Source organism: Paenibacillus sp. FSL W7-1279, from assembly GCF_037969845.1.
In the GTDB taxonomy this organism is placed as follows: domain Bacteria; phylum Bacillota; class Bacilli; order Paenibacillales; family Paenibacillaceae; genus Paenibacillus_AQ.
Map to the genome: position 1 here is coordinate 6,392,501 of NZ_CP150215.1, position 56,750 is coordinate 6,449,250.

The window sequence follows — 56,750 nt, forward strand, 5'->3', positions numbered from 1 at the left end:
TAAGAAGTGGGCAAATCCAATAAACAATTTTTGCTCCCGGAACGGTTCAGCAAACCTGAGGAAATCACGGCGCAGATTGGACAGGCGATCTTGGTCGTCTTTTATGATATCTCCTTCTAGGAAGCATTTGATCAATACTTTATGTGTGCCGCTCAGGAGTTCCCGATGCAAATCGTCCAGCCCGATGCTTATCACCTGGCAGCGTTCCCCGCCTACAATAGAATGCTGGATGGGAGGCTCATCAGGTGTTCCGTCATACACGACAACAATATTGACCTCAAAATCGTAAACAAGCAATCCTTGCTGCCTTTTGTCCGAATTACGGTATGCTATCGCCCCTACAGCATCCTCATCAACCGTATTTCCATAGTAAAAAGAAAAGTTGGTTAATTCCACGTTTCCCTCCATACATTCCTTGGCGAATTTCAGCCATTTCAGTTATAATGTAATTCTACATGTCCATGTAAGTTCCTTCTTTTAGGAGATAAGATCTTATGAAGGCGATAAACGAATATATAAGATTTCATTTCTCGGTCACGTTATTTCATAAACAACTATTTGAATGACAGGAGTTTTCGAGCCATGATCTTTAAGAACGCAAAAATCAACGCCTTCCGCACTTGGGGATTGCTGCTGACGATGCTGGGTATGGGCCTTATGGTGCTTGGTACAGCCGGAATCGTATTCTTCGGCCAAGCAGGCAAAATATTTGCCGGAATCGGATTGGTGTTTGGCCTGATTATGATGCTGGGGAGTCTCGGCATTTACTTTTGGGCGGGTATGCTATCCACGAGTGCGGTCCAAATTCAGTGTCCGGAATGCAATAAATTGACCAAGATGTTGGGTAAAACCGACCGCTGCATGTTCTGCCATACGATTTTGACACTGGATCCAAGTCAGGCCAACATCACAGCAGAAGAGCTTGAAGCCCAGCAGACCAGATCCTAAAGTGATTTGCAGAAACTTGCTATCTCAATAGGATTTGCAACCTGTAAGACGATTAAACATAAAGAACCCGGTTATCCTCGTGATAACCGGGTTCTTTATTATGATATGAAAATAAGTCCTACTAATCTTTATTCATGTATCGTCTTCAGAACATGCCAGGTTTCCGGAATGGCAAAACTTCGGTTCCACGAAGCAATGCCGCCAAGCTTCAGCTTTTTGGCCATATTCACTCGGGATTGCAGAGAAGTGCCGTCCTCCATCCATATTTTCTTGATGGATTCTCCCTCCGTGAATTGGACATAATTCTGTCCTGTACCGGCATCAAGCGTACCTTTCACCTTCTGTTCCTTAAGCAAGGCCTGCAGCTTCTCCATTCCAATCGCTTTGGAGGACACCTTCGTCTCTCCCGCTTCGCTTGTTTCCGTCCAGACCCGTGTATATAGCGGTACGCCCAACACCAGCTTGGATGACGGTACCGCGTCCTCTTCCATGATTCGCCTTACCGACTGCTCGGCCCATGGCAGCGAGGATACGGATCCCGCTTTCGGACTCGCGGCCCAGTGCTCGTCATAAGCCATCACCATCATGTAATCAACCGTCTCTCCGAGTCGTTTCCGATCGAGAAAGAGCGACCACATCTCGCTGTTCGATTTTGGCGTAACATCAATGGAAACGATAAGCCCTCTGGCTTTGGCCAGCGGCTTCATCTCCCTCACGAACTGAACGACATGATCCTTATCTTTGGTATGAACATTTTCAAAATCGATATTGATTCCGTCGAGTTTGTATTGTTTGGCATAAGCCAGCATCTGCTTGATAATATGCGATCTTCTATCAAAAGTAGACAGCGCCTCGGTTGTCATATCCGGATCGAAGCTGTTGTCCATCAGACCCCAAACCTCCATGTTCCTGTTATGGGCCCAGCTTACATACTGCTTAACGGCTTTAGATTTGACCGTGCCTTCACCATCCACAATGCTAAACCAGGTCGGGCTGACCACATTGACACCGGGCAGTTCGCCAATGCTATCCGTGCTTGGATTTTTGTTATAAACAGCTTCCCATGCCAGATTGACCGACTTGTTCTTCCATTCCAGCTCTGCCCGCGAAGGAGTCTGCGCAAGCATCGGAATTTCCTTTACGTCCCCAAGTTTAACCTGCTCTTTAGGAACATATCCCGTATACCCGTTATCTGCCTGAACGAATAACCGCCCCTCTTCTTCACGCCATACGCGAAGCCGCTCACCGGCCGGCATGTCCAATACAATCGGAGACTTCTTCTCCCCGCTCTCACGTAGAGCCACGGTTTCCTCAGGATTACCGGGTGCTGCTTCGGCAAGCTGAATCGAATCCCCCGCACGCATCAGAATAATGGCGCCTGTCGCCGAGTCCTCGTGAACACTCACGCCATAATGCTGTTTGAGCGGCTTAATCGGAACATAGGCAATGCCGTCAATCAGCTTAGGTGCGTAGGGAATGGTAACTGCCTTGCCATTCAGCTCGCCCTTCGTGCTCTCCATCTTCATGCGTAATACGGATTCCGAAGTCGTTACAAGGACGGATTCTGTTTCTTCCTCATAACGAATGTTGGCATCCACGCTCTCCTGAATAACCGTTATCGGCAGCAGCAGCTCTTCGCCGGAGCCCCGGGCAGGCTGTTCCTTTAGCTCTCCCTGAACAAAAATCGGCTTGTCCATTCCACGCCAATCCGGCACGGTATAGGTCTGGTTCGGAAATAATGTGGTGACAACCCACCAAGCGCCAGCCGCGACCAACAACAACCCCAGAAAGAAAGAGCCCCCTCTCGTGCGCCTCTTCTTTCCCCGATATCTTCTTCTTGCCAAACTACTCCCCCATTTCACTCTCGCTCATTACTAACTCCTTGACGCCAAATAGCGCCCTTAAAAATAAAAACGTGTGGAATGGTTCATTCCGCACGTTTATTTATAACAACCGGCGTCTATTGGCAGGACTTGCAGAGCCCATACAGCTCCATTCGTAGTCCCTTTACTTCAAACCCGGTGCTTTTCTCCGCTTGTATTCCAACATCTTCAAGGGACGGATAGCTGAAATCTTCAATTTTACCGCAACTCTGGCATATGACATGATGATGGTCCGATACGTTAGCGTCGAAACGACTCGAATTGTCCCCGTACGTCAGCTCTCGCACCATGCCGGCTTCAATAAACATTTTTAGATTGTTGTATACTGTGGCTACGCTCATACTAGGAAAATTAGGTTCCAGAGCCCGATAAATATCATCCGCTGTCGGATGGCCCATAGATTCCACCAGATACGTTAAAATTGCATGACGTTGCGGCGTGATACGGACACCGGTCGTTTTCAGTTGTTCCAGCGCATGCTGTACGGAAGTTCCCATGGTTGCCCACCGCCTTCAAGTTTTAACTGGGTGTTACAAAACTTATATCGTTCTTAGCCTTCATTGTACGGCGTTTCTTGGATTGTTGTCAATCCGGGAGAGGCGTCCACCCCCCGCTGTTCCGGCCTTCCTCCTGTTCCGGATAGCTTCGGTAGATGTTCAGATTGCTGTTTCCCTCTATATGAATGGAATGTTCGCCTGTACCGGATTCGCCGGAAATGGTTTTCTGTTCAATCAGAAGATTGGGCAGCGTCGTCAGAATGCTGCCGTAGCTAATCGTCCCTTCAAGCTTGTAATCACCCTCGAGCGGAACGTGAAGATTCATCTCTCCAACCGCACTATACACATTCCAATCGCCACCAATACGGGTTGAACGTATAGCCACTCCACCATTGAGGGATTCAGCGCTTAATTGCGACTCTACCCCGCTGATCAGAATGTTGCCGTTTCTCGTCTGAACCCGGATATGATCGGTCGTTCGCTTTACCGTCATATTCCCCACTTGCGTGGTCAAATCCGTTTCGCCCGTAATGTCGACAGCCAACATATTCCCCCGGTTAGTAGACATTTTAATATGACCGGTAACGCCGCGCGCCGTAATATCGCCATTTAAGGTCTTGCCCGTAACATTTCCATAAATCCGATCCATCGTAATCGGTCCATTACCGCTCTCCAGCAAAATATTCTCAATCGCTTCCACGCGGTTTAAGGTTATGGCTCCGTTCATCGTCCGTATCTCAAAATTGAATCGTCGATCATCCGGAACCGCGATGTTCACATTCATACGGGGCTGCCGTTTGCCCGATTCTCCATAGGCCTTCCCCTTGGACCGAATCGTAATCGTCTTGCCTTCCCCCACTTCGATCGTCGACTGCTCGGCGATCGCTTCGGCTAAACCGGGCTGCTCCTGATCGACCCATACTTCCGTCTCCACCTTGATATCGTCTACATCCTGCCTTGTGATGGAGATGTCCCCGTTTAAGTGATCGACGATGATTTTCTCGGTTTCAAGCTCAACGGGAATCTCCAATATCGGCTTCTCGAACCGGTTACCTTCAGCTTCGCTGTAATCCACTCCCGCTGCCGTCAAATTCAGGCTCACCCGATTCCAGAGATGGAGAAAATGCTCCTGCTGGGAAATGACGAATACGGAGGCCGTAACAGCCACTGCCAGCAGAATCCCCCTCAAGTCAGGCCGAAACCGAAATTCTTTGCGTCTGCCCAAGAGACGCGACAGCGTGTACCTGACTATATATTCAACGCCGAACAGGATAAACAACAGCGGCCACCAGCGCTGGAGCATAAATATATAATCCGTGCCTCTCCACTCGTCCAACAGCAATAATATGCCCGTGCATACAAGCAGCAAGGCGGCTGTATATCGTCCCACTCTAATTTTATGTTTCATCCGTCTCCTCCCCTCATCGGTTATCACCGTACCACTGTATGCGTTACAAGGATTTGCCCTTGTCTCTTCGGTGGCGGAGAGCTTCCCGGATCCCCGCCCATATCCCGATAACGATCAGCATGATAGCAGAGGCTTCCGCACCATAATCGCGGATTCCTGCCTGCAGCCAAGGCGGCTTCTGGTGAAACAAAATGAGCAGCGTCCCGGTAACAACCAACATGAGGCCAAAAGCGATTCCCCGCTCACCCCGGAACGGATGATTCCGTCCTGATCCGTCCTCGGAAGCAGCAGCCGCTGCCTCACCGCGTCTTTTTCGGGAAATAATATATTCCGCTGCCTGCAGCACGTCATACACGTTATAAAAATACCCCACCGGTATCAGAAGACCCAGAACGACAAGCAGCGGTACATTGATCTGTATTCCAATGGAAGAAAAATATAAAAGCGCCGATATGTCCAGCAGCAGCAACATTATAAATGTAATCCCCTTACGGTACATACCGAGGTACACATGACCCAGACCCGGAATGAGAGCGGCTAATAGAAGTGCATATAATTTCCGCTTTTTTCGCTGCAGCCCCGGGTGTCGCTTAACCTGGACCTGATGCCGTTTCTTCTTGCTGACTTGGGTTTGTGGTTCGGGTGTTAAATTCATAACCTTCTCGCCTCCTTCCAAACATCCTGGGACAGGCGCTGTTTTACGATGTTTTTCTTTGATAGTACCCCAACAAGGAGCTGAAGTAACTGGCAAAAAACTGGATAGACCGTCCGCAGAAAGCTGGCAAACCTACAAAAAAACGGCACCGCCTGTGGTTCAGCAGTAGCCGTTTGTTATGCTTCATTCCTATCCTATTCAGCCGTTACCATCGTTACATGGCCGATTCCCCGCAACTGCCGGGTGATCTCCATCGGTTCGAATTTGCGATCGGTCAAGACCTGCAGCGAGATTTCGAGCCCTAATACCGCAGGCTGCAGCTCCCCGTATGCCGCACCGCTTCGTTCGTTAACGATAAGCTTCTTGATCACGAATTCCTGTTCCTCCAGAACAGCGGATATGTCATCCAAAATATTCGGCGTATTTGCTGCGTGGACAGTAATCAGATGCAGTTTGCTGCCGCGGATGTAACGCTGCTCCAGCTTATTGAAGACAACCAGATTAAGAAGAATTAGCACCGTCGATACGATCGAGGCAAAATAAAAACCGGCCCCAATCGCTAACCCCACGGCCCCCACAACCCAGATGGACGCAGCAGTGGTTAGTCCGGTAATGGATTTTCCTGTAAACAGAATGGTACCGGCACCCAAGAAACCGATCCCTGTAATGACGGCCGTTGCCAAGCGCGCTGGATCAATCCGAACGTTAATCTCGTCTACAAAATCGGAGAAACCGTAAATGGATAACAGCATAATAAGCGTAGAACCCAAACATACCAATATATGCGTGCGCAGTCCTGCAGCATGGTTCGAACGTTCCCGTTCAAAACCGATCAAGCCGCCAAGCAGCATAGCCAGCAGCAATCTTAATAAAATGGATACATTATCTATCACCCAAGGATTATTCAAAAGAACGATACTCCCCTCACGTCTGCTTCAGTCGCTTATGCTTTATCATTCATTGTATATGAAGATGGAACTCGGTCAATTCCACACCCGGAGCAACCTCAAAAGCGCGATTTTTAACAAACCCGAATTTCTCATACAAGGTTACCGCAGGCGTATTGCGCGTCCCTGTTGAGACCACGAACATGGGCGCCTCCTTATAGGATTCCAACACGTGGCGAATTAATGTCCCCGCGATCCCTTTGCGAAAATGACCCGGATGGACCATCATTCGTGATATGGTGACCTGCTCCTGTTCCGGCTCGACTGCGATTGCTCCGATAAGATCTCCTTCTTCATTAATATAACCAAAAAAGGTTTCCCCGCTCGAACGGATCGTATCGAAGGTATCCTGCAGCGGAGGGATTTCCGAGAATCCGATTAATTCAGCTTCCAAAGGGTACGCCATGTGCTGCAGACTCCATATCTGCTGGACGGTATCCCTATCCTCCAAAGATAATGCTCTTATCATATATTCATCCCCTGACCAAGTTATTATAAGAAAAGCGTCTATCGACGTGCTCTCAAAAGAAGAAAGACCGCGTTTAGCGGTAGTTTTTCTTGCGATATCAGGCAGCAGACCCTCCGAAAGTTTATACTTTCCGATATCTTAAAAAGGAACTTGCCCCTGATGCGGGGCAAGCTCCCATTACCTAAAAAACAATTCGGGAACATGACGGATACACGTTGATTATCCGTTCAGCACCTCAACCAGCAGTTTGTTGGCCAGCGCAGGATTGGCTTTTCCCTTGCTCTCTTTCATCACTTGACCCACCAGGAAGCCGATCGCTTTCTGTTTACCTGCTTTGTAGTCCTCCACGGATTGCGGATTGTTTGCAACCACCTGCTCGACAATGCTCTTGATCGCACCTTCATCGCTGATTTGGACAAGGCCCTTCTCCTCAACGATTTGCGCAGGCAGCTTGCCGCTCTCCAGCATCTCTTTGAAGACGGTTTTGGCGATTTTGCTGCTGATGGTTCCCTTCTCGATCAATCCGATCATCTCGCCCAGGCCCTGGCCCGTGATCTTCACTTCAGACAGCTCCAGATTGTTCGAATTCAAATAACCCAGCAAATCTCCCATGATCCAGTTCGATACGGATTTAGCATCCTTCGTATAGTTCAAGCTGTCCTCGAAGAAGTCGGCGAGCAGCTTGGACGACGTGATGACCGCGGCATCATAATCCGGCAATCCATACTCCGATGCATAACGTGCCTTACGGGCATCCGGAAGCTCCGGAATCGTCGCACGAACGGCCTCTTTCCACTCTTCGCTAATATGCACCGATACCAGATCCGGGTCCGGGAAATAACGGTAGTCGTGCGCCTGCTCCTTCCCGCGCATGGAGAAGGTTTTTGCCTGCGCTTCGTCCCAGCGGCGGGTTTCCTGTACGATCACGCCGCCCTCATCGAGAATTTCCGTTTGCCGGTACTGCTCATATTCCAAGCCGCGCTGTACGCCGCGGAAGGAGTTCATATTCTTCAGCTCGGCCTTCGTGCCGAGTTCCTTCTGTCCCCATGGACGAAGACTGATGTTAGCGTCGCAGCGAAGCGACCCCTCTTCCATTTTCACGTCCGATACGTCGCAGTATTGCATAATCGCACGCATTTTCTCCAGATAAGCTTTCGCTTCCTCCGGCGTTGAGATCTCAGGCTCAGACACGATCTCAACCAGCGGCGTTCCTACGCGGTTAAAGTCAACCAGCGAGGCATAACCGCCATCCACGTGCGTGAGTTTACCTGCATCCTCCTCCAGATGAAGCCGGGTAATCCCGATTCGCTTCGTCTTTCCGTCCACCTCAATATCGATCCAGCCGTTCTCACCGATCGGCTGATCGTACTGGGAAATCTGGTATGCTTTCGGGGAATCCGGGTAGAAGTAATTCTTGCGGTCAAATTTGCTGACATCGCCGATGGTGCAGTTCAGCGCCATCGCAGCCTTCATGGCATATTCCACGGCCTGGCGGTTTAATACGGGCAGCACGCCGGGATGGCCAAGACAGATGGGACATGTATGTGTGTTCGGCGGGGCTCCAAACGCAGTGGAGCAGCCGCAAAATATTTTGGAATTCGTATGCAGCTCTACGTGCACTTCCAATCCGATAACCGTTTCATATTTTGATGTAGACATCGATTGTTTCCCTCCTTCTCTGCCGCCGGTTTACAGTTCAGGCCGCCGTTTGTGGTGTTCAGTATTTTGCTCATAGGCATGCGCGACGCGCAGTACGGTCGACTCATCAAAGGCTTTGCCGATAATTTGCATACCTACAGGCAGTCCGTCCGCGAATCCGCAAGGAATACTGACTGCCGGCACACCTGCCAAGCTGACAGGAATCGTCAGGATATCATTCAAATACATCGTCAGCGGATCGTCGACCTGAGCTCCGAGCTTGAAAGCCGTAGTCGGAGCCGTAGGTCCGATGATGACATCATATTGCTCGAATACTTTATCGAAGTCCTGCTTGATAAGCGTACGGGCTTTCTGTGCCTTCAAATAATAGGCGTCGTAATAACCCGAGCTAAGCGCATAGGTACCCAGCATGATGCGGCGTTTCACCTCGTCGCCGAAGCCTTGGCTGCGGGACTCATGATACAGGTCGATCAGGCTGCCTGCATTGTCGGAACGAACGCCATAGCGCACGCCGTCAAAGCGGGCCAGGTTCGACGAGGCTTCCGAAGAAGCGAGCAAATAATATGTTGCTACCGCATAGTCGGTATGCGGGAGGGAAACTTCATCCCAGGTAGCGCCCATCGCTTCGAGCACCTTCAGTGCGTTCAGGACGGTTTCCTTCACTTCAGCGTCAACGCCCTCGCCCAGGTATTCCTTAGGCACAGCAATGCGAAGACCGGTAACGTCTCCGGATAATGCGCTCAGATAGTCGGGCACGTCCACTTTGGCAGATGTCGAATCCATCGGATCGTAACCGGCAATGGCTTGCAGGACATAAGCGGAATCTTCCACATTTTTCGTCAAAGGCCCGATCTGATCCAGCGATGATGCAAAGGCAACAAGGCCGAAACGGGATACGAGGCCATAGGTTGGCTTCAGTCCCACGACACCGCAATAAGAGGCAGGCTGCCTGATGGAGCCGCCTGTATCCGACCCCAACGCAAAGTAGGCTTCACCTGCAGCTACGGCCGCAGCCGAGCCGCCGCTTGACCCGCCGGGTACCCGCTCTAAATCCCATGGGTTGCGCACGGGATAGAAGCTGGAATTCTCATTGGAGCCTCCCATTGCAAACTCGTCCATGTTCAGCTTGCCGATTGTCACCGTATCCGCTGCACGCAATTTACCGACAACCGTTGCATCATAAACCGGCGTGAAATTGGACAAAAACTGACTTGCGCATGTGGTGCGAAGTCCTTCTGTCACGATATTATCCTTGATTCCGACAGGAAGCCCGAACAACAGTCCGCGCGTCCCCTCTGAAGCCAGCCTCTCATCCAAAGCCTTGGCGGATGAACGAGCGCCTTCTTCGTCCAAAGTAATAAATGCCTTCACCCGATCCTCACGTTCGGAAATACGGGTAAAAGCTTGGTCAACCAGATCGGTTACGGAAAGCTCCTTATTCTGCAGCTTATTATGTATCTCCGTTAACTTGTAATCAAACAGACTCAAGTGTGTATCCTCCCTTCAGGCTATTCCAAAACAGCAGGTACTTTAATTTGATCGTCTTCTTCATCCGGTGCGTTAAGCAGCACCTTCTCGATAGGCAAGCTCTCGCGAACCTCGTCTTCTCTCATGACATTGCTGAGATGAAGCACGTGTGTAGTCGGCTCAACACCTTCTGTATCCAATTCATTTAACTTCTCGGCATATTGTAAAATCGCATTCAGTTGGCCGGTAAACATCTGCTCTTCTTCAGGCGTCAAATTCAAACGGGCCAACTTCGCTACATGCTGAACATCCTTATCGGTAATGCTCATGGCTTTGCATCCTCCTTCATGCCCCTATCCAGTTAAAGGGGTAAAGTCTGTCACGACAACTTTTCTCATTATATTGTAGAAGCATGCAAGATTCAATCCAAACAGCTTGAAGCTTGCTGCTCGAAGCTACTTTTCCATTCCATCAAAAAAGAGTCGGCCTCAGCCGACTCTTCTAAATCCAAGCACGAAGATTCACTTGTTTGATGAAATCCGCCTGGGATATTGCTTCCTTGGTTTCTTCTTCCTCTTCAACACTTTCCAACTCGCCGTTCATCACTTGATGGAACAGCTTCTCATTATATGTCGACAGGGCGAAATCGATGAGCGCTTCCCGCTCGACCCGCTCAGCTTCCTGCTTCAACACGATTGATTCCAGCTCGACATCATCTGCCGGAACAAAAAAATTACGGTTGAGGCTCGGAATCCGAATGACGTAATCGAACGCATTGTCCGGATTTCGGTCATAAGCGATGATATAACCGTATTGACCGATTGGAAGATTCTGCTCAAAGGCGTCCGCAACGATTGTAATCTTTTCCCCTAAACGCAGCATCGTCTACCTCCTGAGTGTCTATCCTTTTTTAAGAGATAAGAAAATATAAACTTCAGAGGTTTATCATCCTTATCTCACAAGAAAAACTTCCGCTAAATACGGTCTCTCTTCCGATAACGTACGTCGATGACGTTTTTCTTGTCTTCATAGTCTACTAAAAAAAGATAGAGATGTCCATGTGATTCAGATAAAACCTGAATCTCCCATGAAAACTAGGATTGCGGGGACAGCGGACTCCTTCTAAGCAGCCTCGCGGCAACGATAATCGACACCGCCATAATCAGCATGGCAACGAGTACCGGTGACCACGCGCTGCTCCCTGCGCCAAGAATTCGCTCAGCGGCCATGCTGCTTAAACGGCCCGGACTCCATAGAACGCGGGAGGGCAGCAAACCGGATAAGAGCGAAAGTACGCCGGCAACTGCCAAGCTGATGAAGGCCGCAGCCGGCCCGCGAAGGACGGCACCGAGGGGCAGCACAAGCGTTACGATCCAGGCCAGCCATACAGCATATAAGCCCCCGCCGCTGGTAACCGATCCCCATTCCAAAGGACCGATGAGCTGATACGTGTAATATGCAGCACCGCCAAGTCCAATCGCAAAAGAAACGACCAGCAGCGTCATCAAGGCGGCCCATTTGGCAGACATCATGGGGATCGTGGATACCGAGCGGGCGAGAACAAGCTCAGCCGTGCCGGTGGCTCGCTCCCCTGCTACCGTGTTCATTCCCGCCAGCACAAGCACCAGCAGGCCGATGGTGCTGAATTGGCTCAAGGTTGATGCCATGACATTCTCGGCGGACGGGACGGTAAATAATGCCGCCGCTTCCGGGGGCAATTCCCCGGCCATGGTCAGGATATCCGGCAAATAATAGGTGGAAACCGGCTGCATAATGCCAAGAAGCAGAAAGACTGCAGGTACCCAAATCCATTTATAGGTCCGGCTTGCCTCGAGCATTTCTTTTTGATAATAAATCCAGAACGACTTCATGAGCCCACCACCTTCATAAACATATCCTCGAGCGAAGACGTGCCTGCTTCAAAACGAAGCAGCTCGATTTCGTCATCGGCAAGCTCCTTGATTAAAGCAGCCCGCGCAAGATCCATATCCGTCACCATCAGCTTGGCGCCGCGTTTGCCGAGTTCGATCTCATGCACATAAGGACGGTTCACAAGACTGTCGAGCCAAGCAACCTCCCGCTCCCCCGGTTCAACCTCAATCGATAGGACCGGCTGGCGATATTTCGTGCGAAGTTCGCTAAGCGCACCTTTCTCCGCAATTTCCCCGTCTACCATCAGTACCATGTCATCGCAGATTTCCTCCGCATCGTGAAGCACATGGGTTGAGAACAGAACGGTGACTTCCCCGCGCAAGCGGCCCAGCAGGTCCATAACCTCACGACGCCCGATCGGATCAAGCGCCGATACCGGCTCGTCCAGCATGATCAGCTCAGGCTTATGCACCAGCGCTTGAGCAATGCCAAGCCGCTGCTTCATTCCGCCGGAGTAACCGGATATTCGGCGTTTGGCTGCCTGCTCCAGGCCAACCATTTCGATGACTTCCCGACTTCGCTTATTAGCCTCTCGTCCGGATATTCCCGACAGCTTGGCGCTGAAAGACAAGTACTCCATGCCCGACATCCAGCTGTAAAACTTCGGATACTGAGGCAAGTAACCGATCCGTTGACGCCAGCCGTTCGTTTGCGTATCGGCTGAACCATATCGGATATCACCCCGGGTTGGAGGTATTAATCCAGCCAGCATCCGCAGTGTAGTTGTTTTGCCGGCACCATTAGGACCAAGCAGGGCCGTACAGCTTCCTCGCTGCAATTCAAATGAAATGCCCTTAACCGGCGTGATGCTTCCTATGCTTTTGGTCAATTCATGAATGCTTAAAATTTTTTCCGTCAAGCTTCTCTCCTCCCCGCAACAAAATAAGCAACGCTGCCAAGAAGGTTACCCAGCAGTATAATCAACACCCATACCCATCTCGGTCCACGTATGTTTGCCGGCTCTGCCCGAAACAAAGATATCAGCCCCGTTACTGCGAGAATGGCTTGCAATGCAAGAATCGGCCAGATCAATCCCCAATTAATTTCCATAATAATCCCCCATGTTCCGTATATAATGAAGAAACTTAAGACTTGCGGTCATCTTTGTGGATGACGAATATCCAGTAAAAGAGCAGCGGCATCGGCATTGTCGTAGACCCCCATATCCCCCAGAACCAAGCCATCTTGCCAAGCCCCCGCTTCCTCGCATCCAAGAAAAGCCATGTCCCTTGAATCAGCACAAGCACAACGGCAAGGATGATCACTCCCAGCGGGCTCTCGTTAACTTCATTCATCAGATCCCCTTCTTTCCGGCAGATCTCAGACTCTTGGAAAATACAAGAACGGAAATCCCGGCAACCATGCCGAACCCGTGAATAAACAGTAGGATCTTCGGCGCCGCCAAGGCAGCCATCAATCCGCCACCAACGATAAAGAGTGAAATCAGAAGAAAGAGCAGCAATTCGTATTTCATCCGCCGCCGCTTGCGCTCCAAGGTATGAACGGCCAGCGTATGCAATCCTTCCAGGGATGGGGATGGCGCATCCTCAAACAATTGATCCACCCGCTCCATTTCTTTGGTAAATCCTTCAATCCATATTTCGTCCTCATGCTCAGGTCCTTTGACCATCGTCACCCATCTCCTTTCGCAGCTGTTTGATACCGTAGGCTGTTCGTGATTTCACCGTTCCTTCGGGAATACCGAGCATCGTTCCGATTTCATCATAGCTATAGCCGTAATAATGCTTCAGCAAGATGGCAATCCGGTGATCCTCAGATAAGCGGGATAATCCATTCAGCATATCCGTCCAATCTTCTCCCCGCCGCTCCATCTGCCAGCGCATCCGCCTTGCCGACTGAACCGCCTCCTGCTCCAGCCATTTCTTCTCCCGTTTCTTACGCCGGGTGCTATCGATGAACAACCGGGTAGCAATGGTAATCATCCAGGAGGAGAAGGACGAAGTCCCGTTATAACGGTTCATATTCTCCATGCATCGAACAATGGTATCCTGTGCAGTATCCTCTGCAACCATCGGGTCCATCGTCACTTTTAGCAAATATTTATAAAGAAAGGAATAATGCTGCTTGAACAGCAGCGCCATAGCCGCTGCATCTCCTAATTGCGCTTGTTGTATCAAGCCCTCTTCATCAGGGATCATGAAAAAATCATCACCTTCTTTCGCATTCCAACCGTAATACGATTAACAACAGCCAATCGTTCAAATGGAGTTTTATATTTATCCTGTACCGAATGATATCAATTATTAAAACCTATCATGACGGTAAGAAATTCATCGATATCTGTAAAAAACTCAAAAAAAAGCAGCCGACTAAAAATCGGCTGCCCTCTCCAATAGAAAGAATCCATTCAGTTCATGATGAGGGTGTCATGTTCGCATGTCGATCTATTGATTAAATCGTATAACCTGCAGCCGATGATGCCATGGCTGCTGCGCGATCCCTTCATCCTTCACCAGCCTGTCCCAGACAACTGAGGATATTTCCGTCTGAATCTGCCGGTGGAACTCCGGTTGTCGATCAATCGCTTCGCTTCTTGTAACACTCCCGTTCAACAGCGATAGATGATCTTTCCTCACTGGCGTTTCCCCCTAATCACGTCCATGCCAAAAAACTCCCCATAAAATAAAAGAACGCAAACCGGGATGAATTCCACAGTCTGCGTGCTTCGCATGGGTAACAATTAATTAATCGTATTGTATCAATGTTGTCCAGGTTTGTCCAGACAAAGTTTCCCGATTTATGTCGGAAGCTATCTTATCGTCTGGCAGGAACGTAAGGATTCCGCTGCTTTTCATAACCGATGGTTGTTCGAGGACCATGGCCGGAATACACAACGACCTCATCCGGGAAGGTATACAGCGTATTTTGAATGGAATCAATCAAATCACGTTCACGGCCTCCAGGAAGGTCCGTTCGCCCAACCCCGAGACGGAACAGCACATCGCCGGAAAACAGATCATTTCCACACTTAAAGCTTACACTTCCGGGGGAATGTCCCGGTGTATGAAAGACGCTGAAGGTATGTCCGATGAGCTGCAGCTCAAGTCCATCCGCCAAATCGTACTCAGCCGGCTCGGTGGACAGCGGTTCCGTTACCTGCGGCCACATCATCGAGCCGTTAAGCTTCGGATTGGACAGCCATTCACTCTCCAGGGTGTGCAGGTAAACAGGACAGCCCTTCAGCTTGCGGATCTCCTCAACGCCCCCCATGTGGTCGAAATGCGCATGGGTCAGCAGGATCGCTTCAATCTCCAAATCGGCTATTCGCTTCACAAGCGGCCCCGGGTTCATGCCAGGATCGATAATGATCGCTTTGCCTTCTACAGGCCCTGTCAGTAAATATGCATTCGTCTGAAGCGGTCCTAAATTAAAGGTCTCAATATGAAGTGTCATGATTAGAACCCTGACATCAGTTCACGCAATTCCTTAATGATGGCAGCGTGGAACTCATACCCTTCCCCGTAAGCTTGAATAATGCTTTGCCGCGTGACCGCAAGGTTGTCCTGATAGTCCGATGCTTCACGATCCGGATTGTTCTGCTTGAACTCAATCATAAACTTCTGAACATGCGCCGGACGCGGTCCCCACGTGCCGAGAACATGTCCCCCGGTATCCGAAATAATAACAACCGGAATGGAACGGGCACCCATGGTCAGGAACTGATCCATGACGTCCAGATTCTCTTCCATAATCAGCACTTCCGTCTCAATTCCCGCGGTCTCCATCGCGCGAAATACGACAGGGATATTGCGCGCAACATCGCCGCACCAATCCGCTGCCAGAATGAGGACCCGCAGATCATCCCTGAAATTGAGGCTTTCAAAAAACTCTTTATCCTCTTCATTCTCCCAGACAAACTGTTCATATCCTGCCTTGAACGTCTCCTGGTTCTTCTGCATGCCGTCCATAAATTGCTGTGGAGATATGCCTGTCCCCAAATGATTTGCCATATTCATACTCATTCGTTATTTCGACCTCGCCTTCGATGATTTTATCCATTTTATCAGAAAATAAAGAATCATGACGGCCAATGCCCCCAGCAGAATTTCCTGCACGTACGGACCTGCCTTCTCGTCAATATGCTCCCATTGATCGCCTAGAAGCAATCCGAGGTATAAGAATAATGTCGTCCATGGAATAACGGCTAGGGTGGTCAGCAGCGTAAACCTTCCCACAGGCATCTTGGATATGCCTGCCGGTATGGAAATCGCATGCCGTACCACCGGTACAAACCGTGCCGTAAATATAACGCCGGTACCGTACTTGCCGAACCATTCTTCAGCGTAATCGATATGCTTCTTCTTAATCAATATGTACTTCCCGTACTTCTCCAAAAAGGGCCTGCCTCCGTAACGGCCGATCCAATAGATAAACAACTGTGCGAGCACGCCGCCAACGGTACCAAAAATCATGGCTCCGATAAAGTTAACTTCACCTAGGGATACCAGATAACCGCCATAGGCAAGTACAATCTCGCTTGGAATGACCTCCACCATTAAACCTATCATGATTCCAAAATAGCCCAGCTGCTGGATCCATTCAAACAATCGGCCTACAGCCTCGTATAAGAATTCCACGCTTGTCCCCCGCTTTCTTCCTGCGTTGATTTCTTATACTAGCCTATTCTAACACAGCTCAGGACATGCCTTCTACTGCGCCCAATTATAGGCGGCACAGTGACTTTCGCCCGTTTCGGGACATATGGTGAAGCAAAGGAGTGAGTTACGCATGCATTCTCCCCATGCCAAACAACCGGGCAGCAAGCCCCCCTCCCCGCGCGGTATACGGCGGGCCTGCAGCAAAGAATTATACCGCACGACCAAACGTCTCAAGCTGTACCTTCCTCCGGAATCCTTGAAGCAAGGCGAAGAATTGTATTACCGGAAGGTGATAGGCAATTTGATCTGGATCCACGAAAACTACAGCAATAAGAAGCTTTTGTGCGACTGGTGGGAAAAGGAAGTCTGCGGCGAACTGGCCGAGCTATGGGAGGTTCCGGAACGTCAGTTGGCCTCGGCCTTCCGGGATGCCTTCGGCGGATAACATTGCCCTTCCTTGTACTAGCAACTATCCTGAACGGGCAGGCACGCGATAAGCCGCTATAGATTGCGACACACGATTCAAGTTAGCGGCGGGCGGGGATATCTGCCTGTTCAGGCTGCCTTGCCGCATGCTTTCGTGCTCCTCCCCCATTCAACGTTTTTTCCAATCGGGTGGTTTGCCTTACCGCAAGTATAGACAGATCGAATTCCCGGTCATTCCGATGAGAATCCATCTCACGAAGATTTGCCGCAAGGGAACGATAGCGCTTCAAGATATTTAACCCGGTCCGGGCCGCTTCAACCGATCTGACGGATTCTCCTGCCGTCCGGTGCCAATCTGCGAGGGAAGCCAGCTTCAGCACGGCTCGGGTTTGTTTGACATCATTGAACCGATCCCGATTGATGGCCGCTAGATACCAAGCTGCCGCCTCTTCCGATTGGCCTCGGAGCGAGTAAGCCTCTGCCAGCTTCCAGCTCAGCTCCGGGTGATTCGGTGCATACACCAAACTTCGCTTCAGCTGCGGGATTCGCTGGCTTGGGGGAAGCCAATCCGCCAGGCTCAATGTTGCCTCCGTGTTGGCGGGGTTCCACTTTAACGAGGATTGAAGGAGCGCTATTTGCGCTCCGGGCGGTTCCGAAGCGGCCCATCGCTCTTTGACCTCGCTGATGCCCAGCGCAGCAGCGAGAAGAACCCAGACCGCGAGCAGAATGATCGCCGTAACCCGGAGCAGTGACAGCGACTGTAACGGCGGATATTCCCGCTTCGTTTTATAAACAGCTAGCCGCTTCCTCCCTATTTTGAACCGTTTGCGTCTTTGAGTTGTATGAGGTCCGTTTTGCACTTCCCGACCAGAAGGAGTCGTAGCGAAGCCCATTACCGTAAGCCACAACAGCAGCAGCCATACCAGCCCAAAGCTCCAGTCAAAATCCACAGCCGCGTGCACGATCAGCACGAGGACAGCGGGCATGAGCCGAGAGCTCACAGCAATAAGCCTTGCCACCATAAAGCTAACCAAAACAAGGACAAGCAGCAGCCCGATCACTCCCGTATTCAGCAGGATATCCATATATCCGCTGTGCACCTCGGCACCCACGTAGGGCTGGGACTGCATGGCAAGGTAGGACTGCCGCCACGTCTCCCCTCCACGTCCCAGCCACAGCGACGACCGGGCCAGCTGCCACGCGTCGCTGTATAGGAGGCGGCGTGCGCTCAGCGTTGCCGCGCCGCCGAGGGTCCGATCCTGCACCTGATGCAGGATCACCGCTCCGGCTGCGGCAGCCAGCAGTGCCGCAGCTCCCAGGGCCCCTGGCGCGGCATACCGCCGCCGCGGGCCCCCGCTGTGCCGCCAGCGGCACAGCAGCTGGCCGGCGAGGACACCGCCGGCCCAAAGCCCGGCCAGCCACAGCAGGCCGGGCAGCACCGCCGGAGCCAGCTTGGCATCAGCCAGCTGGCGGTACAGCAGCGCCGCGCTCGCCAATGGCGCGGCGGCAGCCACCAGGAGCGGCGCGAAGGCACGCCGCTCCTTAGCGAAGCCGGCCGCGCACGCGAGTGCGGCCGCGAGCCAGGCGCCGCGCGACTCCGTCAGGAGCAGCGCGGCAGTGTAGGGCAGCAGCGGCAGCAGGGCAGCCGCTGCGCGGAGCGTGCCCGTCCGGGTCCGCAGGACGGGCGGCAGCACGAACAGCCGCTCCAGCAGGAAGGCGGCCATCACGGCCCCGAACGTGTTCGGGTACTGAAGCAGGCCGCCAAGCCTCGCGCCGGACGCGCTGATGTTCGCATCCGCCGTATGATAGATCCCATACGGCAGCTCCAAAAGCCCATATACGGCAAGCAAAGCACTCCCGCACAGCACAGCGCCCAACAGATGCCAGCCTATTTGCATCAAACGTAAGCCGTCACCTGTACGGCTTATACGCCAGGCAACAGCTGTAAAAGAGGCATAACTTCCCCACAGGATGATCTCCTTCATCGTGCCTTCCAATGAGAGCGGCCGCCCGATCCCATGAAGCACGTACATGAGAATCATTCCGCAGATGCACCCCAATACCACTCGCAACCCTTTATCTAAATTAACCAAGCCAGATATCATGCCAGTACCAGGAAATCCCCGGCCTTGGATTCCATCATGCCGTTTAGCTGCCATCATAAGCAGCAGTAGCATCCCAAACCCTGCTCCGACCCCATAGACATCCCCGTCAAAAAACATTCCGCTCCGGATACCTGCCACAAAGACAAGTGCAATCAGCATCATCCCGCAAATACGATGCAGGGTCCTCCATGCCATGAACCAGCGCCCCCGTTCCGATGCATAACCATTATCCCCGGCTGCTCCTTACAGGGCATCCGTCCTTCGTGGCCAAACCATCTATTAGCATTGTGGGCAAGGACATACGTTGTTATTCTGAAGCAGCGTCGGTGGAACTCATCGGAGTTATAAGGCCGCTTTGACCCCCGAAGTTTATACTTTCTGACTATCTAAAAAAGCGATGAAAATGCAGTCGCACTTTCATCGCTTTTTCCGGAATCCGCATGATGTGATTTTACGTATCCGGCAGCAAGTCCTTGCACGCCCGTTCAAGATATGGCGAGGCGCTTAAAAAATCGCGGAACGCGGTATATTCCTGCCACAGCTTATCCCGATCTCCCGCAGAACCGCTTACCGCCCGGATCAATATATTCTTCGGAGTATGTTCCATATCAATAAACTCCAGCAGCTGCGTCTTGTAACCCATCAGATCGAGGAGCTTGGCTCGAATGGCGTCCGTGGCAAGGGCCGAGAAGCGTTCCTTCAATATACCGTGGGACAGCAGCGGTTCCATCATGGGGCTTTGGACTTGGGAGAACAGCTCATGCTGGCAGCAAGGCACCGACAGAATGACTGAAGCGCCCCAACGAACCGCTTTTTCCAGTGCAGCGTCTGTTGCCGTATCGCATGCATGCAGCGTGACCACCATATCCACCTGCTCCAGTTCGTCATATTCCGCAATGTCCCCGACAAGAAACTGCAATTGGGTGTAGTTCAGTTTTTTCGCCAGCATACTGCAGTGTTCGATGACATCCGCCTTGAGATCCAAACCGACAATATTCAGCTTTCTGCGCGCGGTTACCGCCAAATAGTGATATAAAGCGAAGGTCAGATAGGATTTGCCGCAGCCAAAATCAACGATCGTCAGTGGACGGTCCTCCGGCAGGTGGGGAAGCACATCCTCAACCATCTCCAAAAATCGGTTGATCTGTTTGAACTTATCGTATCGGCGGGCAAATACTTTGCCCTCTTCACTCATGATGCCGAGCTCCACCAGAAACGGAACAGGCTCTCCCTCTTCAAGGATATACGTCTTTTTCCGGTTATGGGACAAATCCGTTTTTGTCTTGGAGGGGGATTTGGTCAGAATCGAAACCTTGTATTTCTTCGAGATCAGAACCTGATAGTCCGCTTCCGGCGTATACATCATCGCTTGCCGGAATACATTCTCGAACATGTCAACCAGCACGGCCTCCGCCTCATCGGCCGGCACGTTCTGATGGGTGACTTTGGTTCCGGAATAATAGGCAAACTGATAGTGCAACTTGTTCTTGAGCTCTACGGGCTTAACCGTTACTTTGCTGTAGGTCATGCCTTCCCGCTTGCGGAGCTGGCTTAGCGTAGCTGTGATCAATGATCCTTCTTCCATGATGTTGTGAATCAATTTTCTTAATGCATCCAAAAGGTACATCTCGCTTTCTTTATATGATAGACAGGTTAATCCCGCTTAGGTCAACGACTTGTCGCCTTTCACCGCTTCATGCGGAAAACGACGCTTAAGCTCATCCATTCCTTCGTGGACTTCCTCCAGCGGAAGCCCGCCCTTCGCCAAATCCTCAGGCAGCTTCAGCTGCAATCTTTGATAGAACTGCACAGCTTCGCCATATTCCATCTTGCCATTATCCAGCAGTTGGTAGAGGGTGTTCTCCGCTTCTGCGTACATCCCCTGCTGCTCCATATACGCATAGTAATCCCGCATCGCTGTTTCTGGCCATGCATACGACCTTAAACGTTCTCTCACCATACCGATCCGTTCCGTCAACCCGATCAGCTTCAAATCCGCTCCTTGCAGGGCCGACTTCAAATATAGCTGAAAGACCTTGGTATAGAGCATAACGGCTTCTTCTTCACGCTCCAGCTCAAGCAGCAGGGATGCTTCCTCTTCCATTAGCCTCGCGGCGCTTTGCAGCTTGTCCGCTTCCAGATAACCGTGACTGCGAAATAGCTGCTCAATATCGGCAGCGGACAATGAGCGAAGCAGCTCTGAATTCAACCGGAACTGTCGTTTGAAGAGCTCATCCAGCTCCCATAGCGCTTCTGTGTGCTTGCGCTCCTGCTTAAGCGAAAACACCTTGGCAATCATCTGTGTCATATCCTCAATTAGCCGCACGAGATAATCCCTGCGAAACATACGCGCACCCCCAACCTGCATCCATGTCAGATGCAGCGTATTCCTGATCTTCATCTTTACTATACTGCGTTCAACTGCCAAGAAACCAAGAAGGAATGCCGGGGCAGCCTTTAGCGAATCATCCTTTACAAGGGAGAAATTTGCCGGTTCAAACTCAAGCCGGATCACGATTAAATTGTAGGCTATCCGGGGCCAGAATTCCAGTTCCCGACCTCCCCCTCCCATTCTCGCTCTACTTCGGCCGGCCAAGCATACGAGGTATGGCGCGTCTGGGCACAAAATAAATGAACGGATATCCCGCTAGGGGGTATCCGTTCATTATAAACTATTGAAAGATTCTCATGCGTTATTCATTCGTAAGCCGTCCCATGAAAGAAGTGATGACCTCGCCGAGCTTCTCCGGCGTCTCCATCATACTCATATGTCCTGCGCCCTCGATTACATATTGAGTCACGTTGTCATGGTCTGTCGTAAAGGTACGCTCTGCCGGAATCAATCCGTCCTTCTCCCCTGCTACCAGCAGGATAGGCAGCGTGGACGCGGAGAGCACATCGCGTCGGTCCGGACGCTCACGCATCGCCTGCGCCGCTCCGATTGCTCCCTGAGGTGGCGTTAGATAGCCTATCTCCTTCGCCCGCTGAATACATTCCGGTTTGTTATCCTTCGTATCCGGAGCGAATAAGCCGGGCACCAATCCGTCAACAAAAGCCGTAATGCCCTCCCCTTGGATGGTGCTGACCGCCTGCACCCTCTTCTCCTTCGCTTCGTCCGAATCCGGGTAGCCTGTGGAATGAATCAGGCCGAAGGCGTTCAAACGAGAAGCGTAACGCTGGGCAAAGGAGAGCGTGATATATCCTCCAAGAGAATGACCGAGTAACGCTGCCTTCGGAATGTCGAGCTCATCCATCAATAGCAGTACATCGTCTGCCATCTGTTCAATGGTATACGATCCCATCGGTGCATCAGACCGCCCGTGACCACGGAGATCCGGTACAATGACTCTGAAGCCTTGAAGAAATGGCAGTACCTGTTCCCAGTAGGCGGAGCTTCCACAGAAACCGTGAAGCAGAATGATCGGCTCACCTTGTCCCTGATCAACATAACAAATCGTGCTGCCGTTGCATTGTACTTTTTCCATAGCGATACCCTTCTTTCTATTCAGCGGATGCCATGTGATAGACACCCATTATTTTATAAAGAATGATCTATTATTAAACAAAAACAACCCCGGCTGAAACGCCATGTCTTACGGCCTAAGGCCAAAGGCAATAGCGGCTTGCTTCGCTATCTGCTCCGCCATCCCCATGACTTGGTATAAGGACGTCACTTGAAGAGTCCAATACGGCTTCGGTCCATGGACGTTCACAACCGCTGCCACGCTATAATCCCCCACTGCCGGAAGCCTCCCGCCGACGGACTGGGCAGGCGTCAGTGGACCCTCGCATGTAAAGAAATATCCGACTGACGAGGATTGTCCCAAGCATGCATCAATGGCAATAATCGACTTATCCTCAGGTATGCCTTGAAGTCTTGCCTCAAGATTAAAAGCGTCACACGGTTCGGGCAGCGTCCCGATCACATGCGGGAAACCGTATTCCGAGAGCCGGCTTCCTGTTAGCGGTCCGAGTGCATCTCCTGTGGAACGGTCAGTGCCAATACATAAAAATACGATGCTATCCAGCGCATGCCGCTGCGAAATCGTCCGAAAAAAATCCGCCAGTTCATGCCCCGACATTTTAGCTTTTACAGCCTGTACGCCTGGCGTCTTGCCGGCTTGTTCGCTCATGACGGACCTCCTCCTTGATTACATCGCTTAAAACCTTGCTTTTTACAGCCTAAAAAACCTTTTTTTCCTGATTTTAACCTATCTCTGTCTCCGATGGCAAAAACATTGGTCGAGCCGCACGGTAACATGGTACAATACAGGGATGAAAATCGTAAATCCGCCTATGAGAGGATGGTGTTAATCCATGGATTTGAGTGAAAAATCACAAGCTAATGTCGAGTATATGATTGAACAGATTAAAACCAAGCTTCGGATGGCTACAGGTGCTGCCATGCAAGCCTCCGCCTTCTCGGTTAACCAATATGATGATATTTATGATTTGTACGATATGGTCATGAATAAGCAAAACCTGAGTATATCGGAAGTGGAAGCAGTTGTATCGGAGCTCGGGCAGCTGCGCGGGAACCAGTAGATCATCATTAGCCCTTTTATAGCAAAGCCCCCGGAACTTCGCTGATCCAAGCGATGTTCCGGGGGCTTTGTTGTCCTTCTCTACGGCATATCGATCATCACCACTTCCGAGATCCCCTTACTTGAGTTCCCTCGAAATGTCAGCTCATGACGCCGCTGTATCCTAGCGGCATCACCCGCAGTAATATCAAACTTGCCGTCTTCCGACGATATTTCGACTTGACCGCTAATGACGTACAGGTGCATTCTCCGATCCCCTGCCAGGCTGTACGTCAGTTCTTGTCCTGTCTCCAGTATGGTACTGTATATCACAACATCCAGCGATTGGGGCAAGCTGGATTCACCATGGCCCGACCCGATGATCGGAAGCATCTGGTTCAACCGCTCTTCCTGTGTAAAATCGCTTTGATGGTGACTGGTCTCAAGGTCCGGCTCCGCAGGTAGAAACCACATTTCCAGGTAGCGTACGTCCTCGGACGAGGCATTTTTCTCTGCATGGTACACGCCAGTGCCTGTATTCACGACATGAATCGAACCGGGAGTCAGCTCGATTTCTTTCCCTGTATCATCTTCATACGTTAACGAGCCTTCCAGCACCAAATGGACAATGATCAAATCATGATGAAACCTTCGATCAAAACCCTCCATCGGTTTAAGCATATATTCATTATGCGCCAGTAAGCTTCCAAAATGCTCGTTATGCGGATCCGTATAATCCTCGAATGAAAAGCTGAATTCACTATGAATACCGTCTTTATGGGTAGTATGTCTTTCCGCTGCCGTCATGATCTTAATCATGGCCGGTCACCTCCGCCTTTTTTACTAATCAATACCCCGGCGGTTTCCGGTCTAATCAGTCATGCTTAAGCACCGTTCAGCATAAACGCGGTTTCCACCCTGCCTACTTTCAGGCCCTCATCGTTGCATAAATCTTTGGGATACGCGGATTTCAAGCGGTCGATGGTTATTTTGTTGCTATACCCGATTTGCTCCAATATGGACTCCGCTACCCAGCCCCATTCTTCTTCTGATCCATCTGCAATTTTGAACGAAATGCCGAGCCGCTCCTTCTTCAGACCTAAGCAGTACACGCCTTTAAATCCTCCTTTGGCCACAATATTATCGTCTTCCAAGAGAAGGGTGTCCACCTTTTGATTTCCTGCCACCATATAGGGAGATGCGTGCATGGCCTCCGTGATTCGGATGACCGCCCTTTTTGTTGGCTCATCCTCGATAAGGTCCGGGGATGCAAGCTTCATATAGGCTGTAGCCAAAGCGCGAAGCGGCATGGCGAATACCGGCAGGCCGCAACCGTCCGTTCCCAATCGGATATCAGAGGGAGCCAGTCCCGACAAATAGGAGACCGTCTTAAGGATCTCCTGCTGCAGTGGATGTTCCGGCTGATCGTATCCGAGCAGCGGGTACCCTTTCATCTGACAATAGGCCAACATGCCATAATGCTTCCCGGAGCAATTATGGAACCATTTGCTCTTGTTTCTCTGGTCTCGCAGAAGAGCCTCTTTATTTTTCTCATCCAGCGGCCAGCTCGATGCGCAAACCATGTAAGCTTCACTAATATTGACCTTGCGGGCAAAGCCTTCCAATACTTCGGTATGAGCCGGCTCCGCCCGATGCGAAGCCGTCATGATCGCGATTTCCTTATCCGTCAGCCCATAATGGTCAGCAAGCCCGCCACGGATGGAGGGGATTGCCTGCATCGGCTTGGCCGAAGAACGCGTAAATGCGACATATTCCGGATCTCCCGCGTATGCCTGTATGCTTCCTTGTTCATTAACAATACATATATGTCCATTGTGGACGCACTCCAATATGTCCGCCCGGTATTCCTTCACTAATACAGTATCCATGTTAAATAACTCCTTCTATAACCGTCTGTGACCGTATTCCTGCCTTAAAAACCTGTGTATATCTGGTACCTATAATCCTCGATAATTCGGGGATTGTTGCAAATCTGTATTCAGTATAGTACAAAAATCTGCAAATAACAGCAGGCGATCATTCCGTAGGGGACGGACACTTCATTTTATCTCCCGTTTAACGTTGTCCTGTTTCACGATGTGGCCTTAGGTTTAATTACGAGATAAGCAAGCCCACTCGAAAAACATTGCTCTTTAAAAAGGAGGCGATCGTATGTGGGGAATCATCATCAGCATCGTAATGGCAATCATCATCGGGATCATCGGGGATGCGCTGGCTGGTCATGAAATGCCGGGCGGAATTATCGGGTCCATGATCGCTGGTTTCGTAGGCGCATGGCTCGGACCATGGCTCTTCGGAGCATGGGGGCCTGTCATCGGCGGATTTGCCATTGTGCCCGCTATCATCGGTACAGCTATCTTCGTATTCTTGCTCGGTCTTGCTGCCAAGCTATTTAGACGTACAGCCTGATTCTCGTGTCTATATTCTTTTTATATTAACTAAAAGGAGTGAAAGTTATGAATCACACAGAACAAGAACATCCAGTACAAAGCGGTTCCACATTTTTCAAAGGTGCTTTCATCGGTGCCCTGGTCGGAGCGGCGGCAGCTCTGTTGTTCGCTCCGAAGCCAGGCCGCGAACTGCGCGGGGATTTGTCCGAGAAACTGAGCGTGGTAACGGATAAAACGAAGGAAGTTGCTTACACCGTAGGCGATAAAGCTTCTGAGCTCGCAAAAACCGTGGGCACCAAAGCCTCCGATGTGATGGCCACCGTGAATGAAGGCCGCCAAAGCATTATGTCCAGCGTCAAGGAAGCATCGGCAGACGTGTCCAGCGAGGTTTCAAATGCTTCCAAAGACGTAAAGGATAAAGCGATGGACACCTCTTCCGATGTCAGCCGTGAAATGAAATCGACAACGAATGTTTAATTCGTGAGGTCACGAATAGCCAGCTGACACAGCTGGCTATTTTTGTGCCAGATCGTGCCAGTCAGCTTGTAAAGCATCATATGGATTGATAAGTGAAATGAAACGGCGTTTCTGCCTGGAAAGCGGGGATATCTTATGAGTAAAGCGAACCCATATCATAGCGGCTCCAGCTTCTCGAGCCGGAGCGGCGATCGTTCGAGACAACTCGATGAGCCACGAAAGGAATCCGAAATAAGCAAGGAAAGACGCTCCCGGGAAGCGGATGATATCCAGGAGCATCCCTTTGAACTGCGTCACGAAGTGAAGAAACTAAACACCCGTCTGGACAAAATTGCCACCACGCTGGAGAAATCCGAAATGAAGGACATGATCGAGAATTACATGAATCCCAAGAAACGCATCATTGCCAACCTCACAGCCGGACTATCCAGGGGACTTGGCTTAACCCTTGGCACGGCACTTGTGCTGGGTCTTCTGGGTTACATTCTCAGCTTCTTTGTCAACGTACCGATGATCGGGGATTTCATCTCGGATTTGCAAGGATATATTGATCAATCCCGATCCTAGTGTATCTTTAACGCATGCAAACGCCCGGTGCCTATAAAGGTCACCGGGCGTTGTGATCATTGTTGCCGCCATTCATGGATCACCATTATGCCTCAAAGATTTTTATTGCTGGACTTTACTTGAAGCAGGTCTCCCGTCCATCCCTTCGCACGCATCCAAAGATACATGCCTCCCGTCCACAGTAGGGTAAAACCGCTGATTACCGTAAATCCCCAGAACGTCTTAATGGCGGGCAAATTTTCAAAGTTCATCCCCCAGATGGCTCCGACCACGGTTGCGGGTGTGAGCACAACCGTAAAAATCGTCAGTGTCTTCATAATTTCATTGCCGCGGAACGCGGAGATTGCATCGTCTATCGAAACCAGCGTATCGATTTCGCGCTCATAATGATGAATCAGCTTCTCCATTCTTTCCACTCGATGTAGGAGCTGTTGAAACGAGCGACTGCTATCCAGCTCGCCATGATACCCTTCTTTTGCTGCAGCGATCAGCTCCTGAAAAGGAATAAACAAATTGCTCCACTCCAACAGCTCAAACCGGGACGTTAGAATGCTGTCCATTAAGGACTTCCGGTTGCGCGTACGCATATCACTTTCGACAAGACGCAGGTTATGCTCGAATTGATCCATTCCCGCATGGTAATAATGCAAAATGGTCCGAGCCAGCACAAACATGCCGTCGACGGGCTTTTGGCATTGATGAAGCATGGAAGCTCTTTCGGACTTAGCCATCACGCTTCGGGTATGGTCATCCAAATTGATGGTGATCAGCACTTGGTCGTCCGTATAGAAATAGAACTGTTCCGACTTGTAATGATCGGCATCATCCGTAACCTTATAAAGCATGGTTCCCATAATAACCGGCTCCACCCCATCCTTGAATCGGACGGATAAGTAGTTTCGTTCCTTTAACGTCGACGCCTGATCGAACCATTCGGCTGTATAAGGATAGCGTGTCCGAAGTTCACCGATCCAGGAGGATTGCCAGTTATCCGTTCGAACATCGTACCACTTCCATCCCCCTGCAAAAGAATAAATATCCTGACCTTCCATCCTATCCGGCCCCAGCATGTTTTACTGACACTCCCTTCTGTAAATACAAATCGCAAGGTTTCAAAAAGGCACGCTTTCCCGTAATGAGGAAGCGTGCCTTATGTTGCTATACGTCTGTTACTGTTACTACGAGGCTTGTCCATATCAGTAAGAAGAATTAGACATGATCTGCTTCAGTTTTTCCGTTGCACGCTTCTGTATACGTGAGACACTCATTTGCGACACGCCTAACCTCTGAGCGATAGCTCTCTGGGACTGTCCCTCCTGAAATGCCAGCAATAGCACCTTCTGCTCTTGCTCCTTCAACTGGCTCATCGCCTGCTGAAGATCCATGCGCTTCTCAACGGAATCAAAATCATTCACATCCGAACTGATTAGCTCTCCAAGCGTCGCTCCGGTTTCTTCCTGGGATAAAGGGGAATCCAATGATACATAATGATAGCATTCACGTCCGGCCAACACTTCGACCGTTTCCTCAACGGAAAGATCCAAGTAGGATGCGATCTCATTCACATCGGGAGATCTCTCCAGCTTCACCATTAATTCATCTATCGCCTGCTGAACCAAGGCACCCTTTTCCTTGATCCGCCTTGGTACTTGAATGTACCATGATTTATCGCGGAGAAAGTTTTTCATATGACCGATCATGCTTTTCATGGCATAGGGCTCAAACGGAATCCCCAGGCTGATGTCATATTGCTGCAGAAGACGAATTAATGCCATTTGGCCAACCTGATACAAATCCTCGTACAGGTCGGGCCGATTCCGGGCAATCTTGCCTGCCGCCATTTTGACCATCGGTTCATATTTCTTAATCAGCACCGTTGCGATATCGTTATCTTTCGTTTGCTGATATTGTTCAATTAAATGAACTGCTTCATCTCTGGACTCTTGGGGAGTCGCTTTATCACTCATACGGGCTCCTCGCTTCTTGCGAGACGCTTCGTCAGCGTGACCTCGGTTCCCTTTCCAGCCTGGTTTGTCACGCTTACCTCATCCATAAGCGCCTCCATCAGGTAGAAGCCTAGTCCTCCGATTTGGACCTCGCTGAGATCTTTATCATGAAGCGTACGGTTGCCAACCGCTCCCATACTGTCGAAACTCTCCCCTTCGTCTCGGACCGTGATGGATAGCGAATCGCTGGTCACTTGAAATAAAACCTCTACCATTCCGCCTTCCTGACTATAAGCATACAAGACCGAGTTATTACATGCCTCCGACACCGCAACCTTCATATCTTCAATCTCTTCATAGGAAAAGCCCATCTTAGAAGCTATTCCATACAGATTCAGTCTTACAATATCCACGTATTCAGCACTGGCAGGCAAATTAAGCGTTACTCTTTGAACATCTGAATTCATTCTTTTCGATCCTTTCCTATTGGGAATTCTTCTTACGACTGAAAGAACTTCGCAATACCCGTCATATCGAACAGCTTTTGAATTTGCGGCGGAACTTCCTCGACTGCAAAGCGTGCTTCCATGCCATGTCTGGCTTTCAGTATCGACAGAAGAATACCAATACCCGTACTATCAATATATGTCATGTCCTTCATGTTGACGATCAAGTCTACTTCGGAATTGCCGACAAGAGGCTCCATCACTAATCGAAAATCAGGAGCGACGGACAGATCAAGTTCACCGCTCAGAAATACCGTGCATACGCCCTCGTTCATCTGGGTCTTAGCATTGAACTTATCATTCGTTTTTGTATTCATAGACACTCTCTCCCAATCATTTGTTTTCCCTTTACATAACCCGTTATCTGGCTTGTTGAAACAGGTTAAAGAGGGTTATGGGCACGCTAATATATGGAAATCGGTTTCTGTACTAACCGTTGATGATGCGAACAGGGCTTGCGGGCATATCCCATCCTTCCGGTTCTACCGGTACATACCGGGATATCAGGTGCTTCACACAGCTGATTTTTACCGGCTTGCTGATATATTCATTCATACCCGCGTCAAAGCAGCGCTTCTGAATCCCGTCCATCACATTCGCCGTCATCGCAACCAGAACGGGAGCCTCAGCTTCCGGCTTCATCTGGCGGATCAGTCGCGCCGCCTCAAGACCATCCATTACAGGCATCTGCAAATCCATGAAGATCATGTCGTAGACTTTAGGACCTGCAACCATCTCAACTGCCTGTCTGCCGTCCTCCGCCATATCCGCTTTCATCCCCATCTTTTCCAGCATACTGTCCATCAGTTTTCGATTAATCGGATGATCGTCCACAATCAGGATGTTCGGTTGCCTCTCCCCATGCACACGATATTTTGCCGAACGCTCCTCTTCCCGGAGTCGTTGATGCTCTTCCTCATGTGTATGAACGCAGATCGTAAATACGAAAGTGGCTCCCTTGCCTTCCTTGGACTCCACCGCGATCTCTCCGCCCATCATCTGTACGAGCGATTTACAGATTGCCAGCCCCAGTCCTGTTCCACCGTACCGCCTTGTCATTGAGGAATCCAACTGAGAGAACGGCTTGAACAAGCGATCGATTTTTTCGGATGAGATACCAATTCCCGTATCCTTCACCGTGAATTCAAGGGTTAATCGGTCTTCTTCAGCTTGGGCAAGCGAGACAACCAAATACACACCACCCTCATTGGTAAACTTCACGGCATTGGATACCAGATTCACCAATACTTGACGAAGGCGACCCATATCCCCGAATACGATCGCAGGAATTTGATCCTCAATGTAATACGTGAGCTCCAGATTCTTCTTGGAGGCTTCTCCGGAGAACAAACCAAACACTTCCTGAACGCAGGACTTGAGATCAAACGGATATTCCTCCAGCTCCATTTTGCCTGATTCCATCTTGGAGAAATCCAGAATGTCATTAATGATGTTAACCAAGGCATCCGCACTGTTTCGGATAATGGCTGCATATTCCCGCTGCTCATCCTGAAGATCGCTGTCCATCAGCAAATCAATCATCCCGATGACGCCATTCATCGGCGTACGGATCTCATGACTCATCATCGCCAGAAATTCCGTTTTGGCTTTGGCGGCAATCTCCGCTTCTTCCTTGGCCAGCACAAGCTCTTGATTAATTTTTTCAAGCTCCTGGGTCTTCTGATGCAATTGCATGGATTGAATCTTCAGCCTGTTATTGGTCCGGTACATATCGACAAAACCCTCGATCTTGGATTTCAAGATTTGAGGGATAAAGGGTTTAACCATATAGTCGATTGCTCCTGCGGAATATCCTGCAAAAAGATGCTCCGCGTCCTTGCTGTTTGCAGAAATGAATATAATCGGAATATCCTTCGTCTTGTCTCTCGCCTTGATCAGCCTTGCTGTTTCGATACCGTCCATGCCGGGCATTTGTACATCAAGAACAATCACGGCAAAATCATACTTCAAGAGATATCGTAAAGCCTCTTCCCCCGAAGTAGCTTTAATTAGCGTGTATTGTTCGCTGTCCAGAACAGCTTCGAGCGCAAGTAAGTTTTCAGGGCGGTCATCTACCAACAGAATATGAATCGGTTCGTGAAACCCCATGAGATCCTCCTACAAAACTCTATTTAATCTTCCGGTATATTTTCTCCACCCGGTCCAGCGTCTCATAAGCTTCACTATAATTCGTAAAGTGTATGGACTCTTTAGAACCCAGTACGAGAATACCAAAATGGCTTAGACTCTCGTGAAATAATCCGTGTACGTGATCCCTCAGCTGATCATTAAAATAAATCATGACATTCCGGCAAAAAATCACATTAAACTCGTTAAAGGAACGGTCTGTTGCCAGATTATGCTCGGCAAATATCATGTTTTTCTTCAAAAACGGTTGGAAAATAACCGAATTGTACTTCGCTGTATAATATTCGGAGAACGAGCGGGTACCGCCCGCCTCCATATAATTCTTGGTATATTGCTTCATGCGTTTGATGTCGAATACGCCTTCCTTGGCCTGCTGGAGCGAACGCGAATTCATGTCCGTCGCATAAATCCGGGACTTCTCATACAATCCCTCTTCATGGAGCAAAATGGCCATGGAATACACTTCTTCTCCGGTCGAACAGCCTGCATGCCAAATCCGTATATAAGGATACGTACGAAGCAATGGAACTACAGACTGCCTGAATGTCAGGAATAGCTTCGGATCCCTGAACATTTCCGTAACCGGAATCGATAGATTATATATAAGCCGCTCAAAACAAGAACGGTCGTGAAGCACTTTATCCTGTAGGGCTGATATGGTGGACACGCCCTCGGCATGAACATGATGCCAGATTCTCCGCCTCAATGAGGGAATGGCGTAATTGCGAAAATCGTAACCATAGAATCGATGAATACCTTCCAAAAGAAGCTCAATCTCGATCTGTTCCAGCTCACGTTCGCTTTCCTCTGTCAACAACAGTTGTTCTGATTCCATATGGTCACTAGATGACATCACGCTTGCACCGCTTTCCCCGTGTTTATTTGCTACTTGTACTTTACCCACAAAAGCGGCTTACGAATACAACCAAACCCTCATAAGCGAAAGAAGTTGCTCCGTTTGTATCGGTTTCTTCATATAATCGGAAGCTCCCGCTTCAATACATTTTGCACGATCCTCTTTCATGGCTTTGGCTGTCAGGGCAATAATCGGCAGTTTCTCGAATTCCGGCATTTCGCGTAAACGTCGCATCGCCTCATATCCGTCCATCTCCGGCATCATCATATCCATTAACACCAGATCAAATTCCGGATGATCCTGAAGCAGCTCAATGGCTTCCTTGCCGTTTTCCGCAAAGGTGACTTCCATATTGTAGCCCTCCAGCACGCTGGAGAGAGCAAACACGTTGCGGATATCATCGTCCACCAGCAGAATCTTCTTGCCTTCAAACAGCTCTTCCTTATTGTGCAGCTTCTGCAGGATTTTGCGTTTATCTTCCGGCAAATCTGCCTCGACCCGATGGAGGAACAGCGTCGTTTCATCCAGAAGCCGCTCTGGCGATTTCACGTCTTTGATGATGATCGACTCCGCATATTTGCGAAGCTGCATCTCTTCCTTCGAATCAAGATCCTTGCCTGTATAAATAATGATCGGCAGATCCACCAGGTTCTCGTCATCGCGGATCTGATCCAGCAGCTCAAAGCCTGTCATGTCCGTTAGCATCAGATCAAGCACCATGCAATCATAGCGCTGTTTGCGAAGCTCACTGAGCGCTTCGGCGCCTGTGGATGCCGCCGTAATCGATACATCGTCATGACCAATCAATTCAATGATCGAATTCCGCTGAATGTCGTCATCCTCAACAATCAGGAGATGTTTCATCGATTTTTCCGCATAGGATTCGATATGCGTAAACGCGTCCTCCAGCGCTTCTCTCGATGACGGCTTCTTCAAGTAAGCGATCGCACCCATCATTAATCCTTGCTTCACTTCATCCACGACGGAAATGACATGCACTGGAATGTGGCGCGTAACCGCAGAGCTCTTCAGTTCGCCCATGACAGACCAGCCGTCAATAACCGGAAGCTGGATATCTAGGATAATGGCATCCGGTTTGTACGACTTGGCCATCTCCAGACCGATATCCCCCTGCAATGCAACCAAGGCCTTGAAGCCGCGGCCTCTGGCCATATCCAGAAGAATTCTGGCAAACTTCACATCATCCTCAATGATAAGCAAGACTTTATCTGTCGGTCCGAGCTGATCGCGATCGTCATCCACCTGTATGGATGGCTGAACCTCTTTTGAAATCATCTTCGCTTTCGGTACGATCAGATTACTCTCCGTTGGTGCCTCAATTGCTGCAGCTGCTTCCTGATTACTCTCTACCAAATCCGGATGGCTGGATGGCAGGAAGAGCGTAAAGCAGCTTCCCTTACCTTCTTCCGATTCAACCAGAATGCCCCCGCCCAGCAGACGGGAAAGCTCGCGGCTGATAGATAAACCAAGCCCGGTTCCCCCGTATTTACGACTGGTTGTGCCGTCTACCTGCTGGAAGGCTTCAAAGATCAGATCCGTTTTATCCGCCGGGATACCGATTCCGGTATCTCTGACAGCAAAGGCCACATAATCCGCTTCGGCATTCAGGTAAAGCGGAAGCTTCTCCTTGTCGGCCTTTTCCACATGCAGCTCGACGGAGCCGCTATTGGTAAACTTGAAGGCATTCGACAACAGATTGCGAAGAATTTGCTTCACGCGATGGCTGTCCGTGACAATGCTCTGCGGAATATCTTCACTGATATGCACACCCAGGTCAATATGCTTGCGTGATGCCACGGCGGCAAAGTTCTGCTCCACGAAGGCTTCAATATCCGGAAGCTGAACGTCCTCATAATGGATCTCCATCTTCCCGGCATCCACTTTGGACAGATCTAGAATCTCATCGATCATTTTGAGCAGATCGGAGCCCGACATGTATATGGTCTGTGCATATTCAATCTGTTTATTGCTCAGATTTCCATCCTTATTCTCCGACAACAGCTGTGATAAAATCAGCAGACTGTTAAGCGGGGTCCGCAGCTCGTGAGACATATTAGCCATGAATTCCGACTTATACTTCGTTGTAATGGAAAGCTGCTTCGCTTGCTGCTCAAGCTGCATTCTCGCCTTCTCGATCTCATCGTTCTTCTCTTCCACTTCCTGCACCTGTTCCTCAAGCGCACGCGTCTTGGCAACAAGCTCGGTATTGTAATGCTCCAACTCTTCCTGCTGGCGCTGCAGCAAGTCCTCGGAACGCTTGAGGGCATTGGTTTGCTCCTCCAGATTTTCGTTGGTGCGGCGAAGCTCTTCTTGCTGGGTCTGCAGCTCTTCCGATTGAACCTGAAGTTCTTCGGTCATGGCCTGCGATTCGCGCAGCAGCTGCTCTACCCGCAGACGGCCTGTAATATTGTTCAGAATGATGCCAAGCGATTGACTCAGCTGAGATAAAAGCTGCTCCTGCAGTGAAGTTGTTTCTTCAAAGGCTGCCAACTCAACAACACCCAACACTTCATTCTCAAACAGAATCGGATAGATCACGACGGATACCGGCTTCGATGATCCCCAAGCGGATTCCACATTCATGAAATCTTCCGGCGCGCTTTTCAGTACGATCGGTTTCTTATCGAGCGCAGCTTGACCTACAAGCCCTTCCCCGATCATGAAGGAAATCTTCGGCTCTTCGCCGCCTTCATGGGCGTAAGAACCTTTCATCTCCAACTTATTCGGATGTTTGTCTTCTTGACGAATATAGATAGCTCCATAATGAGCACCCAAAATCGGCGTAAATTCGCTGATAAACCGCTGACCGACTTCCTCCAAGGAATTGATCCCCTCCAGCAGCTCCGTGATTCTGGCCATATTCGAGTTGAGCCAGGACTGATCACGCTGGGCCTGGAGATAGGTTTCCTCGATGCGCTGCTTCTCGATAATATCTTCGGACAGGTCTTTAAATACCCGGGCCACATCGCCAAACTCATCCTTGGACGTAACTTTAATACGACGGATCGCCTTCAATCTGCCTTCTCCAAAGCTCTTCAACATCATGGAGACTACGTTGATGCCCCGGGTAATGCTTGGAAGAATCCATAGAATGACCAGCATTCCTAATAACAAACCGCCAGCCATGAGATAGATAAACATTTGGACAGAGCGGTCATATGCTGCTTTCGCTGCTGTTATATCATCATTGATCTTCTGGTTCTCGTAGCTGCTAAGCTCGTTCAAACTCATCAGCATCTCTTCCTGGACAGATTGTCCGGTCGAATTACGAAGCAGGTTAGCTTCCGTTGCGTTGCTCTTTGCCAGCAGCTCCAGTGTCTTATTTTGATAAACGATATATTGATTCACCGCACGCTCAATCCGGACTAACAATTGCTGCTCTTCCGCAGCATTTGCACTTTCTTTGATCGCTTGAAAATACGTTTGAGCTCGTGCTGTCATCGTTTCCAGTTCCTGTTCGGACACAGCAAACGTAGACTGGTCATTGCTCAAGATCATGTTCGTAAGCTCTCGTGCCATATCGTTGACTTCTCCGCGCATTGCGCTGGAGTTTCGTACCTTTTGGTAGCGATCCTGATAGATCTGGTTCAATTGGTCGTTCATATAACTGATTCGGTCATAACCAATCAAGGTCAGAACCAGCATGAGCGCCAACAAAGTCGTAAAACCAATGACTAACTTGCTCCTAAGCTTCATTGATTGGTTTCCTCTCCTTTTTTAAGAGATATCCAAACCAGGCATTTATCGTCCTCTCGCTCCTGCGATGGATCATCCACAAAATATCGCTTCTTCATCTCATCTTCTCTCCAATGATGAGGGCCTCCCAAATGCTCCTTCAGATAATCCAGCTTCTCGTCATGACCGCCCTCCACCAGTTCGAGCAGGCCGTCCGTATACATAACCAAATGTCCTTCGCCTTCATATTGAAAGCTTCTTGGCTCCATGTCTTCGATCCGGTCAAACAATCCCACCGGGCAGCAGCCTTGATCCAGGGTCATCACATCCCCGCTCTCCTGAAAGAAGAGAGCCGGCGGATGCCCTGCGTTGACGTAGTCCACCCGCTTTAAACGGGTATCCACAACAAGATAGATCGCTGTAAAATAGTACTGTATCAGCTGTTCGCCGAGGTTTAACTGATTGAACCTGCGGTTCAATTCCTGAACCACCTTCTCCGGTTCGACATAGGTCGTCACCGTGTCCTTCAGAACCGAAGCGATGAACATACAAAATAGGGACGAAGTAATCCCGTGTCCCATCATATCCAGCAGAATCACGCCATAACGGCCATCACCAAGCGGGTACCATGCGTACAAATCTCCCGCAAGCTCCGCCGAGGGCTGGTACAGCGCATGAATTTCAAGCTGATCATCTTCAATTGGTAAGCTCAATACGGCATTCTGTACCATGGCCGCAAGCTTCAATTCAGCCTGGACCCGCTGTTCTCTCTCAATATGCCAGTCTTTCTCATGCTTCAACCGGAGCGCCAGGCGTATGCGTGCCATCAGCTCTACCTTGTTGATCGGTTTCGTTACGTAATCGGCGGCACCGGCATCCAGCGCTTCGGCAAGCTTCTTGGAATCCCCAACGGCGGTAACCATAATGATCGGTATATCTTTCAAATGCTCGTACTGCTGAACTATACGGCATGCTTCTATTCCATCCATCTCGGGCATCATCATATCAAGCAGGATCAGATCGATGTCCGATCTCCGGGGATGGAGTTCTTGTCTGCGATCGCCGATCCCCAAATGCTCCAGCATTTCCAGGGCTGAAGATGCAGATAGAGTGTTCTGGTAATTTTCCTTCTTTAAGATTTCTCGGATAATAATGACGTTAGTCGGATTGTCATCTACGATTAATATTCTCATTGCCCTCTCCCTTAACGTTTCGGATTATACGATAGAAATCCTTTTCCTACTATTATACTATAATAGTCCTCTAATCAATTGCCATAGAAAAAGGTTCTAAATCTTGAATCTTCCACTTTTACTAGGTATATGGAACATTCTTTTAAAACATAGATAAGGAATGAGACGTCTATGGTCTCATTCCTTATCTATGTTTTAAGTCCTATAACGCCTACCATCGATGCTGTCATAAAGCTGAACTTCGTTGCTATATCATCAATCTTTTTTAGCGATAACAAGTACTTTGCCTAGATCCAGCTGTTTCTCATAGAATCCAGCCTCGGCCTCCGTGAAGCCAAGCGATACGATTTTGGCGCGGAGCTCATCGCCGCGGGACCGGAACAAATTCGCAAAGGCGTCAAACACGCCTTCTTCCTTGATGCCTACGTTATTTGCATCGGATGCATCCACGATCCGGCTTGTCTTATCCGAATCATGAGCCAATACATAAATCCGATCCTGATCGTAACCGGACTGCCCCAGGTTCTGCACCTCCTGAACCGCTTGTGTACCATTCTCAACGACTTTGGCATATGACTTCGTATTGGTAAATTCCATTGTGAAAACCTCCCCTAATAGTGTAAAACCTCGATTTAGGTTATAGTCCATTTGTTATTAACCTTATTTCTTAAGGTTGAAACAAATTCAGTCGCTATAATCGAAAAATAAATCAATCCCTGCAATTTCGCCGGAGTCCCGGTCAATAAATACCTTAAGCGCTTGATGGTTCTCAAGGTACACATCCCCGTCCTCCGCTTTGAAATACGGCTTACCCAGTGATGCCCTAATTTGATCGGTTGTCATACCAATACGCTGGTCTTCAACCTGAAAGGATACGGCAGAGGGCTTCACACGAACATATTCCGTGTAGCCGTTGCGGACCCCAATCTCCATATCTTTGTAATCCAGCTTGGTAATTCCGGTCAGCTCTTCATGCTCAATTCGAGCCGGCGTTCCCAGCTTCCGAATGACATCATGCTTGTTATCCGTTAGCGAAATCCCGTTTAAAGTTCCATAGCTCTCCGTAGAGTTGTCGCTGGTTTGTGCTTGTCCAACATCCGAAGCGGCATGAATTATAGGCGGTGGCGACATCCCGGCAGAAGGCTGCGGCTCTGCCACAGCACCCCCACCTCCGGAGTAAATCAAGAGCCCTACCATCAACAGTGCGACATTCCACATGCGACCTCCTCCTTTCTTCAGCTGTCGGAGCTATACCCGGGTTTAGCTTTCTTACGTTTATCTGGCTTTTTGGCGACGGAAGCTGTTCCACAGACCAACCGCTGTATCCACGTAGGCTAACCAGTTCCGACCGCGTGACTTTTCTTGCGCTTCCGTGTTCTGATATACCGCATCATAGGACTGGAACGTACGATCCTGAGCCGTCAAAGGCACTTCCATACGGGCAGGCTGCTCTTTCTTCTGCTCCATCCGGGATTGCTTAAAGCGGCTAACCATGCCGGAGGATACCTGCTTCACCGCATAGGTGACCTCGCTTAAAGCTTCTCCCAGATTCTTGACGGTATCCAGTACCGGATCGATCTGTCTCATCTTATGCTGAACGTCCACCGTAATATCGTTCGTATTCCGGATGGTCTGCTTCACTTCATAAGTCAATTCGTCCACCGTCTTTTGAACATCCTGAAGGGTTTCGGTTACCTTTTCGAGCGATTGTGTCGCAGCCTTTAATGTCTTGATTAAAAAGAAAACCAGAACCGCAAATGCTACGGCAATAATGGCAACACTGATTTGGGTTAGCATACGTTGTCCCTCACTTTCAAGTATGTTGGTTTCGGATACGCAATAGTTACCCTATCCCCCAGTCCACGAAACAAAGAGATCCCTGCCAATAATGCCATTGTCCTACAGCTTGTTTCATCCCCTGCCACCCCGGTTAAAGAACACTACGAAGGGCGCTGTTGGCAACGGCTAATCGGCTCCCTACCGAGCTTCAAATTGGATATGTGCCGCTTCTTGGAGCATCATGAGACTACATGCCTATGTCCAATAAAATCGATGAAGAAAGCAGGGTGAATAGGATGTTAAAATGGTCCGTAATTTTTCTAGTTGTTGCACTGATTGCAGGGATCTTTGGCTTCTTCGGCATCGTTGAGGCTGCAGCCAGCATTGCGAAGGTGCTGTTCTTCATCTTCGTTGTCCTGTTTGTGATCTCTCTCTTTACTGGACGCAGACGAAGTATGTGACGCTGTCGCATACTAAAGCCCATGCATTGAATATACACATAGGAAATGAAAAAAAGGGTGTCCTCCGTTTGATCAACGGTTAGGACACCCTTTTTTGCGCTGCGCAAAATCGGATCAGATTATACGTTCGTTGCTGCAGCCTCCTGATTTCCTGCGGTTTTCGGCTCTTCCGCCGGCTTGGTCTTCTTGATAAAGAAAGCCAGGATGAAGGAAGCGACGCTGATCCATGTCGCAATAACAAAGGCATAGTTAATGCCATAAATGGTTGCTTCATTCCCCAGCTTAAGCAGGTCGGCCTGATTCTTCGGATCAAATAGCCCCGATTGCATCAGAGCTTCCCCTTTGCTCTCTGCCTGGGTGGACATGACGGTAACTAGAATTGCCGTTCCGATTGAGCCGGAAACCATGCGCAGTGTATTGGACATGGCCGTACCATGAGCGTTCAAGCTCCGTGGGAGCTGATTAAGCCCCGCCGTTTGGATCGGCATCATGAGCATCGACATCCCGAACATCCGGGCCGTATAGATGATCATCATGTGGCTGTAGGACATGGTTTCGGTCAAATTACTGAATTCCCACGTCGTAATGACCGTAATCGCCAGACCGATAACAGCCAGCCATCTTGCGCCAACCTTATCGAAGATCGCCCCCGTGATCGGTGACATGATCCCCATCAGAATAGCGCCGGGAAGCATAAGAAGGCCTGATTCCACCGGCGTGAATCCACGAATCTGCTGTAGATAAATAGGCAGCAGAATCATGCCGGCATACATCGCCATCGTAACAATGACATTGATAAGCGTGGTCAACGTAAACATATTGTATTTGAATATCCGGAATTCCAGCATCGGATTGTCGGTCTTCATCTCCCGCCAAACAAACAGGATAAGGGCAATCGCTCCGACCGCTAGGGTCGTAACAACCGGCGTGCTGGACCAACCGTCATTCCCGGCATCACTGAAGCCGTACAGCAAACCGCCAAAGCCCAGGGTGGACAAAATGATGGCGATCATGTCCAGCTTCGGCCGGCTGACCTCGGTAACATTTTTCAGGAAAAATACCCCGATTAGCGTAGCAATGATCGAGAAAGGCAGGATCATGTAGAACAGGACACGCCAATCGTAGTGCTCCACAATATATCCGGAAAGCGTAGGTCCGATGGCAGGAGCAAATATCATGGCAATCCCCATCATTCCCATTGCCTTCCCGCGATTCTCAATAGGGAATATGTTCAGAAATACAACGGTCATAAGCGGCATCAAAATGCCTGCACCGGCAGCCTGAACGAGGCGTCCGGTAAGCAGTAACGCGAAGTTGGGGCTGACCGCGCACAGCAAGGTGCCAATCGTAAACAGCGTCATCGCACTAATGAACAGCTGCCTTGTCGAGAAACGCGCGATGAGATAAGCGGTAACGGGAATTAAGACCCCGTTCACCAGCATAAAGCCAGTGGTCAGCCACTGGGCTACGGTCGGTTTAATGTTCAAATTCTCCATGATGCTCGGCAGAGCAACATTCATCAATGTCTGGTTAAGAATGGCGACAAAAGCGCCAATCATAAGTGCAGCAATGATAGGTCCTTTCTTAACAGGCTCGCCGGGGCGAGCAATGGTATGGGTACTCATGTGCAGCCTTCACTCTCTTTCTAAGTAAAATCATACATTTAGCATGTTTGTTCTATGTGGACATCTGACCTTGGATGTGCTCAACATTCGTCAAAATTTTACGGTACAGGACACTCAACTGCTTAACCTCTTCGTCCGTTAGAAAGCCATATAACAAATCGCTTAACTCGGCACGTTTATTGGCCAGCTGCTCGATCAGATTACTCCCGAGCGGCGTAATCTCCAAATGAATGACCCTTCGGTCGGCTGTATCCCTTGTTCGGCGCGCGAATCCGCCCTCGATCAATTTATCGGATATGCCCGTAACCGCCCCGCATGTCACATGAATGGAATCGGCCAAGTCCGACAATCTCAATGCTCCCTGTTCGTGAAGCATCTCCAAGGCGGTATACTGCGTTCTGCCTAGTTTAGGAAACCCTTCCTTCTGCCACTCATGGTGCACAGTTCGAACCATCTTCTTAAATAGCATCTCCAACTCCAGAATTTCATTCCGCATGGACATGTATTTTTTACACTCCTTTAAAAGGTCCAGCACTTCTTCAATAGAGACCAACCTACTTCGTCTCTATATACTTTAGTACTAAAACATTTATTTCTAAACAATTACTGATTATAGTGGGGGATAATTATAGTGTCAATGTTTACATATATATTTTTTTCATAGTTTTTTTCTGAAAATAACGACTTTTCTCTTGAAAAACACAAAAAAGACCCAGACTTGGTGTCCTTGTCTGAGTCTTTAGCCGGTTCCCTTGCTTTACTTAAACAGCGACGGAATGGACATCCAATCCATCGTAAAGTTCAATTCCAAGCCGTCGGACAGAAACTTCACATTTTTCACAGTTACCAGATCCGGTAAATAGTCCTTGAGCGAAATTTGTATCGGCTCCAGCTGGAACATGTTCAAAGGGATCTCAACTCCCCGGATCGTTGTTGATTCATGCGTCAGGTGAAGATAGCTTCCCTCGGCAGACATCTGAAAGCGCAGCACTGCACCAAAGGGAAGAATCCCCCATTGCCCATTCATATGGGCTGTCATCGTGGTGCCATTCATCACGAAATCAGCACCTGTAATATCGACGCCCAGGTCATGGGTGCTCATATATTTCACCATGTTCTTCTTGCTGAGTTCCCCGACTTCTTCCGTGCTCAGCAGCATGCGGGTATCCCGATTGGACACCATGGTCATCAACTTGTCCTTGAAATCAACGGAGCGGTAGCGCATATCCAGAGATTGCGTAGGATAAACAAACCAGACCAACGCACCGACAATCACAAGCAGAAGGACAAATATACCCAGCAGGAAACGTCCGGCTCTTTTTTTTCGACGTACCATCCAAAGCCCCTCCTCCCATTGGATATCCCTGCGGCAACAAGGCTTTTCCCATCTCCAAAGTATATAGGAATCCTTAAAACTTGTCACGAATTGCGAAATGTACCCAATTTTCTTGATTCAAAACATCCAAATGGTGGTTATTACGATAGTGTGTTAAAATAGCGAGATAAAATCATACTTCGGTCCCAAGGAGGAATTATTCCATGAAAAAAACTCTAAGCATTACTGCAGCCCTAGCACTCACCCTGTCTCTGACCGCCGTAGCAAGCGCAGACCCGATTAACGGGACAGTATCCGAAACTTCAGGGACGGTAACTGAAACTTCAGGACCGGCTCCAATCTCGACGACAGACCCTATTATCAAACCGGAAGAAGTCGTGTTGGTGCCTACACCTATGATCGAGATTGCGGAAAGAACTTACTTCTATAACGCTCCAAACGGCGAAAAGCTTGGTGCCTTGGCTCCGCAAAAAATCGACACAACCGGTAATCGAACGGGTGTCGTGCTTGGCGGGGAATGGGTTGAAGTTTATACATGGCTCGGTAAAGCTTGGATTTATGTAAAGTAATCAGGTATGACTGCCGGACTTCATGATCCTTCATGTCTCCTTGCAGGTTAAATGGCAGGTCAAGATGAACTTGGCCTGCCATTTGTATTCGTACCGATCGGTTTCCCTAGGACGATTCCTTAGGCTCCACGTGAATATGGACGCTCATAATATTGTGAATCCTCTCCATCTGTTCTTCGATACGGTCACTGATCTGATGCCCCTCCAGAACAGTGATATCCGGGTCCACCTCGATGACAACATCCACCAGCACATGATTGCCGTGAATTCGGGCCTTCATGTCCTTAATCCCCTCGACGCCGGGCGTACGGGCAATCGTACTGCGCAAGTCCGACAAACGATTCTCATCAAAACCGTCCGTCAGACTATAGGTGCAATCCCTGAATATATCCCAAGCCGTTTTGCAAATAATGACGCCAACCGCTACCGCCGCTACGGTATCCAGCCAGGGCAGGCCGAATTGTGCGCCAATAATACCTACAGCTGCCCCCACACTGACGAGTGCATCCGATAAATTATCCTTGGCTGCGGCCATTAGTGCCTGGTTATCGATTCGCCGTGCGAGATTCCGGTTGTACCGGTATACGCCAAGCATCGCAACGGCACAGACGCCGGCTACGGCGGCTGACCATAAATTCGGAATTTCCTTGGAACCTTCAAAAAATGAACGAACGGCTTCAACCAGCACTTGGATGCCAACGACCGCCATGATAAATGAAGCAACCAAAGCCGCAATCGTCTCCGCCCTTAAGTGTCCGTACGCATGATCGGAATCCGGCGGTTTCTGGGAAATTCGCAATCCGATCAATACGGCGAGCGATGCCACGATGTCCGTCAGGTTGTTAAAACCGTCGGCAAGCAAAGCACTGGATGCGAATAAGTATCCACAAAATATTTTAAACGAGGACAACACGAGGTAGGCGGCAATGCTGATCCAGGCCCCGCGTTCCCCTTGTTTGATATTATCATAGGCATTCACTTTATAACGTCTCTCCTTTGCTTGTCTTTCGCAGCCGTCAAGCGATATCCATCATTATCCATATTTAATCCTAGCAAAGGTCATTCGTGTGGGTCTAGAGAAACATAATTGCTTCGGTCAAAGAACCATGGACGTAGAAAATGGTATTAATCATTGTTACCCTTGCCGGGCGATTTAAAAACGAATAAAATGAGGACAAGCGAACACGAAGAGGAGGGTGATACTATGCCCGAGAATAATGAATCACGTAAAGTGAATTTAGCCGATGCAATCCGGCAAAAGCTGGAACAGAAAAAACAGCAGAATGCGTCCGCGAATAAGCCCGGACAATTCCAAGCCGGTTCAGCGCAAAAAATGAAAAGCCAAAACAACAAAAAACCAAACAACCAGCGTCGTCGTACCGGCGGTTCGTAGAAGAGCCCGTTTCGTGCATAACGCAAAAAATGCTGCACCTCCCATACTTGGAAGGTGCAGCATTTTTTAATAGATCGGCGAGGTGAAAGCTCACGCCCTCATCCTTCGCCATATCCTATTTTCTTAAGCTTCAACCGGGTACATGCTATCGCGAAGTCCCTTGATCTCTTCACTCTCAAGATACTCGTCATAACTCATGCTGCGGTCGATGATGCCATTAGGCGTAATCTCGATAATTCGGTTGGCAATCGTCTGAATGAACTGATGGTCATGCGAGGTGAATAGAATCGTTCCGTCGAAATCGATCAGGCCATTGTTGAGAGCCGTAATGGATTCGAGATCCAAGTGGTTCGTCGGCTCATCGAAGATCAGCACGTTCGCGCCGTTCAGCATCATTTTAGCTAGCATGCAGCGAACCTTCTCGCCCCCGGACAGTACGCTTGCTTTCTTCAGCGCTTCCTCGCCCGAGAACAGCATGCGGCCAAGGAATCCGCGCAAGAATGTCTCATCCTGATCCTTGGAATATTGGCGCAGCCATTCCACGAGGTTGATATCAACACCGTCAAAATAGGCAGAGTTGTCTTTTGGGAAATACGCCTGGGTTGTTGTTACCCCCCAGCTGTATTCACCGGCATCCGCCTCGGTTTCACCGGTTATGATCTGGAACAGCGTCGTTTTCGGCATCCCATTCGGACCAACAAACGCGATTTTGTCGCCTTTGTTTACAACAAAGCTGACATTATCCAGCACTTTTTCTCCATCCATCGACTTGGTGATCCCATCAATCGTAAGCAGCTGCTTGCCCGCCTCGCGTTCAGGTTTGAAATGAAGAAACGGATATTTACGGTTCGAAGGACGAAGATCCTCCAACGTAATTTTGTCGAGCTGTTTCTTACGGGAAGTCGCCTGCTTCGATTTGGAAGCATTCGCCGAGAAGCGCTGAATAAATGCCTGCAATTCCTTGATCTTCTCTTCCTTCTTCTTGTTGGCATCCCGCTGAAGTTCAAGCGCCAGCTTGCTGGATTCATACCAGAAGTCGTAGTTGCCGACATACAGCTGAATTTTACCGAAATCGATATCCGCAATATGCGTACACACCTTGTTCAGGAAGTGACGGTCATGGGATACCACAATAACGGTGCCTTCATAATCCATAAGGAAGTTCTCAAGCCACTGAATCGATTCCAAGTCCAAGTGGTTGGTAGGCTCATCCAGCAGCAGGTTATGCGGACGGCCAAACAAGGCCTGCGCCAAGAGAACGCGTACCTTCTCGTTACCGCTCAGCTCAGACATCTTCTTATCGTGCAGCTCACGTGGAATGCCGAGACCGATCAGGAGCGCTGCCGCATCCGGCTCTGCATCCCATCCGTTCAGCTCTGCGAATTCGCCTTCCAGCTCACCCGCACGCATGCCGTCTTCTTCGGAGAAATCGGATTTCGCATACAGCGCATCCTTCTCTTTCATGATGTTGTACAGCCGGGCATGACCCATTATAACCGTCTCCAGGACGGGATACTGATCGTATTCATAGTGGTTCTGCTTCAGAACCGCCATCCGCTCATTCGGTGTCATATGAACCTCGCCTTGGTTCGGTTCAATCTCACCGGAGAGGATTTTCAGAAATGTAGACTTACCCGCCCCGTTGGCGCCGATGAGACCGTAGCAGTTGCCCGGGGTGAATTTTATATTGACATCTTCAAATAGTGCTCGTTTGCCATAGCGGAGCGTTACGCCGCTTGTACTGATCATTAAGCATTACCATCCTTTATCACTATTGGTTTCAGCACATTATAGCATAAGTACGACGGTTATCGAAGCTTCTGGAAGATATAAAACGGTTTTAAACAAATATCACCTCCTGCATGCACCTTTTTCTCTAGTACACAAACGCCGACGATCAAGGCCTCTTTTTCTAGTTTAATAGAAAAAGAGGCTTTTCTATTAATGAAAGAAACCAGTCGGATCAGGTCCCCCTCTCATACTGCTGCCGCAAGAGCGGTCGGCATTCTGCCAAAACGCTAAACGTTTAGAAGCAACTGAAAATGGGCCCGTAAGGTTATGAAAAACCTTTCGGGCCTCTTTTGGCAGTCTATGGTGTATGGTGCATGTAATCCGAATCGCTTGCACATTTCGGTTATGATGTCACGCTTCTTCGTTCAGGCTGAACCTTAAAGGTTTCTCCGTACTTTAGTACGCGAATTCGTTCCTTGGCGATCCCCAGCCGCTCACGTTCCGCTTCCATTCGATCCAGCGCTTCTCTGGCCGTATCGTCTGCCAGCTTGAAGGTGCCGTAATGCATCGGAATCATCGTCTCGGCCTTCACATCCTGGAACGCCTGCAGTGCCTCTTCCGGATTGACGTGCTGCGACGTCATGAACCATTCCGGCTCATATGCCCCGATGGGCATCAGCGCAAGGTGAATGTTGAAGCGTTCTCCGATCAGCTTAAAGCCCTCGAAATAACCGCTGTCTCCGGCAAAATACAAATTCGGCGGAAGCAGGCGGGTGCCATCCTCCGATACAGGTTCGTTATTGCATGATGATTCATCGGAAGAAGCCGAATCCACCTTCGCATCCTGCAGGACAGGCTCCATCACGAACCCTCCCCAATGGGATGTATTCGTGTCAAACGGCGTGCGCCGAGTCCAATGCTGTGTCGGCACGAAGGAGAATTTCACGCCCTTGATGGTCGTGGATTCCCACCACTGCAGTTCAATCACGCGGCGAAAGCCTTTGTTGATCATTTTGCGACGCAGACCAACGGGAACAATGATCATGGTGTCCGCACGGTACAGCTTACGGATCGAGGCAACATGCATATGGTCATAATGGGAATGCGAGATCAGAATGACATCGATCGGAGGGATCTCATGAATGGGAAGCCCAGGTTCTCCAAGACGCTTATTAAATCCCATTCTCCGCGCCCATACGGGATCAGTCACGATGTTCAAGCCTTCATATTGGATGAAGAACGTAGCGTGCCCGATCCAGGTAACGGAGGTTTCGTGCCGGTTGCTATGCAAATACTGAAGATCCGGCGTCAGGTTCGGAATGCAGTAAGAATAATCCTTCTTCTTCTGACGACGTTCGTCGCGCCACTGCTTGAATTGTTTAAGTGTTTTATCCGTGCTGACGTTATCGATATTGTTATAGCGAATTTTTGGCATGCAGCCTCCTCCTTCCATTACCCTGTATTTTACCCCGTATTGACCTCTCCGCTCAACTTTGCGCTTGTTGTTCTTTTTACACCGAACGTTTCGTGGCGAAACAACCCGGAATTGCCTTTATCCAGAATCAATCGGATGGATCCTTATACTTGACGACGTAGATCGCCATAAAGGCTACAGCAGCCAGTACGGTGAGCAGCGGTGCTATGAAAATGGCGAAGTCCTCCACTTGCCTCACCCCTTCTTCGCGGATTTGCCGCGAATGTAGTTTGCATCGAACAGAAACAATCGCATCAGCAGGATCAGGGAAGGAACCAATACGCAGAAACCCAGGATAAATGCGGTAATCAATGCGATCGCCATCGTATCGTTTGTTATGCTCTCATGAATATGGATGTAATCATAGAGAATATACGGCAGATGCGAGCGTCCATACCCGTACCAAGCAAAGGCAAATTGGAGCATGACCATAATAAAAGCGATGCCGAGCCGGATTCGCTTCCATACGAGGTACACCGCAATGACAAAGCAGATGAACGACGCGATAAACATCCATGCGATATCCAGCATCTGCCCAAAATGCACCGGATTCTGATGGTTAATCTGGAAAAACGCGAACACCGAAGCCAGGATCGTCGGAGCGCTCCATCCCAGCGCATAACCCCGGACCACGCCGAACGCTACCGCATCCCCCGCACGATGCGCGTAATAGGACAGGAACATCGCCGAGATGTACAGAACGCTCACAAGCGCAAGCAGGATGACCGACCACGTGTACGGATTCGTGAAGAACGTATACCAATGAAGCTCTACCTTCCCGTTGTCCATATAGATAATGCCGCCTTCCGAGATGGCCAATATCGTCGACAACGCTGCAGGGATGAGCAGTCCCGTGGCCCCGTAGAGCCCCATATACACGATATTGTTCCCGGTCTGGCTGCCATACGTGTGATAGGCGTAGTAAGCGCCGCGGATCGCCAGCAGCACAAGGGCCAAGCTGCCCGGCACAAGCAAGGCGGTGCCATAATAATACGCAGCATCCGGAAAAAATCCGACAAGTCCGACCACAAAAAAGATCAGGAATACGTTGGTTACTTCCCAGACGGGAGATAAATACCGCTGGATGATGTTATGAATCTTGTTCTCGTGTCCGGTGAGCACGCTGTAATAGCTGAAAAATCCGGCACCAAAATCAATCGAGGCCACCAGCAAATAGCCAAACAGAAATGTCCACAGCACGGTTATTGCCACCATTGCATAGCTCATTTGCGGTCTCCCCCTTCGATTTCGAGTCCCAGTAGCTTGATTTCCTCTTCCGCGCTTTTATTCCGGAACAATTGGCTTAACACGCGAATCGCGGATACGGATAGCACCAGATACAGGATTATAAACAGCACCAGCATCCAGCCGACGCTTGTTGAAGTGGTTGCCGCATCCGATACCTTCATGTATCCCCGCACAATCCACGGCTGCCTTCCGATCTCGGCAAGGAACCAGCCCAGCCATATGGCTGACATCGATAGAGGCCCCAAAGCCAATATACTGAGCAGCAGCCATTTTGGATAAGGCCTTTTGCCAGGAAGTTTCTTTCGGAACATATACAGGAGCGGAATCAGTACGATCACGGCGCCGCTGGTCACCTTTAGATCGAAAAAATAATGCACCGACATCGGCGGTCTCTCATTCTCCGGAAACTCATTCAGTCCAATGACCTCCGTGCTGGGACTGTTTCCCGCCAATATGCTTAGCGCATACGGAATCTTCAATGCATACTTAATCTCGTTATTCTCATCCAGAAAGCCGCCGTAAATGAGCGGGGCTTGCCTCATCGTTTCAAAATGCCACTCGGCCGCCGCCAGCTTCTCGGGCTGGTATTTAGCCAGAAATTTGCCGGAGAAATCTCCAATCATCACGGTGGCCACAGCAAAAACAAAGGTAGACACGACGGTGAGCTTCAGCGCTTTCTTAAAGTAGATGTGCTTGCTTCCCCGCAATATACTGAAAGCTGCTATGCTGGCAAGCGCAGCGGCACTGGTCGTAAACGCTGACGCCAGTACATGGCTCACCTTGGTCGGCGTCGCCGGATTGAACATGGCCACGAACGGATTCACATTCGTAAATACCCCATCCACCAGCTCGAAGCCCTGAGGCTGATTCATAAACGCATTCATGCTCGTGATAAAGAACGCTGACGCGGAGGAGCCGATCGCCACGGGAATAAGCAGCAGCAAATGGGTCCATTTATTTTTGAATCGATCCCATGTATAAAGATAAATGCCTAAAAAGATCGCCTCCACAAAAAAAGCAAAGGTTTCCATGAACAGCGGCAGCGCAATGGCTTTACCAGCGACGCGCATAAAGGTGGGCCATAACAAGCTGAGCTGCAGGCCGATGGCGGTACCTGTCACGACGCCGACGGCCACCGTAATCACATATCCCCGCGCCCATCGCCGGGCAAGCAGCGTATAATGGTTGTCCCCTGTCCGAATCCCCCTCCATTCCGCCAGAGCCAACATAATCGGAATCCCAACGCCGATGGTTGCCAGAACAATATGCACAAACAGGGTCAAGCCGGTCAGGATCCGGCTCATCAGTACGGGATCCAGTGAAGACATCAGGTTCACTCCTCGGTTTCGTTATCCAAAATGTTCCATATAGCGCAGATACCCTTTCACCGCGCCGTATAGCATAATGGCCGCAACAATAAAGCATAGAATCGCAAGCTTTCGCTCCTGCTTCCTGTGCATCCGTTAGCCTAGCCTCCTTCAAGTATTTCAGTCCATCTGCAAGAGTGCGGCCATCTAACATGTGATTCTTTGAAAACCCAAATGCTTTACAATCCCATCATTATCAGTTTTACAAACCTTTCCTCTTTTTATCCAAAGTCCGGTCATTTTGTTTGAATCCTTGCCATGATGTTTTTTCCGGCATGGAAAAGAGGTACAATAAGAGGATAAGGAGGCGAGATAAACCCATGAAAATTACATTTATTGAACCAACCCCGAGCCCGAACTCCATGATGCTTCGACTTGACGAAACGCTGGAGCCCGGGATTCGAAGAACATATACACTGGATAACGAACGGTCTGCTCCCCCCTGGATCAGGCAGCTGCTCCATATCCCGGGCGTAAAGAGCGTTTTTCATACCCTTGATTTCATCGCGCTCGACCGCAAAGGCAACGCCGATTGGCCTTCCATTCTGGGCGCCGTTCAGGAAATATTCGGTCAGGAGGGGCTTGCCGCCGGACTCCAAGAGAATGCGGAAGATTTTGCTTTTGGTGAGGCTCAAGTGTTCGTCCAGTATTTTCGAAATATACCGATGCAAATCCGTGTCAAAAGCGGGAATCAGGAAGAACGCATCGGTCTGTCGGAGCGCTTCGCCAAAGCGGTGGCCGCCGTCGGAACCTCGACGCTCATCAAGGAGCGCAAGCTCAAGGAGTACGGCGTGCGCTACGGCCAGCTGGAAGGCATCGCCCGTGACGTAGAGCAGGAGCTTGAAGCTGCCTTCCCGCAGGAGCGCCTCGATAAAGTCGTTGCCCAAGCGATTGCCCACGGCGCCAGCGACGAGGATTTCGTCGAGCAGCGCCGGAAGCTGACAGACGAGGAAACCGAAGCCGCGCTGCAGGATGAGGACTGGCGCGTCCGTTATGCCGCGCTGGATGCACTGGAGCCAACGGAGAAACACATTCCGCTTCTCCGCCAAGCCCTTCGGGATCCGAAGATGCAGATCCGCCGGCTCGTCGTTGTGTACTTGGGCGATCTGCGCACCCCTGAAGCGATGGAACTCCTGTATGAAGCCATGCGCGACGAAACACCGGCCGTTCGCCGTACCGCAGGCGATACACTGTCCGATATCGGCGATGCTGCCGCTACCCCGGTCATGATCGAATCGCTCAAAGACAGCAGCAAGATCGTACGCTGGCGTGCAGCCCGCTTCCTGTATGAAGTAGGCACCGAGGAAGCTCGCTCCGCTCTGGAGGAGGCTGCCAATGATCCGGAATTCGAGGTTAGTCTGCAGGCACGAATGGCACTGGAGCGCATCGAATCCGGCGAAGAAGCAGCCGGAACCGTATGGCAGCAAATGGCCAAACGGAATCAATCGTAATTGCATCTTCGGAACTGCCTTAGAACCGTAAAATTTAACCATTGCTTCTAACATGGAATGTGATTTATACTAGGACTCTCTTGTTAGAATTGAATATACAGATAGCCTCATCATTCCAAGATGAGGTAGAGGTTGCAGACATGATCAGTAGTTGTGCCGAGGCGAAGAGAAGCCGGTGAAGCACAGTGAAAGGCATGAATGCCGAAGTGCAGGGTATACTCTTGTATCCTGTGCTGGGGCCGTTGTCGAAAGAAACGGAACTGTCACGGGGATTTCCCCGTGTTGTGCTATCTTCATGGAGGGTATGATGCGGATACGATAAAGACCGCAGGTATAGGACCTGCGGTCTTTTTGTTCTAACAGGGTATATTTTAAATATCATTTCTTAATGTATAGAAGGAGTGTTCGATCTTGAATCGCAAAAAAGCACCGGCTGCTTCGCTCAAGCAGAGCTTTAAAGCCCGTCATATGACAATGATCGCCCTTGGCGGATCGATCGGTACCGGCCTCTTCCTGGCAAGCGGAACGGCCATCGCCTCTGCCGGCCCAGGCGGAGCGCTTATCGCCTATGCCGCGGTTGGCCTCATGGTTTACTTTCTGATGACCAGCCTCGGCGAACTCGCTACGTATCTTCCGGATTCCGGCTCATTCAGCACCTACGCCTCCCGGTTTGTCAGCCCCGCCTTCGGATTTGCCGTCGGCTGGAACTTCTGGTACAACTGGGCCGTTACCATCGCCGCCGAACTCGCAGCGGCGACGGTTATTATTAAATTCTGGTTCCCGGACAGCCCGTCATTTCTGTGGAGTCTTCTGTTCCTGGCGATTATGTTCGGCTTAAACTTTCTATCTGCCAAAGGATACGGCGAATCGGAATATTGGTTTGCTATCATTAAGGTGGCAACCGTCATTATCTTCCTCATCATCGGAGTCATGATGATCTTCGGTATTCTTGGCGGTGAAGCCGTGGGATTCACTAACTTTAGTCTCGGCGACGGGCCGGTACACGGCGGGTTCTTCGCGCTGGTCGGTGTGTTTATGGCTGCAGGCTTCTCCTTCCAGGGAACCGAGCTGATCGGGGTCGCGGCCGGCGAGAGCGAAAATCCGAGAAAACACGTCCCTAAAGCCATCCGTCAGGTGTTCTGGCGCATCCTGATCTTCTATATTTTCGCTATTTTTGTCATCGGCATGCTGATCCCTTACACCCATCCGAGCTTGCTTCAATCCGGGGTCGACAATATCGGTGTCAGCCCATTCACCTTGGTGTTTGAGAAAGCCGGCCTTGCGTTTGCGGCTTCCGTAATGAATGCGGTCATTCTCAGCTCCGTGCTGTCGGCAGGAAACTCGGGGATGTATGCCTCAACCCGTGTCCTATATGCCATGGCGAAGCAAGGAATGGCTCCGAGATGGCTGAGCCGGCTGAACAGCCGCGGCGTACCGGTTGCGGCTCTAATCGTAACCTCTGCCGTAGGCATGCTGGCCTTCCTGGCCTCCTTCTTCGGCGATGGTGTAGTCTACGTGTGGCTTCTGAATGCCTCCGGAATGTGCGGATTCATTAACTGGCTGGCCATTGCCGTGAGTCATTATCGCTTCCGCAAAGCTTATGTCGCCCAAGGTAAAGACCTGAAGGAGCTGCCGTTCCGTGCACGCTGGTTCCCCTTCGGTCCCATCTTCGCCTTCCTGCTCTGTCTTGTTGCCATTATCGGTCAAGGCAATTTCAGCGGGGAGATCGATTGGTTAACGATCATTGCCACTTATGTCAGCATTCCGTTGTTCCTCTCCATCTGGTTCGGCTACCGCTTGATTAAGAAGAGCCGCATCGTACCATTGGACGAGTGCGATTTGAGCACGAACGTTAAATAAGTTAAACCGGACATACCAAAAGCAGCTTCCCTCCCATACTTGGGAACGGAAGCTGCTTTTTTTGGATACGGACACATTACCAAATGATCTGCACTCTAAGATCACCTGTGTTCTCAAACGCATGATGATAATATTTGATAGAGCCGAGATTGCTCTTCATCTGCACTTGCTGGAGCACATTTACAAGCTCTCGCTCGCTGCCGTCAAACCTGAACACCAGCTTCCGGCTGCCTTCAGCCTTAGCAGCTTTAACCAGTGGTTGGAGCTGTGTGTAGGAGCTGACGATGGAGCGGGCATCATAGAGCTGATATTCCAAATCCCGCTTCAATTGTTCGTATACTTCAGCTCTCGAACGATCCTTCGCAGCTAGCCCGGCCAGCGTGTTGCGGTAAAGCGTGCTCGCCTTCGGATAGGATTTCACCCAGGTATGATCGCGGCCCATCTGTTCATCCGTCCGGAGATAGTACGTATAGGATACCTCGTTGTCGCGATCCGGCACGGGATCGTTCCACGTCGTGTCCAGATGGTACCATTTGCCGTCCAGAAGAACCAGATTCCAAGCATGAAGCTGGCCCTTTGGATTATCGGAGGCATAAGCCGTGCCCTCTACGATTTTGTTCTGGATCCCTGCTCCCTTCAGCAGTTTATGCGTTAACAGGGAATAGCCCTGGCATACCGTGCTTCCGGTGTAGAGTCCGTCATAGGCCGTATATTTCGTAAGCGTGGTATCATACTTCAAGTTCCGGACAACCCAATCGTGGATGGCTTTCACCTTCTCATGATCATTCATGCCCGGCTTGATGATTCGCTTCAAAATGCTGTCGGCATTCTGGTTCACGTAGTTCGTCTGCTCCGCAGTCTCGCGGTAACTCAACCGAACGGTAACATTGGCGGAACTGGATGTCCCACGATAGTCGTAGCTATAGCTAGCGATGGTGTAGTGAATATAAGGATCACTGGCCATCGCCTGATCAAGTGCATCTTTAAGCTGCGATTTCAGCGATTGGGTCTCTCCCTGGTAAACAAAACGCACCGTCGATTGCCTGTCGCTCATCGCTGTCAGCAGCTTCTGTTGAATCCCATCGACCGACTTCACGACCGCTTTGTTGGAGGTGGCATAGACATCACTGAGATTAGCTGGTTCAGGTACTGCTGCAACGGTTACCGCCAAAGACCCTATGAACAGTAATTTAACGATTGTTCCTCGGCTTCGTTTCATCGGTACACCCGCCCTTCATCTTCCTCATCCGTATGCACCATTATTGTAACACATAACATCAGGGCTTATGGGTTCTAGTTTTGTCGACCGGGCACGAATATCAAATGCTACCAATAAAATGAGGACAGGAAAGAATCGCTGCGTCCCGCCAGCTTCGACATGCGGAGCAGTACCTCCGCAGCTTCCGCTCGCGTCACCTCACGCTCCGGCAAGAACTTGCCATCGACCGCCGGGAGAAGCCCCAGCTTGAGGGCGATCAGGGCTGCGCCTTTGTTAGTAATGGCGTCGGCATCCGATATTCCCTGCACATCGGTTGGCAGGATAAAGGCTTTGGACAGCTTCTCGTAATTCAGAATACGGGTCAGCGAGCTTGCCAATTCATCCCTTGTCAGCTTGCGGTCCAACTGCAGCGTGCTGTCCGGATCATAAGGAATCCAGTTCTGCCCGATCAGCACCTGAATGGCCTGATAATACGGATGATCCGGCTGCAAACCCGCGTATGGATCCATGGTAGATCTTCCATACACCTGCTCGTAGGACGGACTCACCGAAGCCGCCACCAGCTGATACCATTCGCCAAGGGTAATTTGGCGATCCGGGTATACCTTTCCGTCCTTGTCCGGAACCAACACCCGATATTTCACCAGCTCCTTGAGAGCCGCTTCCGCATCATGCCCCGCCGCATCGGTAACCGCTGGAATATCCTTGCGGCTCATTTCAGGCGTAATATCGCGCCATTCTCCGTTCTTGGCATCAAGCGGTACCGCAATGCCGCCATAAGCCGCCTTTTTGTGTGTCGGATAATAAATCAGCTTAATGAACGGCTTCATAAGCTCACTACCGTTCGTTGCGTAACCGCCATAGTAACCGTACTTCAGCTTCAGCTCAATTTCTTCCAGATACTTAGCTTTTGCCTGCTCCGCACTGACGGCCGGCTTTGCATCCGTTGGCAGCTTGGACAGGACAGCTTCGGAATTCACACTAAAGCTCTGGATTTGCCCGTCGGCCTCAATCGTGAGGTTCAGGGAATCGCCCATGACGCGAATATTACCGATATAGCGCTGAAATGAAAATTGATAGTTAAGGGTTTTAGTGTCTTTGCCCATTTTATCAACGGATGACAGCTTCCATTCCTCGGCAGCATTCGGCACCAGCCTGCTTACCGTCTCGAATGCGAGATCCTGCGCAGCCTGCTGCGAAATCGGGCTCTTCACTTCTGGAGCACCGGTCCGGTCAAAACGATATCGGTTGTAGGAGTAGATTTGTCCGGTTTTGGCGTCCACCTCTGCGGATACCATCTCCCCTCCGCCCATGGCGGAAAGATGGTTCTCGCCCCATCTTATATTCCACGTCTTGATCTCATTATTGTTCCATCTGGTACCCAGCGACTTGGATTCTGTCTTCAAGCCGGTCGGGAGTTTGATCTGCGATTCCACCCATCTAGCTGCTGCATCTCCGCCAGCGAATGGAGCCGTGATTGGCTTGAAGATCTCTTTGGACGCCGGAATCGTGCCGTTCTCAATCGAGGTGAACTCACTTTCTTCCCCAGTAAAACTAATGAACTTGCCTGTATTGGCATCCATTGAATTCGCTGATTGATCATTAGGTATGTAACCTAAGAAATAATTGCCTTTGGCGTTGTTATATAAATGATCAGGTACATAAGCCAAGGAGACCTGGAACTGATCCTCAAACAATTTACGAATGGAGGCCTCATTCAATTTCGGTGTGGATGATGGAAACTCTTCATTGACTTGATTGCGGGAATAGTTAATGGTATTGCCCTGTCCGTCCAGCGTGATCGAAATGCTGTTCACATCCGATTCAATTCCGTTCACCGAGGTCTGGAAATAAAAATCAAACCGCGGCGGACTGAACAGCGCCGTCTGCATCCCGAGA

60 protein-coding genes and 1 riboswitch (2 of these 61 running past the window's edge) are annotated in these 56,750 nt (G+C 50.0%); of the genes, 11 read left to right on the forward strand and 49 right to left on the reverse strand.

What is annotated here, in order from left to right; genetic code table 11:
* Positions 1 to 396, reverse strand: partial view of a nucleotidyltransferase-like protein gene (locus tag MKY82_RS29070; RefSeq protein ID WP_220683897.1) — the beginning only. Its footprint begins 483 nt before the window's first position; 396 of the gene's 879 nt are visible here — the first part of the coding sequence; it begins with the start codon at positions 394 to 396; the stop codon falls past the left edge of the window.
* 186 nt (positions 397 to 582) lie between these two features.
* Here MKY82_RS29070 and MKY82_RS29075 point away from each other — a divergent pair, with 186 nt between their 5' ends.
* A complete protein-coding gene (locus tag MKY82_RS29075; protein ID WP_071219578.1) occupies positions 583 to 948 on the forward strand; it encodes a YgzB family protein in 366 nt (121 codons plus the stop codon).
* 128 nt (positions 949 to 1,076) lie between these two features.
* Here the strand turns inward: MKY82_RS29075 and MKY82_RS29080 are convergent, their stop codons facing one another.
* The 20 genes from MKY82_RS29080 to MKY82_RS29175 all read right to left on the reverse strand — a co-directional run bounded on the left by MKY82_RS29080 (position 1,077) and on the right by MKY82_RS29175 (position 16,463).
* Positions 1,077 to 2,792, reverse strand: coding sequence for a glycosyl hydrolase family 18 protein (locus MKY82_RS29080; protein WP_339294897.1), 1,716 nt, complete (start codon positions 2,790 to 2,792; stop codon positions 1,077 to 1,079).
* Positions 2,793 to 2,908: 116 nt separating this feature from the next.
* Entirely contained in the window at positions 2,909 to 3,328 is a 420-nt protein-coding gene (perR, locus tag MKY82_RS29085; RefSeq protein ID WP_071219580.1) for a peroxide-responsive transcriptional repressor PerR, read from the reverse strand.
* A gap of 88 nt (positions 3,329 to 3,416) precedes the next feature.
* Positions 3,417 to 4,736, reverse strand: coding sequence for a DUF4097 family beta strand repeat-containing protein (locus tag MKY82_RS29090; RefSeq protein ID WP_194544571.1), 1,320 nt, complete (start codon positions 4,734 to 4,736; stop codon positions 3,417 to 3,419).
* 43 nt (positions 4,737 to 4,779) lie between these two features.
* On the reverse strand, positions 4,780 to 5,391 hold the full coding sequence (locus MKY82_RS29095; protein ID WP_339294898.1) for a hypothetical protein: 612 nt from the start codon (positions 5,389 to 5,391) through the stop codon (positions 4,780 to 4,782).
* 194 nt (positions 5,392 to 5,585) lie between these two features.
* Positions 5,586 to 6,299, reverse strand: coding sequence for an MgtC/SapB family protein (locus tag MKY82_RS29100; RefSeq protein WP_071219583.1), 714 nt, complete (start codon positions 6,297 to 6,299; stop codon positions 5,586 to 5,588).
* 49 nt (positions 6,300 to 6,348) lie between these two features.
* Positions 6,349 to 6,807, reverse strand: a complete 459-nt coding sequence (locus tag MKY82_RS29105; RefSeq protein ID WP_339294899.1) for a GNAT family N-acetyltransferase — start codon at positions 6,805 to 6,807, stop codon at positions 6,349 to 6,351.
* Between the two features lie 219 nt (positions 6,808 to 7,026).
* The gene (gene gatB, locus MKY82_RS29110; protein WP_071219585.1) at positions 7,027 to 8,466 is read right to left on the reverse strand and encodes an Asp-tRNA(Asn)/Glu-tRNA(Gln) amidotransferase subunit GatB; all 1,440 of its coding nucleotides are present in this window, start codon (positions 8,464 to 8,466) and stop codon (positions 7,027 to 7,029) included.
* Between the two features lie 30 nt (positions 8,467 to 8,496).
* Positions 8,497 to 9,954 carry an Asp-tRNA(Asn)/Glu-tRNA(Gln) amidotransferase subunit GatA gene (gene gatA / locus MKY82_RS29115; RefSeq protein WP_194544573.1) on the reverse strand — a complete coding sequence of 486 codons (1,458 nt, stop codon included), beginning with the start codon at positions 9,952 to 9,954 and terminating at the stop codon, positions 8,497 to 8,499.
* A 20-nt stretch (positions 9,955 to 9,974) separates the two neighbouring features.
* A complete protein-coding gene (gene gatC, locus MKY82_RS29120; RefSeq protein ID WP_071219587.1) occupies positions 9,975 to 10,262 on the reverse strand; it encodes an Asp-tRNA(Asn)/Glu-tRNA(Gln) amidotransferase subunit GatC in 288 nt (95 codons plus the stop codon).
* Positions 10,263 to 10,434: 172 nt separating this feature from the next.
* A complete protein-coding gene (locus MKY82_RS29125) occupies positions 10,435 to 10,815 on the reverse strand; it encodes an ATPase (protein ID WP_071219588.1) in 381 nt (126 codons plus the stop codon).
* Between the two features lie 212 nt (positions 10,816 to 11,027).
* On the reverse strand, positions 11,028 to 11,804 hold the full coding sequence (locus MKY82_RS29130) for an ABC transporter permease subunit (RefSeq protein WP_220683892.1): 777 nt from the start codon (positions 11,802 to 11,804) through the stop codon (positions 11,028 to 11,030).
* The gene (locus MKY82_RS29135; RefSeq protein WP_339294900.1) at positions 11,801 to 12,724 is read right to left on the reverse strand and encodes an ABC transporter ATP-binding protein; all 924 of its coding nucleotides are present in this window, start codon (positions 12,722 to 12,724) and stop codon (positions 11,801 to 11,803) included. Before MKY82_RS29135 ends, MKY82_RS29130 begins: the two co-directional genes overlap by 4 nt.
* Positions 12,721 to 12,915 (reverse strand): PLDc N-terminal domain-containing protein, encoded by a 195-nt coding sequence (locus tag MKY82_RS29140; protein WP_071219591.1) that lies wholly within the window; start codon positions 12,913 to 12,915, stop codon positions 12,721 to 12,723. Before MKY82_RS29140 ends, MKY82_RS29135 begins: the two co-directional genes overlap by 4 nt.
* 35 nt (positions 12,916 to 12,950) lie before the next feature.
* Positions 12,951 to 13,160: a hypothetical protein gene (locus MKY82_RS29145; RefSeq protein ID WP_071219592.1), complete on the reverse strand. Its 210-nt coding sequence runs from the start codon at positions 13,158 to 13,160 to the stop codon at positions 12,951 to 12,953.
* Positions 13,160 to 13,495, reverse strand: a complete 336-nt coding sequence (locus tag MKY82_RS29150; RefSeq protein WP_071219593.1) for a YxlC family protein — start codon at positions 13,493 to 13,495, stop codon at positions 13,160 to 13,162. The genes MKY82_RS29145 and MKY82_RS29150 overlap by 1 nt, the downstream gene beginning before the upstream one ends.
* The gene (sigY, locus tag MKY82_RS29155; RefSeq protein ID WP_194544576.1) at positions 13,479 to 14,024 is read right to left on the reverse strand and encodes an RNA polymerase sigma factor SigY; all 546 of its coding nucleotides are present in this window, start codon (positions 14,022 to 14,024) and stop codon (positions 13,479 to 13,481) included. The genes MKY82_RS29150 and sigY overlap by 17 nt, the downstream gene beginning before the upstream one ends.
* Positions 14,025 to 14,270: 246 nt before the next feature.
* Complete coding sequence (locus MKY82_RS29160; RefSeq protein ID WP_071219595.1) at positions 14,271 to 14,462, reverse strand: hypothetical protein; 192 nt, start codon at positions 14,460 to 14,462, stop codon at positions 14,271 to 14,273.
* Positions 14,463 to 14,640: 178 nt separating this feature from the next.
* Positions 14,641 to 15,279, reverse strand: coding sequence for an MBL fold metallo-hydrolase (locus tag MKY82_RS29165; protein WP_194544577.1), 639 nt, complete (start codon positions 15,277 to 15,279; stop codon positions 14,641 to 14,643).
* Between the two features lie 2 nt (positions 15,280 to 15,281).
* Positions 15,282 to 15,848 carry a thioredoxin family protein gene (locus MKY82_RS29170; RefSeq protein ID WP_220683887.1) on the reverse strand — a complete coding sequence of 189 codons (567 nt, stop codon included), beginning with the start codon at positions 15,846 to 15,848 and terminating at the stop codon, positions 15,282 to 15,284.
* 3 nt (positions 15,849 to 15,851) lie between these two features.
* The gene (locus MKY82_RS29175; protein WP_339294901.1) at positions 15,852 to 16,463 is read right to left on the reverse strand and encodes a DedA family protein; all 612 of its coding nucleotides are present in this window, start codon (positions 16,461 to 16,463) and stop codon (positions 15,852 to 15,854) included.
* 151 nt (positions 16,464 to 16,614) lie between these two features.
* Between MKY82_RS29175 and MKY82_RS29180 the strand changes: the two genes are divergently transcribed.
* Positions 16,615 to 16,929 carry a hypothetical protein gene (locus MKY82_RS29180; RefSeq protein ID WP_071219599.1) on the forward strand — a complete coding sequence of 105 codons (315 nt, stop codon included), beginning with the start codon at positions 16,615 to 16,617 and terminating at the stop codon, positions 16,927 to 16,929.
* Positions 16,930 to 17,011: 82 nt separating this feature from the next.
* Here the strand turns inward: MKY82_RS29180 and MKY82_RS29185 are convergent, their stop codons facing one another.
* From MKY82_RS29185 to yyaC, 5 genes are all read right to left on the reverse strand, one after another.
* Positions 17,012 to 19,210 (reverse strand): O-antigen ligase family protein, encoded by a 2,199-nt coding sequence (locus tag MKY82_RS29185; protein ID WP_339294902.1) that lies wholly within the window; start codon positions 19,208 to 19,210, stop codon positions 17,012 to 17,014.
* 256 nt (positions 19,211 to 19,466) lie between these two features.
* Positions 19,467 to 20,642, reverse strand: a complete 1,176-nt coding sequence (locus tag MKY82_RS29190; protein WP_339294903.1) for an SAM-dependent methyltransferase — start codon at positions 20,640 to 20,642, stop codon at positions 19,467 to 19,469.
* Positions 20,643 to 20,678: 36 nt separating this feature from the next.
* Positions 20,679 to 21,587 carry a DUF6483 family protein gene (locus tag MKY82_RS29195; protein WP_339294904.1) on the reverse strand — a complete coding sequence of 303 codons (909 nt, stop codon included), beginning with the start codon at positions 21,585 to 21,587 and terminating at the stop codon, positions 20,679 to 20,681.
* Positions 21,588 to 21,708: 121 nt separating this feature from the next.
* Positions 21,709 to 22,500 carry an alpha/beta hydrolase gene (locus MKY82_RS29200; RefSeq protein WP_339294905.1) on the reverse strand — a complete coding sequence of 264 codons (792 nt, stop codon included), beginning with the start codon at positions 22,498 to 22,500 and terminating at the stop codon, positions 21,709 to 21,711.
* A gap of 108 nt (positions 22,501 to 22,608) precedes the next feature.
* Positions 22,609 to 23,148, reverse strand: a complete 540-nt coding sequence (gene yyaC / locus MKY82_RS29205) for a spore protease YyaC (RefSeq protein WP_071219601.1) — start codon at positions 23,146 to 23,148, stop codon at positions 22,609 to 22,611.
* Between the two features lie 184 nt (positions 23,149 to 23,332).
* On the opposite strand from yyaC, the gene MKY82_RS29210 reads away from it, so the two are divergent.
* Complete coding sequence (locus tag MKY82_RS29210; RefSeq protein ID WP_015737472.1) at positions 23,333 to 23,560, forward strand: DUF1128 domain-containing protein; 228 nt, start codon at positions 23,333 to 23,335, stop codon at positions 23,558 to 23,560.
* Positions 23,561 to 23,640: 80 nt separating this feature from the next.
* Here the strand turns inward: MKY82_RS29210 and MKY82_RS29215 are convergent, their stop codons facing one another.
* Positions 23,641 to 24,357 carry a pirin family protein gene (locus MKY82_RS29215; RefSeq protein ID WP_194544583.1) on the reverse strand — a complete coding sequence of 239 codons (717 nt, stop codon included), beginning with the start codon at positions 24,355 to 24,357 and terminating at the stop codon, positions 23,641 to 23,643.
* Positions 24,358 to 24,422: 65 nt separating this feature from the next.
* Complete coding sequence (locus MKY82_RS29220) at positions 24,423 to 25,427, reverse strand: asparaginase (RefSeq protein WP_194544584.1); 1,005 nt, start codon at positions 25,425 to 25,427, stop codon at positions 24,423 to 24,425.
* A gap of 283 nt (positions 25,428 to 25,710) precedes the next feature.
* Here MKY82_RS29220 and MKY82_RS29225 point away from each other — a divergent pair, with 283 nt between their 5' ends.
* From MKY82_RS29225 to MKY82_RS29235, 3 genes are all read left to right on the forward strand, one after another.
* The gene (locus tag MKY82_RS29225) at positions 25,711 to 25,968 is read left to right on the forward strand and encodes a GlsB/YeaQ/YmgE family stress response membrane protein (protein WP_194544585.1); all 258 of its coding nucleotides are present in this window, start codon (positions 25,711 to 25,713) and stop codon (positions 25,966 to 25,968) included.
* Positions 25,969 to 26,015: 47 nt separating this feature from the next.
* Complete coding sequence (locus tag MKY82_RS29230) at positions 26,016 to 26,426, forward strand: YtxH domain-containing protein (protein WP_194544586.1); 411 nt, start codon at positions 26,016 to 26,018, stop codon at positions 26,424 to 26,426.
* 135 nt (positions 26,427 to 26,561) lie between these two features.
* Positions 26,562 to 26,993 carry a DUF5665 domain-containing protein gene (locus tag MKY82_RS29235; protein ID WP_339294906.1) on the forward strand — a complete coding sequence of 144 codons (432 nt, stop codon included), beginning with the start codon at positions 26,562 to 26,564 and terminating at the stop codon, positions 26,991 to 26,993.
* 92 nt (positions 26,994 to 27,085) lie between these two features.
* Here the strand turns inward: MKY82_RS29235 and MKY82_RS29240 are convergent, their stop codons facing one another.
* From MKY82_RS29240 to MKY82_RS29290, 11 genes are all read right to left on the reverse strand, one after another.
* Positions 27,086 to 28,063 carry a magnesium transporter CorA family protein gene (locus MKY82_RS29240; RefSeq protein ID WP_194544588.1) on the reverse strand — a complete coding sequence of 326 codons (978 nt, stop codon included), beginning with the start codon at positions 28,061 to 28,063 and terminating at the stop codon, positions 27,086 to 27,088.
* 126 nt (positions 28,064 to 28,189) lie between these two features.
* Positions 28,190 to 28,960 (reverse strand): sigma-70 family RNA polymerase sigma factor, encoded by a 771-nt coding sequence (locus tag MKY82_RS29245; RefSeq protein WP_009594120.1) that lies wholly within the window; start codon positions 28,958 to 28,960, stop codon positions 28,190 to 28,192.
* A complete protein-coding gene (rsbW, locus tag MKY82_RS29250; protein ID WP_071219608.1) occupies positions 28,957 to 29,406 on the reverse strand; it encodes an anti-sigma B factor RsbW in 450 nt (149 codons plus the stop codon). Before rsbW ends, MKY82_RS29245 begins: the two co-directional genes overlap by 4 nt.
* A 32-nt stretch (positions 29,407 to 29,438) precedes the next feature.
* A complete protein-coding gene (locus tag MKY82_RS29255) occupies positions 29,439 to 29,762 on the reverse strand; it encodes an STAS domain-containing protein (protein ID WP_009594079.1) in 324 nt (107 codons plus the stop codon).
* A 112-nt stretch (positions 29,763 to 29,874) separates the two neighbouring features.
* A complete protein-coding gene (locus MKY82_RS29260) occupies positions 29,875 to 31,554 on the reverse strand; it encodes a response regulator (RefSeq protein WP_194544589.1) in 1,680 nt (559 codons plus the stop codon).
* Between the two features lie 19 nt (positions 31,555 to 31,573).
* Positions 31,574 to 32,446 carry a protein-glutamate O-methyltransferase CheR gene (locus MKY82_RS29265; protein WP_076325426.1) on the reverse strand — a complete coding sequence of 291 codons (873 nt, stop codon included), beginning with the start codon at positions 32,444 to 32,446 and terminating at the stop codon, positions 31,574 to 31,576.
* Positions 32,447 to 32,506: 60 nt separating this feature from the next.
* The gene (locus MKY82_RS29270; protein WP_339294907.1) at positions 32,507 to 36,166 is read right to left on the reverse strand and encodes a response regulator; all 3,660 of its coding nucleotides are present in this window, start codon (positions 36,164 to 36,166) and stop codon (positions 32,507 to 32,509) included.
* Positions 36,163 to 37,338, reverse strand: a complete 1,176-nt coding sequence (locus tag MKY82_RS29275; RefSeq protein ID WP_339294908.1) for a SpoIIE family protein phosphatase — start codon at positions 37,336 to 37,338, stop codon at positions 36,163 to 36,165. The genes MKY82_RS29270 and MKY82_RS29275 overlap by 4 nt, the downstream gene beginning before the upstream one ends.
* A gap of 255 nt (positions 37,339 to 37,593) precedes the next feature.
* Positions 37,594 to 37,935 (reverse strand): general stress protein, encoded by a 342-nt coding sequence (locus tag MKY82_RS29280; protein ID WP_339294909.1) that lies wholly within the window; start codon positions 37,933 to 37,935, stop codon positions 37,594 to 37,596.
* 87 nt (positions 37,936 to 38,022) lie between these two features.
* Complete coding sequence (locus tag MKY82_RS29285) at positions 38,023 to 38,556, reverse strand: hypothetical protein (protein WP_339219875.1); 534 nt, start codon at positions 38,554 to 38,556, stop codon at positions 38,023 to 38,025.
* 57 nt (positions 38,557 to 38,613) lie between these two features.
* Complete coding sequence (locus MKY82_RS29290) at positions 38,614 to 39,135, reverse strand: DUF948 domain-containing protein (protein ID WP_220683880.1); 522 nt, start codon at positions 39,133 to 39,135, stop codon at positions 38,614 to 38,616.
* 278 nt (positions 39,136 to 39,413) lie between these two features.
* On the opposite strand from MKY82_RS29290, the gene MKY82_RS29295 reads away from it, so the two are divergent.
* Positions 39,414 to 39,578, forward strand: coding sequence for a DUF1328 domain-containing protein (locus MKY82_RS29295; RefSeq protein ID WP_006212708.1), 165 nt, complete (start codon positions 39,414 to 39,416; stop codon positions 39,576 to 39,578).
* A 119-nt stretch (positions 39,579 to 39,697) separates the two neighbouring features.
* Here MKY82_RS29295 and MKY82_RS29300 read toward each other — a convergent pair whose 3' ends face one another.
* The 3 genes from MKY82_RS29300 to MKY82_RS29310 all read right to left on the reverse strand — a co-directional run bounded on the left by MKY82_RS29300 (position 39,698) and on the right by MKY82_RS29310 (position 42,539).
* Complete coding sequence (locus tag MKY82_RS29300) at positions 39,698 to 41,203, reverse strand: DHA2 family efflux MFS transporter permease subunit (RefSeq protein WP_194544595.1); 1,506 nt, start codon at positions 41,201 to 41,203, stop codon at positions 39,698 to 39,700.
* 52 nt (positions 41,204 to 41,255) lie between these two features.
* Positions 41,256 to 41,705 (reverse strand): MarR family transcriptional regulator, encoded by a 450-nt coding sequence (locus MKY82_RS29305; RefSeq protein ID WP_194544596.1) that lies wholly within the window; start codon positions 41,703 to 41,705, stop codon positions 41,256 to 41,258.
* 255 nt (positions 41,706 to 41,960) lie between these two features.
* Positions 41,961 to 42,539, reverse strand: coding sequence for a hypothetical protein (locus MKY82_RS29310; protein ID WP_339294910.1), 579 nt, complete (start codon positions 42,537 to 42,539; stop codon positions 41,961 to 41,963).
* Positions 42,540 to 42,742: 203 nt separating this feature from the next.
* Between MKY82_RS29310 and MKY82_RS29315 the strand changes: the two genes are divergently transcribed.
* Complete coding sequence (locus MKY82_RS29315) at positions 42,743 to 43,108, forward strand: hypothetical protein (protein ID WP_194544598.1); 366 nt, start codon at positions 42,743 to 42,745, stop codon at positions 43,106 to 43,108.
* Between the two features lie 106 nt (positions 43,109 to 43,214).
* Here MKY82_RS29315 and MKY82_RS29320 read toward each other — a convergent pair whose 3' ends face one another.
* The gene (locus tag MKY82_RS29320; RefSeq protein WP_194544599.1) at positions 43,215 to 44,087 is read right to left on the reverse strand and encodes a cation diffusion facilitator family transporter; all 873 of its coding nucleotides are present in this window, start codon (positions 44,085 to 44,087) and stop codon (positions 43,215 to 43,217) included.
* Positions 44,088 to 44,312: 225 nt separating this feature from the next.
* On the opposite strand from MKY82_RS29320, the gene MKY82_RS29325 reads away from it, so the two are divergent.
* Positions 44,313 to 44,501, forward strand: coding sequence for a hypothetical protein (locus MKY82_RS29325; protein ID WP_071219622.1), 189 nt, complete (start codon positions 44,313 to 44,315; stop codon positions 44,499 to 44,501).
* A gap of 123 nt (positions 44,502 to 44,624) precedes the next feature.
* Here MKY82_RS29325 and MKY82_RS29330 read toward each other — a convergent pair whose 3' ends face one another.
* From MKY82_RS29330 to MKY82_RS29345, 4 genes are all read right to left on the reverse strand, one after another.
* Complete coding sequence (locus MKY82_RS29330) at positions 44,625 to 46,250, reverse strand: ATP-binding cassette domain-containing protein (protein ID WP_194544600.1); 1,626 nt, start codon at positions 46,248 to 46,250, stop codon at positions 44,625 to 44,627.
* 385 nt (positions 46,251 to 46,635) lie between these two features.
* Positions 46,636 to 47,667: an MBL fold metallo-hydrolase gene (locus tag MKY82_RS29335; RefSeq protein WP_194544601.1), complete on the reverse strand. Its 1,032-nt coding sequence runs from the start codon at positions 47,665 to 47,667 to the stop codon at positions 46,636 to 46,638.
* A 234-nt stretch (positions 47,668 to 47,901) separates the two neighbouring features.
* A complete protein-coding gene (locus MKY82_RS29340; protein ID WP_339294911.1) occupies positions 47,902 to 48,933 on the reverse strand; it encodes a cytochrome d ubiquinol oxidase subunit II in 1,032 nt (343 codons plus the stop codon).
* Positions 48,930 to 50,282: a cytochrome ubiquinol oxidase subunit I gene (locus MKY82_RS29345; protein WP_339294912.1), complete on the reverse strand. Its 1,353-nt coding sequence runs from the start codon at positions 50,280 to 50,282 to the stop codon at positions 48,930 to 48,932. The genes MKY82_RS29340 and MKY82_RS29345 overlap by 4 nt, the downstream gene beginning before the upstream one ends.
* Before the next feature lie 359 nt (positions 50,283 to 50,641).
* Between MKY82_RS29345 and MKY82_RS29350 the strand changes: the two genes are divergently transcribed.
* A complete protein-coding gene (locus MKY82_RS29350) occupies positions 50,642 to 51,772 on the forward strand; it encodes a virulence factor (protein WP_339294913.1) in 1,131 nt (376 codons plus the stop codon).
* Positions 51,773 to 51,890: 118 nt separating this feature from the next.
* Positions 51,891 to 52,070: riboswitch (Lysine riboswitch) on the forward strand.
* 170 nt (positions 52,071 to 52,240) lie between these two features.
* On the forward strand, positions 52,241 to 53,632 hold the full coding sequence (locus tag MKY82_RS29355) for an amino acid permease (RefSeq protein ID WP_233355141.1): 1,392 nt from the start codon (positions 52,241 to 52,243) through the stop codon (positions 53,630 to 53,632).
* A 76-nt stretch (positions 53,633 to 53,708) separates the two neighbouring features.
* On the opposite strand, the gene MKY82_RS29360 is transcribed toward MKY82_RS29355, so the two are convergent.
* Together MKY82_RS29360 and MKY82_RS29365 are read right to left on the reverse strand one after the other, a co-directional pair.
* Positions 53,709 to 54,851: a transglutaminase domain-containing protein gene (locus MKY82_RS29360; RefSeq protein ID WP_339219886.1), complete on the reverse strand. Its 1,143-nt coding sequence runs from the start codon at positions 54,849 to 54,851 to the stop codon at positions 53,709 to 53,711.
* A gap of 107 nt (positions 54,852 to 54,958) precedes the next feature.
* Positions 54,959 to 56,750: the 3' portion of a YcdB/YcdC domain-containing protein gene (locus MKY82_RS29365; RefSeq protein WP_339294914.1), read on the reverse strand. 560 nt of this gene lie beyond the right edge of the window; 1,792 of the gene's 2,352 nt are visible here — the last part of the coding sequence; the start codon falls outside the window, past its right edge; it ends in the stop codon at positions 54,959 to 54,961.

Excerpts from the sequence above, each read along its gene's own strand:
- MKY82_RS29075 (WP_071219578.1), top strand. The coding sequence starts at position 583 with ATGATCTTTAAGAACGCAAAAATCAACGCCTTCCGCACTTGGGGATTG.
- perR (WP_071219580.1), bottom strand. The coding sequence starts at position 3,328 with ATGGGAACTTCCGTACAGCATGCGCTGGAACAACTGAAAACGACCGGT.
- MKY82_RS29090 (WP_194544571.1), bottom strand. The coding sequence starts at position 4,736 with ATGAAACATAAAATTAGAGTGGGACGATATACAGCCGCCTTGCTGCTT.
- MKY82_RS29095 (WP_339294898.1), bottom strand. The coding sequence starts at position 5,391 with ATGAATTTAACACCCGAACCACAAACCCAAGTCAGCAAGAAGAAACGG.
- MKY82_RS29105 (WP_339294899.1), bottom strand. The coding sequence starts at position 6,807 with ATGATAAGAGCATTATCTTTGGAGGATAGGGATACCGTCCAGCAGATA.
- gatB (WP_071219585.1), bottom strand. The coding sequence starts at position 8,466 with ATGTCTACATCAAAATATGAAACGGTTATCGGATTGGAAGTGCACGTA.
- gatC (WP_071219587.1), bottom strand. The coding sequence starts at position 10,262 with ATGAGCATTACCGATAAGGATGTTCAGCATGTAGCGAAGTTGGCCCGT.
- MKY82_RS29125 (WP_071219588.1), bottom strand. The coding sequence starts at position 10,815 with ATGCTGCGTTTAGGGGAAAAGATTACAATCGTTGCGGACGCCTTTGAG.
- MKY82_RS29130 (WP_220683892.1), bottom strand. The coding sequence starts at position 11,804 with ATGAAGTCGTTCTGGATTTATTATCAAAAAGAAATGCTCGAGGCAAGC.
- MKY82_RS29140 (WP_071219591.1), bottom strand. The coding sequence starts at position 12,915 with ATGGAAATTAATTGGGGATTGATCTGGCCGATTCTTGCATTGCAAGCC.
- MKY82_RS29145 (WP_071219592.1), bottom strand. The coding sequence starts at position 13,160 with ATGAATGAAGTTAACGAGAGCCCGCTGGGAGTGATCATCCTTGCCGTT.
- MKY82_RS29150 (WP_071219593.1), bottom strand. The coding sequence starts at position 13,495 with ATGGTCAAAGGACCTGAGCATGAGGACGAAATATGGATTGAAGGATTT.
- sigY (WP_194544576.1), bottom strand. The coding sequence starts at position 14,024 with ATGATCCCTGATGAAGAGGGCTTGATACAACAAGCGCAATTAGGAGAT.
- MKY82_RS29165 (WP_194544577.1), bottom strand. The coding sequence starts at position 15,279 with ATGACACTTCATATTGAGACCTTTAATTTAGGACCGCTTCAGACGAAT.
- MKY82_RS29170 (WP_220683887.1), bottom strand. The coding sequence starts at position 15,848 with ATGAGTATGAATATGGCAAATCATTTGGGGACAGGCATATCTCCACAG.
- MKY82_RS29180 (WP_071219599.1), top strand. The coding sequence starts at position 16,615 with ATGCATTCTCCCCATGCCAAACAACCGGGCAGCAAGCCCCCCTCCCCG.
- MKY82_RS29185 (WP_339294902.1), bottom strand. The coding sequence starts at position 19,210 with ATGGCATGGAGGACCCTGCATCGTATTTGCGGGATGATGCTGATTGCA.
- MKY82_RS29190 (WP_339294903.1), bottom strand. The coding sequence starts at position 20,642 with ATGTACCTTTTGGATGCATTAAGAAAATTGATTCACAACATCATGGAA.
- MKY82_RS29195 (WP_339294904.1), bottom strand. The coding sequence starts at position 21,587 with ATGGGAGGGGGAGGTCGGGAACTGGAATTCTGGCCCCGGATAGCCTAC.
- MKY82_RS29200 (WP_339294905.1), bottom strand. The coding sequence starts at position 22,500 with ATGGAAAAAGTACAATGCAACGGCAGCACGATTTGTTATGTTGATCAG.
- yyaC (WP_071219601.1), bottom strand. The coding sequence starts at position 23,148 with ATGAGCGAACAAGCCGGCAAGACGCCAGGCGTACAGGCTGTAAAAGCT.
- MKY82_RS29210 (WP_015737472.1), top strand. The coding sequence starts at position 23,333 with ATGGATTTGAGTGAAAAATCACAAGCTAATGTCGAGTATATGATTGAA.
- MKY82_RS29215 (WP_194544583.1), bottom strand. The coding sequence starts at position 24,357 with ATGATTAAGATCATGACGGCAGCGGAAAGACATACTACCCATAAAGAC.
- MKY82_RS29220 (WP_194544584.1), bottom strand. The coding sequence starts at position 25,427 with ATGGATACTGTATTAGTGAAGGAATACCGGGCGGACATATTGGAGTGC.
- MKY82_RS29225 (WP_194544585.1), top strand. The coding sequence starts at position 25,711 with ATGTGGGGAATCATCATCAGCATCGTAATGGCAATCATCATCGGGATC.
- MKY82_RS29230 (WP_194544586.1), top strand. The coding sequence starts at position 26,016 with ATGAATCACACAGAACAAGAACATCCAGTACAAAGCGGTTCCACATTT.
- MKY82_RS29235 (WP_339294906.1), top strand. The coding sequence starts at position 26,562 with ATGAGTAAAGCGAACCCATATCATAGCGGCTCCAGCTTCTCGAGCCGG.
- MKY82_RS29240 (WP_194544588.1), bottom strand. The coding sequence starts at position 28,063 with ATGCTGGGGCCGGATAGGATGGAAGGTCAGGATATTTATTCTTTTGCA.
- MKY82_RS29245 (WP_009594120.1), bottom strand. The coding sequence starts at position 28,960 with ATGAGTGATAAAGCGACTCCCCAAGAGTCCAGAGATGAAGCAGTTCAT.
- rsbW (WP_071219608.1), bottom strand. The coding sequence starts at position 29,406 with ATGAATTCAGATGTTCAAAGAGTAACGCTTAATTTGCCTGCCAGTGCT.
- MKY82_RS29255 (WP_009594079.1), bottom strand. The coding sequence starts at position 29,762 with ATGAATACAAAAACGAATGATAAGTTCAATGCTAAGACCCAGATGAAC.
- MKY82_RS29260 (WP_194544589.1), bottom strand. The coding sequence starts at position 31,554 with ATGGGGTTTCACGAACCGATTCATATTCTGTTGGTAGATGACCGCCCT.
- MKY82_RS29265 (WP_076325426.1), bottom strand. The coding sequence starts at position 32,446 with ATGTCATCTAGTGACCATATGGAATCAGAACAACTGTTGTTGACAGAG.
- MKY82_RS29270 (WP_339294907.1), bottom strand. The coding sequence starts at position 36,166 with ATGAAGCTTAGGAGCAAGTTAGTCATTGGTTTTACGACTTTGTTGGCG.
- MKY82_RS29275 (WP_339294908.1), bottom strand. The coding sequence starts at position 37,338 with ATGAGAATATTAATCGTAGATGACAATCCGACTAACGTCATTATTATC.
- MKY82_RS29280 (WP_339294909.1), bottom strand. The coding sequence starts at position 37,935 with ATGGAATTTACCAATACGAAGTCATATGCCAAAGTCGTTGAGAATGGT.
- MKY82_RS29285 (WP_339219875.1), bottom strand. The coding sequence starts at position 38,556 with ATGTGGAATGTCGCACTGTTGATGGTAGGGCTCTTGATTTACTCCGGA.
- MKY82_RS29290 (WP_220683880.1), bottom strand. The coding sequence starts at position 39,135 with ATGCTAACCCAAATCAGTGTTGCCATTATTGCCGTAGCATTTGCGGTT.
- MKY82_RS29295 (WP_006212708.1), top strand. The coding sequence starts at position 39,414 with ATGTTAAAATGGTCCGTAATTTTTCTAGTTGTTGCACTGATTGCAGGG.
- MKY82_RS29300 (WP_194544595.1), bottom strand. The coding sequence starts at position 41,203 with ATGAGTACCCATACCATTGCTCGCCCCGGCGAGCCTGTTAAGAAAGGA.
- MKY82_RS29305 (WP_194544596.1), bottom strand. The coding sequence starts at position 41,705 with ATGTCCATGCGGAATGAAATTCTGGAGTTGGAGATGCTATTTAAGAAG.
- MKY82_RS29310 (WP_339294910.1), bottom strand. The coding sequence starts at position 42,539 with ATGGTACGTCGAAAAAAAAGAGCCGGACGTTTCCTGCTGGGTATATTT.
- MKY82_RS29315 (WP_194544598.1), top strand. The coding sequence starts at position 42,743 with ATGAAAAAAACTCTAAGCATTACTGCAGCCCTAGCACTCACCCTGTCT.
- MKY82_RS29325 (WP_071219622.1), top strand. The coding sequence starts at position 44,313 with ATGCCCGAGAATAATGAATCACGTAAAGTGAATTTAGCCGATGCAATC.
- MKY82_RS29330 (WP_194544600.1), bottom strand. The coding sequence starts at position 46,250 with ATGATCAGTACAAGCGGCGTAACGCTCCGCTATGGCAAACGAGCACTA.
- MKY82_RS29335 (WP_194544601.1), bottom strand. The coding sequence starts at position 47,667 with ATGCCAAAAATTCGCTATAACAATATCGATAACGTCAGCACGGATAAA.
- MKY82_RS29340 (WP_339294911.1), bottom strand. The coding sequence starts at position 48,933 with ATGAGCTATGCAATGGTGGCAATAACCGTGCTGTGGACATTTCTGTTT.
- MKY82_RS29345 (WP_339294912.1), bottom strand. The coding sequence starts at position 50,282 with ATGTCTTCACTGGATCCCGTACTGATGAGCCGGATCCTGACCGGCTTG.
- MKY82_RS29350 (WP_339294913.1), top strand. The coding sequence starts at position 50,642 with ATGAAAATTACATTTATTGAACCAACCCCGAGCCCGAACTCCATGATG.
- MKY82_RS29355 (WP_233355141.1), top strand. The coding sequence starts at position 52,241 with ATGACAATGATCGCCCTTGGCGGATCGATCGGTACCGGCCTCTTCCTG.
- MKY82_RS29360 (WP_339219886.1), bottom strand. The coding sequence starts at position 54,851 with ATGAAACGAAGCCGAGGAACAATCGTTAAATTACTGTTCATAGGGTCT.